The sequence below is a fragment of the Agrobacterium sp. CCNWLW155 genome (genome assembly GCF_036888815.1).
GTDB classification, from domain to species: Bacteria; Pseudomonadota; Alphaproteobacteria; order Rhizobiales; family Rhizobiaceae; genus Agrobacterium; species Agrobacterium radiobacter.
The window spans coordinates 1-56,160 of sequence record NZ_JBAKFW010000016.1 but is presented as its reverse complement, the minus strand read 5'-3'; the positions used below and the strand labels follow the sequence as shown (position 1 = coordinate 56,160).

The window sequence follows — 56,160 nt, the reverse complement described above, 5'->3', positions numbered from 1 at the left end:
TGGCAGCATGACTGCGCTGCTGCGGTCGTCACTTTTTGCTTGACTGGAACGGGCCCGTTACCGAAGTCCTGAACCTAGCGCCCGTCGAACTTGGCGAGCATCCTGCGCAATTGCGCGTTCTGCTCGATGAGCTTCTTTGCAAGCTGACGCCGCAAGGCGTCGACCTCAGCGTCGAGGTCGGCCATCTCATCCATGAATGATTTTGGCCCGGAAGGAGCGGCAGTAGCGACCTCGTCGGTTTGGGAGGCAGAAACCGCAGGCTCCACAATCGGCTTAATCTTCTTTTGGCGTGACGGTGCTGCCGTCACCAGTGTTTCGGCAACTTCAGTCAGCGTGGGAGCTGGCGCTTCTTCCTCAGACGGTTGCGAGGTAAAGAGGGCCGCGTTCTCCTCGATACTGGCCGCGACTGCGGTAGCTTTCGCTGCAACTGGTGTCGCCGTTTCGATGTCCGTTGAGCCAGTATCTTGGGCGGGCAGGTTTGCCTCGACTTGCGCCGCGGAGTCGGACTCAGCGGAGTGGTCGGGCGCCGCTGGTTCGATGCCCGGGTGTTCCTCTTCGGGGGCGGGTCTGTATTCGAGAGCAATTGTTTTCGCCGCGACTGCAGGGCTCTCTGGCTTCGGTTTACGCGACACCAGGTCAGCCACAAATCTCCATGGTGTTCTCATCACATTACCTTCAAAGCATGGCGGCAGGGGAAACAGCCGCGGTCATTCATTGTCACCAAAACCGCATTGATCTCGGGTCAATCATACGAAAGATCGGCGGCGCCATCGCATGAAAGTACGTGGCGCCGGTCAAACCAGAATTCAGGCCTTGCCAAGGCGCTTGCGCAGATCTGCATTCTCTGCGCGAAGCTTCTCAGAGAGTTCCTTGCGAAGCTGTTTGTTCTCTTCCTCAAGCTTGATGAGGTCGGCGATATCGTCGATGACGTCAACGGAGGTAGCGACCGGAGCGGAAGAAACTGCCGCAACGCGGGGCGTGCGACTGGAGGCCGCCTTCGGTGTGGCAACCGTCTTTTCCGCCTTGACCGGAACCACTTTGGAGCCGCGCTTGGCACGTGTCTTCTTGGCCGGCTTTTCTACCGGTGCAGAGGTAGCATCGACGGTGCTGGCTTCTGCGACAGCTTTCGGCGTCCGTGGCTTGCGCGTCTTCTTCTCAGCGGGGGTAGGGGCCGGCGTTTCTGTCGCGGCAGATGCTTCAATCGTGGTTTCGTCGGCCATCAGTGTTCTCCTCTGTTAGGCCCCCAAGCTTTTGATTCACCGTTACTTAAAGTCAATGCGGGAAACCGTGTTTTTCGCCCGTATTCGGCGTTTGTGCCGCCGCACCTCAAACGATGCCACGCATGTGTCATCCATGATAGATAGAAGCTATTCGTTCTGCCGGTTGGTCCAAGGTCATTTTATGCGTTTGATTGTTTTTACTATCGTCTCTTTCATTGCGACTGTTGAGTTTCAGCTAGATTTGCGCCACTCTTTCTTTTTGCGTTGTACCACCTAGTTGCATTTATGGTGTTGATCGAAAAAATCTTCTTGCAGTGTGGGCGGATCCGTCTGAAACGGAAAAGCGGGTCAAATTCGTGCGATAATCGACACTGGATATGCGAAAGAAGGTGCCAATGACCTCGTCGTCAGAGATCGCCGTGACGCTGATCCGACCTTGTTCGTGTAGCATCGCGACCTCGGGGCCGACGCCCGGGTAGACCAGCCCCGAGGCGACACCGAGGCCGGCACCCCGTCGTTCTGCTGGAGCTGCCAATATGTGTCACCGAACCGGCGCATATGGTAGACTAAAGCGTCCTGAAAGCTCGCCGGATCTTCTGTCGCTTCAAATAGTGCTTCTGGGAAAGGGCTTATCGCTTTTGGTGCAGGCCCGCGTTGTGGCGAGGCGGACCGGGTAAAGGCGCTGTCGGTCGCCGCGCGTTGTGGCTGTCGGGCGGAGCGGGCGGAAGCTGCCTTCTTGGCGGGCGCCATTTTGCCCGAGCTAACTGTCGGCTTTGGCGGTCGTCGTTCTTCGGCCGCTGGTGGTGCGCCGAGCCAGCGGATGATTGCATCCAGGCCTGGCCGGAGTTGCTTTTTCAGTTCTGCCGTCAGCTCGGCTTCGATCCCACAGGCCTGATTGATCATCGTCCAGTCGATATGGCCATTCAGGAGCGGGGGCGATTTCCGGTAGATGATCAAACTGGCCAGATAAGGCCGTATATTCTCCAACACTCGCCCGGGTGCGATCGGAGCGATGCGAAGCTCGCAGAATTCCGAAATTTTTCGCTGAAAATGACGTGATGAAAGGTCGTGTTTGGTCATGCTCATTCCGTTTCTCTCGGCACCAGTGCCGAGGGCGAGCGGAAATAGGGGGCGCCCGTTAACAAAATATGTTTAGGGCAAGAGGTTACCTGTCGATTGCTGCGTCTTGAATGGAAAGTCGCAGCTTGTGGCGCTGAGCGATAGATTGGCTTGCAATAGCTCATTTATGGCAATAATTATGAGTTATAGAGAGGGATGCTATAACTCATGAAATGGAACTGGCAAAACACTGATTGGCCAAACTTCAGATACGACACCGCAAGCATGGTACCGTTGGAGCAGAAATTCCTGCAGTCCGCCGGCGAGGTTATCGGTGCTGTTCGACATTTCAGCGAGGACGACAGCAACCAGCTTCGCATTGAGTTGCTGAGCGACGAAGCGGTCAAGACCTCAGAGATTGAGGGGGAATTTCTTGACCGCGTGAGTGTCCAGTCATCACTCCGCCGACAGTTCGGGCTGAACACTGATGATAGACAGATTCGCCCCCAAGAGCGGGGGATCGCAGAGATGATGGCGGACGTATATCGAAGCTGGCATAAGCCGCTGCATCATGAGGGCCTGTTCCACTGGCATTCAATGCTGATGGCCGGAAATCGATATATTGAAACAGTTGGTGCTTACCGCAAGCATGAAGACGCCATGCAGATCGTGTCGGGTCGATTGGATAAGCCGACAATCCACTTCGAGGCTCCCCCGTCACGCCAGGTTGCCACGGAGATGGAGACCTTCATCGCATGGTTCAATCAATCCGGGCCAAATGGTCAAACGTCGCTTCAAGCTTTAACGCGCGCAGCAGTAGGCCATCTTTATTTTGAAAGTATACACCCATTTGAGGATGGCAACGGCCGAGTTGGGCGCGCGCTCGCTGAGAAATCCCTGGCGCAAAACATAGGGCAGCCAAGCCTCATTTCACTCGCCTTCACAATCGAGAAGAGCCGGAAGGCCTACTACTCCGAGCTTGAGCGGCACCAGCGCACGCTTGATATCACCGACTGGATCATTTTCTTTTCAGAAACTATCCTGGATGCTCAACGGGCGACGCTTGAGCGCATAGATTTCTTCATTCAGAAAGCAAAATTCTATGATCGTTTTCGAGGCCAGTTGAACGAGCGGCAGGAAAAGGCAGTCGCGCGCATCTTCAAGGAAGGCACGGCTGGCTTCAAAGGGGGGCTAAGTGCCGAAAACTACATTTCGATCACAGACACATCCCGCGCTACAGCAACACGCGACCTTCAGCAGCTCGTGGAGATCGGTGCGCTGACGCGCACGGGCGAACGTCGGCATACCCGGTACTCGCTGTCATTGCAGAAATAAACTGTTGCTAGTTTAATGAACTCCACCAACGTTATTATCTACGTGGACGATTGTTCGATTCCTTTCACATCAGGTTTTTTGTCAACGGTTCATTTTGTTGTCATCGCAAAGCGTCCTTTTTTAGCGGATCCATGGTCTGAGCCCATCGCTTTACCGGCTCGCTATCGAGCCTGTACAACCTCACATACGGTCGCCGCTCCAGACGGCAGCACCAATTTCCCGCTTTCGCGGGCGCGGGCTCAGGAGAACGGGACCAATCTCAAGACCGGCTCTTAGCCAAACGGAATCCCGGTCCGATCACCTGGATCCGTCAGGGCTGATCACACCCTGAGGATTTGAATTCTCGTATCACAGGCACTTCCCGCCTCAGGGAGTTTTCATGATTGCACCTTCGATCACGACGCCGGAGCTCATGTATTTCCACAGTGCAACGAGCAGCTTGCGAGCCAGTGCCACAATCATCGGCTTTTTCAAACGGCCGCCGTTTTGTGCGATACGCTTCTTAAACCAGCAAGATAGCGTTGAGGTCGGTTGGTGCCGTAACCACAGCCATGCGAGCTCGACCATGGTTGCTCTTGGACGTGGATTTCCGGCTTTTGACACGCCCTGCTCGCGATTGACGTTACCGCTTTGCCAGGGGGAGGGGGCAAGGCCTGCATACGATGCGATTTGGCGCCGGTTGTCGAGGTGGCGGAACAGGCCTTCCGTGTACAGTATTGTAGCAATTTCAGGCCCAATTCCTCGGATGCCCAAGAGAGCGGCCGCTTCTTTCGGCGTTTCCGGCGTCTCCTGAACGATCAAGGCATCTCGCTCGGCTTCGACAGCTTTGATCTGTGTGAGTATCAGTTCGAGCCGGTCAAGCTCTCTACAGACTTCGGCCTTCAGGTGTTTTGATAGCGGACGTCCATCGCCTGTCCGAAGCTCGTCCAGACGCTGCCGTCGATCCCGATTGACGGGCTCATACTCCCGTATTCCTTGTGTGAACAGCAGACCCTTTATCCGATCGACGTGGAAGACACGCTTCGCAATCAGCGTTTTCCGCTCCCGTCCAATCCGTCGGTTGTCTTCTTCCTCGGGCGAGAGAAGCTTCACCATTGAGCAGGCCCGCGGCTCGCCACGTTTCCATGCAATCAACGCGCGGATTAGAGTTTCTCCATCAAGACGATCAGTCTTCGCTCGACGATGTCGACGCGGCACGGCGATGTGGCTTTCTATCGAGGTTTCCTTGTCGAGTACCCGGCCTAGCCAGAAGCCATCCAGTCCGGCTTCCTGAATTACGACCAACGGGTACAGTCTGTCCTTCCGCCGTTTTGCTTTCTGGCGAAGCGCAGCGAAGCATTCGACAGGCCAATTAAATCACCTCCCGCCACGGTGTGGCGAGACATCTTCTCGTTACAAGGCGACAGAGCTGTCACCAGCAAGGCCGACTTGCTTAATTCCAAGGAGATGAAAATTGCGCCAGGATCGACGAGAGTGGCGGTCGGCGCTTGAGATTGATCTGCTGTCATCGGCATGGTTGGCCTCCAGAGAGTTTTCTAGCGACCTCACTCTGCCACGGTGCAGGCCGCTACTCACCCCTGATGGGATCTCAAGAGCAAAAGCAGCGTTCAAACACATCTACAGGCAAGCTTTACGACTGCTTTGCGCCCTCATTCTGATCACTCGGTTTTCTACTGAATATTCCGGAACGCGCCGTCCGCATAATGAACTACAGTCAGTGAGTTGGGTTGGGAAACGGACTGGCGGGTTTCGGGCCGGCCGCGCGTGGAAGCGGTCCTGAACCGCCGTTAATCCCTGTATGAGAACGTCGGCAAAGTTCTGCTCCAGTCATTTCGACCCACCCTCCTCAAACGCAGTGATGAACAGGGCGACGTCGGACCCTATCGAGTAGGCGGGGCGGAGTTGCCTGAGAATGACTTATCGCGAAGACGCGCATCCTACACGAATTTGCGCTTTCAACCGGTTGATGCCGAAAGTTCTGCGTAACTTCCACGTAATTTTCGGTGTCCATACATCTCAGCCTTGGTGTGTCTCAACGGTCGACGGGCGACCGTAGCGGTAATGGCTCGAAAGGACAGACATGAAAAAGATCATTTCAGGCGTACTCGTTTGCTTGACGCTGACAGCATGCAGCCAGACGGAAAAGGGCGCCGGCATTGGTGCGGCGAGCGGCGCTATCATCGGTGGGTTGGCAAGCGGCACCTGGGAAGGTGCTGCAGTGGGAGCCGCCGCGGGTGGTGCGGGAGGGGCGGTCATTGGGAACATCAGTGAACGAAACGACAGGAACCGCCGCGATCGCTGGGAACATCGGGACCGGCGCGACTACGGTTGCAGATATCGGGATAACTACGGCCGCTGCCGATAAGGAGCTGGCCCTGGCGACGGGGGGGCTAAAAGCCAGCTGGATACCGGGCAGGTTTCGGTTCCCCGGTGCCGGGCAATCTGGACTGCCGATTCGCGGCCAGTCGGTCATGGCAGTCAAGTTTATCTGAAACATACATATTTGCTGCTAGAATTCTTGAGAACAGCTGTCCGGAACTTGCACGATCAGGCCACTATGAAACTTCTACTTATCGAAGACGATCCAGAAATGACGGATGCCTTGAGGGTGGCCCTTTCGCAGCATGGCATCGTTCTTGATGCGGTTGGCGATCTGGCAACGGCGCGGGAAGCAATCGCCATGGCGGACTACGATATCGTCCTTATCGACCGGCAACTGCCTGATGGTGATGGCAGTACCTTCCTTGCGGATTTGCGTGGCGCAGGTTCAAACACGCGATCGATCATCATCTCCGCTCTGAGGTCCACCGACGAGCGTATATCCGGGCTGAATGACGGCGCTGATGATTATTTGCCAAAGCCCTTCGAAATCCCCGAACTGGTCGCGAGAATGAGCGCTGTGCTGAGGAGGGCTCCGACAACGGGATCGTCCCTCCTGGCTGCCGGAAACGTTACCTACAATCGTGTGTCATGCGATGTACATGTCAATGGCGTCCGGCTTGCGCTCACCCGCAGGGAACTGCTGATCATCGAAACGCTTCTGAGAAACCGTGGTCGGACCGTGTTGCGCTCGTCCCTTGAGGGTCAGGTCTATTCCTTTGACGATGAGATCCAGTCGAACTCACTGGAATCCAACATGTCGCGTCTGCGCCGAAAGCTTGGCGAAGCGGAGGCCAACATCGTTATCAAAAACATTCGAGGCATAGGCTACTACCTTCATGAGCAGAAATAGGATGACCAGCACCTCCCTTCGCTGGCGTTTCACTTTCGGTTTTATTGTCCTGCAGCTCTGTGCGGTCATCGCCTCGCTCAGCCTGGTTTTCTATCTCCTTTCCGGCCTCAAGCCTGATGTGGCGATCACGTCCATCTGGCTGTCTCAGGAAATCGCAGATTCAGTCCGTCTCGAGCCGAATGGCCGAGCAAGTCTGATGCCAACGGCTGAACTTAAAGAGATTATGGAAGACTCGCCTAACCTTTGGTTCGTGGCAGACCTCGGCAAAGATATCGTTCTGGCACATGGCGTGCCTCCCGGGAAAATTGCCGACAACATGTCATTCTTGCGGACGTTCAGAAGTGTCGAACTTCATGGCGATCTAGATGATCCGTTGAGTGTGGGCCGCATGGAGCGTTTCGACACCCAGGCTGGTGAGGCGACGATTTTTGCTGGCGGTGTTTCGATGTCTCAATATGGTGTGACCGTGCTGTTGGGGAACCTTGCCATCGGTATTCCGGCGCTGATCCTCGTCGCCATTTCGCTCATTGGCGCTCCGTTTGTCACACGCTGGGCTTTGCGATCCTTCAGCGATCTGACCACGCGTCTCGACAGGATCGATCTCGACACACGTGGCGCCCTGGTGGAAGAGCGGGGTCTGCCCAATGAAGTGCTTCGACTTGTGCGCGACATCAACAGGGCGCTGCGTCGTCTCGATAGTGGCTTCGAGGCAACGGAGCGCTTCTTCGTCAACGCGGCGCATGAACTTCGAACGCCGATCGCTGTCCTGCAGGTGAGGATAGATACGCTTTCACCAGGTGAGGACAAGACACACCTGCAGACGGCCATCAAGCGACTTACGGCGATCGCGAACCAGCTTCTCGACACCGAGAAGTACCGACAGAAGCCTCAGCAGAATACACCTGTCAATCTCAATAGCGTTGTGTCGAAGGTGGTTGCCGATCTTGCTCCCCTGGCGATCTCTGAAGGCTACGAGATTTCCTTTGATAGCGACGCGGAGAACCTGTTCGTTCCTGGTGATGCCGAAGCACTGGAGCGTGCATTCGTCAATCTGGTTCGAAACGCAGTCCAATATGGAGGTGGAAGAGGACAGATATCAGTGAGCATTGAGGCTGACGGTAGCGTGATGGTCGCCGATCAGGGTTGCGGAATTGCCAGCGATAAGCAATCACGCATATTCGAACCGTTCTACCGGGTCAGCCCTCACGGCTCAGGTGCGGGCCTGGGGCTCAGCATGGTCAATGAGATCGTGACGCGTCACGGCGGCTATGTTGAGCTTTCGTCCGCTCCTGGCAAGGGCAGCACATTTGCCGTGCGCTGGCGCGAGAAGCGCATTTTCCAGCATCGGTAGGGGTCGATGCCTGCGCTAACGGGTCAAGGCATCTTGTTCGTCGATGTTGGCTAGGCACGGCCGCAATCGCTTGATGTGTGGCGGGCGATCGCTGGCACGCCATCCCCATTGCAAGCATTCTGTGCTGACCGGTTGGTTTTACAGCGCGTGCCAAACGGATACGCCCCACGACCGCTCCTCGTCATTTTCAGGTAACTCTCGTGACAGAGAAAGCCCGAAAATTTCAATAGCTTGGACCACGACTAAATGACACGAAACATCACCCGCAAGCGTCTCATCCTGTCGGCGGTAACCCTTGTCGGTGTGCTGGGCGTCTGGCTCCTCTTTCTGCGTCCGCCGGCGAAGCCTGAACTGGTGACGGCGCAGGCGCGAACGGGTGACATCGAAGAGGTGGTGCTGGCGACCGGGGTTCTCGAACCGCTCGAGCTGGTGCGTGTCGGCGCCCAGGCGTCGGGTCGCATTGAGCATCTGGCTGTCAAGATCGGTGACCTCGTCGAGGCGGGCCAATTGGTGGCCGAGATCGATTCCCAGACCCGGCGCAACACCTTGCGGGACCGCGAGGCCGCTTTGGCGAACATCCGCGCTGTTCACGCCGCGCGCCGCGCCGGTCTGGTGAAAGCCGAGAAGGATTTCGAGCGTGAGCGTGACCTGCTGGCAGGTGGTTCCACGCCGCGCGCCCAGTATGACGCTGCGGTTGCCATGCGAGACACCGCGCGGGCCGAGGTTCAGTCGCTGGACGCTCAGGTCTCCCAAGCGCAGGTCGCGCTGGAGTCTGCGGGTATAGAACTGGACTATACCCGCATTACTGCCCCAATCGCCGGCACTGTGGTCGCGATCGTCACTGACGAAGGACAAACCGTGAATGCCCTGCAGACCGCGCCGACCATCGTCATGATCGCGCGATTGGACACAATGACGGTGCGCGCGGATATCTCCGAGGCTGACATCGTGCGTGTCAGGCAGGGCCTGCCGGTCTGGTTCAGCATTCTTGGCGATCCGAAGCGCCGTTTCGATGGGGAGTTGCGACAGGTGGAACCGGCCCCGGCTTCCATCGCCAACGAGAGCAACGCCACTGCTAGCCGGATTAGCTCAACCAATGGCGCGGTCTATTACACCGGGCTGATCGATGTGGCGAATGCGGACGGGGTCCTGCGGCCCTCCATGACGGCCCAGGTGTCCATCGTTTTGAGCCGCGTCAGCGGTGCCGTGCTGGTTCCGCTCAGCGCAGTGGAAGGGGCGCCCCGGGCCGGTGATACGGCGCGTATGCGGATACTGGACGCGGTGGGCGAGGTCCAGATCCGGCAGGTCCAGGTCGGTATCGATAACGGCGCGGACATCCAGATCCTTAGCGGTCTTCAGGCAGGCGAGACCATCGTCCTGGGAGCATCCACGGACGAACGCACGGACGGCCAGGCTCAACTGGCCGCGGCGAAGCGGTAGGGCGCGCTATGACGGAACCACTGATCCGCGTACGTGGGGTATCCCGCGCTTTCCCCGCAGGCGACGAGATGGTGCGGGTGCTGAAAGACGTCGACCTCGACATCGAGGCCGGCGAGATGATGGCCATCATAGGTGCGTCTGGCTCCGGCAAGTCGACGCTGATGAACATCCTTGGCTGCCTCGATCGTCCGACGGACGGCAGCTACTGGATCGAAGGACGCGAGACCTCGAAGATGTCCGTGGACGAACTGGCCGCGCTACGCCGTGAGCGTTTTGGTTTCATCTTCCAGCGTTATCATCTGCTTGGCGATCTCAGCGCGGCCAGCAACGTCGAGGTACCAGCCATTTATGCCGGACGCAGCCGATCCGACCGGCACAAGCGAGCGATCTCCTTGTTGACCCGGCTGGGTCTGGCCGAGCGGACGGGCAATATCCCGGGCAAGCTTTCGGGCGGCCAGCAGCAGCGGGTGTCGATCGCCCGCGCCCTGATGAACGGCGGCGAGATAATTCTGGCCGACGAGCCGACCGGAGCGCTGGATACGCACAGTGGCGCCGAAGTCATGAAGATCCTGCGCGAGCTTCACGCCGAGGGGCACACCATCATTCTCGTCACTCACGACAAGAAGATCGCCGAACACGCGGATCGGGTTGTAGAGATCAGCGACGGCGTTATCATTTCCGACGAGCGCAATATATCCAAATCCGCCGCGACGGCCCGTCCCATCCGCGAGCACGCGCCGGGCGCTGGCTGGCGTGGTGCAATTGACCGGATGGCCGAAGCTTTTCGTATGGCGGGCGCGGCAATATGGGCGCACAAGATGCGCTCGCTTCTGACCATGCTCGGCATCATCATCGGTATCGCCTCAGTGGCGGCTATCTCGGCACTGGGAGCCGGTTCGCAGCAACAAATCCTGAGTAGTATCAGTTCGCTTGGCACCAACACGATCGAGTTGCGGGCCGGTAAAGGCTTCGGCGATCTGGAAGCGGACAAGATACGGACCCTGGTTCCCGCCGATGCAGAAGCGCTGGTGAACCAGCCCTATGTCGACAGCGTGACACCAGCCGTCACGACGAGCGTAACTGTCAAGCGCGCCGCCGTGGCCGTCAATGCGTCAGTCACCGGGGTTGGCGCCGACTTCTTTCGTGTACGGGGTCTTGAGCTGGCGCATGGACAACTGTTCGACGCCCAGGACGTTACTGCCTACAGCCAGAATGTAGTGATCGATGCAAACGCCGCGCGAGACCTGTTTCCAGACCGGGTAAACCCGGTGGGGCAGGTCATCCTTCTGGGCACAATGCCGGCGAGGGTCGTAGGTGTGACGAAACGGGAAAATTCCTTCGGCCCGGCGGTTGATACGTTGACCGTTTATGCGCCTTACACAACCGTCATGGGCCGCATGCTGGGTCGTCCGAACGTCGACGGCATAACGGTCCGTATCAGAGACGATGTCGACCCGGGCAATGTCGAGGCCGCAGTTTCACGCCTTATCGAGCGTCGGCATGGCGCGAAAGACTTCTTCCTCACCAACTCGGCGACCATTCGCGAGACTATCGAGACCACCACGCAAACCCTGACGCTGCTGATTTCGTCAGTCGCCGTGATCTCGCTGATTGTCGGCGGCATCGGCGTGATGAATATCATGCTGGTTTCCGTGACCGAGCGCACCAGGGAGATCGGCGTTCGTGTGGCCGTTGGCGCGCGCCGCAGCGACATCCTTTCCCAGTTCCTGATCGAGGCCGTCATGGTCTGCCTTGTCGGCGGCTTCATGGGAGTGATGCTCGCCCTCGGGATCAGCGCTCTTTTTAATTTGCTGAGCCCCGACTTCAAAATGATCTTCTCTTCTGGCTCCATCATTGTGGCCTTCGCCTGCTCCACCCTGATCGGAATTGTCTTCGGCTTCCTTCCCGCCCGCAACGCGGCAAAGCTGGACCCGATAGAAGCCTTGGCACGCGAATGATGGCTGGAAAGCATGTGTGATGGCGTAGTGAAGAATAGCAGTGGGTATTGCCGTTTTGGAATTCCAATTGGAAATCAGCCTCGCAAGCAGCTGGAGAACTGACTGCTTCTGAGTTCACGGCCTGATGATCGGCGGAGTTCACAGTATGATCGAACGACACTTCTGAATCAAACCGCTGCCTCCGATTCATTTCCTTCCCCGGTCAAGATCCGGGTCGGCACGGTCGCATCGCGCTGAGACTGTAGCGGGTGCCAAACCGCAGGCAACGCAGGGTCCTTTCGGTTTGCCATAAATCGTCCGCTTTGGGCTGTCATCGAGAAACCTGCAAAGCAGACGTCCGGCGCGACCTGACCTATTGACCAAGATCAGCCCGAAGTGGCCATTTCATCGATCCGGCGCACGTTCGCTAGGCTGAACCGTCAGATAGCTGGTTGGAGTGGCTGGTAACCACAGCCGGCCACTCCGGTTCTCCTGGATCGTAAAACAGACGACTGACCGAGTCATAGAGCAGGAAATGGTCCTCATCGACGTGGACGACGGCCACACCTTGAATATCACTCCAATCGCTGGTTCTTATCGGCGTGCCGATAGGCCAGCCGAGCGACCTCATCATAGGTCATGCCAGTGAGCATTTGCAGGACGCGAACCCCACAGCCGTCGTCCCTTGCCAATTGTGAGTGAAAGGGAAATCGAACTTGGCCGGGCTGGCGCAGTGACATGGTTGAACTCCTTCATTCACGAATCTCAGCATATTGCCTCTCGGTCCATGCCCCTTTTTCCTCCAGTCGGAGCAGGCCGAACGTGCAGATCCGCACCCGGCCGACTTTCTCCGTGGTGACGAGGCTCGCTTGCTCTGGACGCCGACGTGCTTTTTTCATGCCCGTGAGGGTAATGTGGAATTTCTCGGCAAGCTCCGTGATCGAAGCGTTGTGACGTCCAAGCTGCTCCAGGATGCCGCCGGGTGGCCTCCCAAAGCGCGGCGAAAGGGCGGCGATTCCGCCGCTGTGACTCGATTCCCAGCGAGACGGGCCGATCCGCTCTTGAAAGACATGCGACCTACACTCCGTTCGACCACGCTATGATGGTGCATAGTGGAATGAGAAAGGAGAGCTGGTAGGTGGTATTACCCGGTTAGCTCCCACTCTCCTATGTTTAAATCGTGGACCCGCGGGAGTGTGTTCAGGTCAGCGTGCCGCCATCAACGGTCAGGATGGTTCCGGTGATTTGTCGGGCCGCGCCAGATGCGAGGAAGGCTACCGCAGCCGCGACATCCTCCGGCTCACCGTACCGGCCGAGCGGTATTAGGGCACGCTGGAAATCTCCGAACTCACCCTCGGCCGGGTTCATTTCCGTGTTGGTTGATCCTGGCTGAATGAGATTGACAGTGATGTCACGGGGGCCAAGCTCTCGCGCCAGACCACGGGTAAACGATTGAAGTGCCGATTTGGTCATTGAATAAACAGTCGATGGTCCGACAATGCGTTCTGCGCCTGCGGAGCCGATTGTGACGATCCGGCCACCTTTGCCAAGATAAGGCATAGCGGCTTGCGATGCCAGGATCGGGGAGCGAGCGTTGACAGCGAAAAGAGCATCGATCTCGGCAACGGTGAAATCCGCCACATCCTTGTAGATCGCGATAGCCGCATTGTTCACCAAGATGTCGAGGCCGCCCAACGCTTGCGCCGCTTGATCAACCGACCGCTTGACCGCCTCTGGGTCCATGCTATCAGCCTGGATAGCCAACGCCTTGCGGCCTTTGCCTATGATCGTTGCGACAACTTGCGCTGCCCGATCAGCGGCGCGTTCGTACGTGATCGCAACGTCGGCGCCTCGTTCTGCCAGAGCTATCGCTATCGCGGCGCCAATGCCGCGGGACGCTCCGGTCACGAGCGCACGTTTACCTGCTAGTTCACTCATCGATCATTCCTTTCATTATCGATAGGGGAAATGTTCGCCCGGCCGAATTGCGGAGGGCATCGTGCGGCCTGCCGCTGTACGATTATTTTCGGTTCAAGCGATCAGGACCGGCAGACCGCTCAAGCGGCGCTTGTCCATGTCGTCATGCGCTCGGGCTATCTCATTAAACGGATAGCGGGTGGTTTCGAGATCATCGAAAATCCCTGAGCGCAGCGCATCCCATAGCTGGGAAGTTGCGGTTTCGACTGCCGGTCCCCTGACATATTGAGGGGTTCCACCACTACGGACATCTACCCCCCGTCGCACAAGATCGGGGGCCGGCGCTGGCTGACCCGTTGCGGCTCCAATCGCGGCAATCACGCCACCATCCCGGACACTCGACACGCCCAGGGCAAAGGTCGCCCGGCCGACCAAATCATAGACGACGTCGACACCGTCAGGTGCGATCGCACGGATCTTGGCGGCGATGTCTGGCTCGCCAGCGTGGAAGGCATGCGTGGCACCGGCCGCGACCTTGTCGAACTTGTCCGGCGATCCGGCAACGCCGATCACTGTTGCGCCCAGCGACTTTGCCCAGCGAGACAGGATAGCGCCTACGCTTCCCGATGCCCCAAGTACCAGCACCGTCTCGGCGGATTTGAGATCGTGGAGACCACGCATCCCCATCCAGGCCGTCCCGCCCTTCGCCAGGAAGGTCGCCGCCGTCTCGTTCGAGATATCGGCGGGCAGGCGGATGAGCGGCGCTGTCGGAATGATCCTCTCGGTAGCATAGGCGCCTTCCGAAAAGAAGTAAGCGACCCGATCGCCGGCCGACAGCCCTTCGACGCCGGATCCGACTTCGGTAATCGTCCCGGCCGCTTCAAAACCGGGAACCGCAGGCAACGCCATCGGATACTGGCCTTTCCGTATCATCGTATCGACGAAGTTGAGGCCGATCGCGTCTTGGATGAGCCTAACCTCGCCGGCACGTGGCGCGCGCAGGTCTTTCTCGATAACCTGCAAAACCGACGGTCCGCCCGCCGACTGCATTTGAATGAACCTTGTCACAATATTGTCTCCGGGTTTCAGATGGTGCGCGGCGCTCGATTGCAGACGGATGGAGCGCAGCGATGTTCAGTCGAACTTGACGAGATTGAGAGCGGGCAGGGGACCGCCTGGGAACTGAAGCAGCTGGCTGCCGACCGCAAGCCCCCCGAGATCGATCCCGAAGAAGCCGAGGCGATTAACGATGGCGGCGACCTCAGCCTTCGCCCTCATATCGTCGCCTGAGTAAAACAGGACGCGCCTGCCCCCTTCCGATTGGGGGTCGCCCGACAGTTGCTTTGGCATCAGATGGTTGAACGCCTTGACGACGCGCGCGCCTGGCACAAGGGCGGTGAAAATATCCGTAGAGGTGCGGCCGCCAAGGTCCGCCGGCCTGTAAAGCGGCGCTTCGATGGAGTTGTTGGCGTCGATTACGATCCTGTCGCCGAAGTTCAAACCGGCGAGCGCGCCAGGTATCTTTGACCACGGGACTGCCACGAGAACGATGGCTTGCGCCGCGGCCTCTTGGACGCTTCCAGCCCGGATTGTGCTTCCAAGTTTTGAAACAAGCGCTGTGAGGCTTTCCGGTCCTCGGCTGTTTGCGATTACGGCTTCGATTCCTGCCTTGCCGAGCGCAGTGGCAAATGCGCCCCCGATATTGCCGGCTCCGATAATTCCAACTGTCATCACCCACTCCTTTACGGTTCGTGAGAACTCTGTCTGCGACGATCGGTTTTCCCGCTACATCCTGGGCCTGATGCCGTTGGCGTTGCAGAAATCCGCTTTTGCTGTTGACTGGAATATGGCTGGCAAATACACGCAGCATAAGTCATAGATGAATTGTTTTAGTTTCAATCAATGCTTGAAGGTTACGTTTTATGGAGACACTGGCAAACCTCGAAGCGTTCGTTCGAAGCGCAGAAGCGAGCAGCTTTTCTGGGGCTGCACGGCGTCTCTCGATCACCCCGGCCGCAGTCAGCCGGAATGTTGCAATGCTGGAACGCAACCTCGGTATACGGCTGTTTCACCGCTCAACGCGGAAGTTGACCCTGACCGAGGCGGGGGAGTCGTTTCTGGCAAGCATAGGGGACAGCCTGAACCACCTTCAGGGGGCAATCGACGGGGCATCACAAACGAAGGGCGAGCCCGTCGGCGTTTTGAAGCTCAGCATGAGTTTGTCGTTCGCCATGGGATACGTTCTCCCTGCACTGCCCGACTTTCTGGCCCGTTATCCGGGCGTCAGACCTGACTGGCATTTCGACAGCCGCAAGGTCGATCTTATCGCCGAGGGTTTCGACGCCGCGATCGGCGGTGGTTTCGAACTCAATCCTGGCATCGTTTCCACGACGCTCGCACCCGTGCACGTTATCGCGGTCGCATCGCCCAGCTATTTTGCTGCACGTCGCCGGCCGGCTAGCCCTGCCGATCTGGCCGATCATGCCGGAATCTTGATGCGGTCCTCGAATTCGGGCCGGATCAGGCAGTGGATGATGCGGGACGCTCAAGGACGTGAAGAGCGCGCGCTCCTCAACGAGACGATTGTGATGAGCGACGCCGCGCCCATGGTGCAGGCGGCAATCGCGGGGTTGGGCATTGCATTGTTGGCCGTACCCGATGTGCTGCCGCATATGGAAAGTGGCGCGCTCGAACGTATCCTTCCGAAGTGGTATGCCGATGCCGGATCTATCTCGCTCTACTACTCTGGCCGAGTGCTCCAACCGCTAAAAACACGCGCTTTCATCGACTTCTATACTGAATATTTCCGTCGCGAGCGCCTCAGTGCCCGGTTTGCAGGCAGTCTCGGCTAATGTCCACACGTTGCGTTGGCTTCTTTGAAAACCGTGGTCGTTTGACTGCATCGAATATCCCATATTCAACACATGCTTGAAGATGATCCAACCGATATGATGCTAATATTCTAAGACAGGGATGGGCAAATATATCACTCCACAGACACGTAAAAGGAGTGAAAAAATGACTGAATTAACCTCGTCTCGATATCTTCCACTGAGCGGAAAGATCGCACTTGTCACCGGTGGATCGCGATCTATCGGCGCATCAATCGCCCAGCGTCTCGCAGCGGATGGCGCTCAGGTTGCCTTCACCTATCGTGGATCACCTGCGAAGGCTGAGGAAGTTGCTGTTGCCATAGAAAAAACGGGCGCGCGCGCGCTGGCTATTGCCGCGGATGCCGCTGATCCGGACGCGATACGCGCTGCCGTTGCCGCGACGGTCGATAAGTTCGGCGGCCTCGACATTTTGGTGAACAATGCCGGTATTGCCTTTGCCGGTCCGATCGACGAAATCGCCTTCAATGACTATCAGGCAATGCTCGCAATCAACGTAACTGGCGTTTTCGTTGCCACGCAGGAGGCCGTACGCCATATGAAGGATGGCGGCCGGATCATACATATTGGCAGTTCAATCACGAAATATGCCGGAGTGCCTGGGCTGTCAGCATACGGCCTCACCAAAGGGGCCGTCGCCGGTTTCAACCGGAGTTTGGCTCATGACCTCGGGCCACGCGGCATCACAGTCAACACGGTGCATCCAGGCCCAACCGACACTGACATGAACCCTGTTGATGGCGAGTTTGCCGCTATGCAAATCTCGCGTATCGCGGCGGGCCGCTATGGAAAGCCCCAGGAAATTGCGAGCGTGGTCGCATTCCTTGCAAGTCCGGAAGCCTCGTTTGTAACAGGTGCCGACATCCGGGCCGATGGTGGTTTCACATCCTGAAAATGCCGGGGCGAAATGCAAAATTCGCTTCGCCAGCCGCAGCGATTTCGACGCCTCACCAACAATCAACGGCTCAAGGCGGGCTTGACCGACACGGTTGCAAGACGCCGTCGCGGCTCGGCACGATCAAAAACAAGGGGTCGCCTTCGGTAGTTTCACCGTTGCGATCTCGATCTGGAATGCGTGCGCAGCGCCGCCGTTCAAGCCCAAAACCGCACCGTTTCACATGAACTTGTATTCGCGCGCGCATCGGAACCGGACAATAATCACGTATCATCGACGGTGATCGAGGATGTTTTCCAGCCCTTTATCCCAGTAGGGTTGATTGCCGAACCGATTGACAAGCCAGTCGATGAACACTCTCACTTTCGGTGCCAGTTCGCGAGAACTTGGATACAGCGCCCAAAGCGTCTGGGTTGAGATCAGCGGATACTTCGGAAGGACCGGCACCAGCGCGCCGGACTGTAGCTCTTCCGATGCGCACCACGTGGCCATCAGCGCAATGCCCAGCCCGGCGGAAGCGGCATCGCGCACTGCAGTGCCGTCATTGATGCGGAGACTCGGAATAACACGCCGTTCGATCACCACCGAACCTTCCCCTCGAAATGTCCAAAGATCCAGCGTGCCGACGACGAGGCAGGTATGTTCCGCCAGGTCGTCGGGCGTGCTGGGCCGGCCGTGTTTTTCGAGATATTCGGGCGACGCGACCAGCACCCGATTGTCGGGAGCAAGCCGCCGCGCGACAAAGGATGAATCGCTGAGCTCGGTATAACGAACCGCCACATCGAAGGCACCCTCGACCAGATCAACGATGCTGTCCGAAATGCGCAAATCAAGTGCCAAGTCGGGATATTGCCTGCAGAAGTCGGCCAGACCCGGCACAATATGCATTCGCGCGAACGAGGCGGGGGCCGCTATTCGTAATGTGCCGCGAGGGGCCGCCTGCTGTCGCCCAAGTGCCGCTCGGGCGGCCTCCGCAGCGACGACAATATGTTCCGCATGCGGCAGGAACGCTAGACCGTCTTCAGTCAAAGTTGCTTGCCGTGTGGTGCGATGGACGAGCCTTGCACTGAGTTTTCGCTCGAGAACCAGCAGTTTGGCGCTAGCGCCAGCAGGCGTCAGACCTAAGTCGCGAGCTGCGGCACTGATGCTGCGCAGTTGAGCAATCCGTACGAAGAGATTTAATTCGTCCACGTCCATTAGCCAACTTTCAAATTTTTTTTGAAGGTGATCCTTAATCTTGGCCACTACCGAAAGCAATCGCGATAAATCACATAGGAGCTATCGAAACGGCGGCGGACGCTTCGAGGCCGGGAATGCTCCGACGGCGGAGCATGTTGCTCGTCCCACGCCGACGCCAGCGACCAGAATCATTACCTTCGATAGAAGAGGAGCCTGAAATGAAAGCGATGTCACTCAAATCCTTTGGCGGTCCAGAAGCCTTTGATCTCGTCGAAGTTCCAAAGCCTCTTCCGAAGGCGGGGCAGGTTTTGGTACGGGTCCATGCCACATCGATCAATCCCCTCGACTACCAAGTTCGGCGAGGCGACTATCGCGACCTGGTACCGTTGCCGGCAATTACCGGTCATGACGTATCGGGCGTTGTCGAAGCTACCGGTCCGGGGGTAACAATGTTCGCTCCAGGGGACGAGGTCTGGTACACGCCACAGATCTTCGACGGGCCAGGCAGTTATGCCGAATACCACGTTGCCAACGAAAACATCATCGGGCGCAAACCCAGCTCGCTGACCCATCTTGAGGCTGCGAGCCTTAGCCTGGTTGGCGGAACCGCCTGGGAAGCGCTTGTTTCGCGTGCTGCCCTGAGGGTGGGAGAAAGCATATTGATCCATGGCGGCGCGGGAGGGGTAGGGCATGTGGCTATCCAAGTTGCGAAAGCCATCGGAGCAAAGGTCTACACGACCGTCCGCGAAGAAAACTTCGAGTTTGCGCGAAGTGTCGGAGCTGACGTCGTCATTGATTACAGGAAAGAGGATTATGTCGCCGCCATCATGCGGGAGACTGAAGGCCTCGGAGTAGACGTCGTGTTTGACACCCTCGGAGGTGAAACTTTGTCCCAAAGCCCGAAGGCGCTTGCACAACTCGGTCGCGTCGTCTCGATCGTGGACATCGCACAGCCGCAGAATCTCATTGAGGCATGGGGCAAGAATGCGAGCTACCACTTCGTCTTCACGAGGCAGAACCAAGGCAAGCTCAACGAGCTGAGCATTTTGGTGGAACGCGGTCAACTGAGGCCGCACGTGGGAGCCGTCTATTCGCTCGCCGACCTTCCGCTTGCCCATGCACTGCTCGAGAAACCAAACAACGGTTTGCGCGGTAAGATCGCGATTGCCATTGACCCGCAGTCCGACACAAAGGTGCAATCATGATTTATGAGATCGCTATGCTGCCTGTCCAAAAGGACAAGATCAGCGAGTTCAGGCAAGCGTTCGGAGACGTTGTTCCTCTGCTCACGCGTGCGCGGGGTTACCGCGGTCATGTCCTCGCCCAGGGGATCGAAACGCCGGAGGTATTCAATCTGATCGTGCGATGGCGGTCGCTTGACGATCATACTCCGGGTTTCGAAGCAAGCGAAGATCATGAGCCGTTCATGGGAGGCATACAGGAATACTTGTCCGGGGAACCGACGGTCTGTCACCTCGAGGGCGACAACACCGGCTGGCGTGACTATCGTCGTGGGAAAAGCGGCGCGGGTTAGAGCGCACAACGGCAAGGGTTCCGCTAATAGCAACGCCGGGTTTCTCTGACGCCGACTTCCGCGATGCCGCCATGTCCCTATTCTGACAACAACCACCAGGAGATCGTGACATGCCTGCAGTCCTAGTCCACGGCGTACCCGACACCCACCGGCTCTGGGACACCGTTCGCTCTCATCTTGAGCGCAGTGACATCATCACGATCGATCTTCCCGGCTTTGGTAATCCGTTGCCGACGGATTTCAGGTCAACAAAGGAAGAGTATCTCGACTGGCTGATCAACCGGATCGATGAGATCGGCGAACCCGTAGATCTGGTCGGTCATGACTGGGGCTGCCTGCTGACAGGCCGTCTGACGTCGATCCGGCCGGATCTGGTGCGGACCTGGACCGGCATCAGTGGGCCGATTGATCCGGAATATCCGTGGCACTATCTCGCCAAGATCTGGCAGACGCCAGGTGAGGGCGAGCAATGGATGAAGGATCTCGACCTCGAGGAATTTGCGGCGAAACTCGTTGAGGCGCAGATGCCGAAAGATGCGGCGGATGAATCGGTTCGGCATCTCGATGCCACTATGCGGGCAAGCATTCTCGCACTTTACCGTTCCGCAATCGAGGTCGGGGCGCAGTGGAAACCGGGTCTGAGCAGCATAACCGCGCCAGCGCTGGTGATCTGGGGCCTGGACGATCCGTTTCTGCCGCACCGCTTCGCCGACGAGCTCGGCAATGCCACACACGCACGCGCCGTCGTGAAGCTCCGCGCCTCGCATTGGCCGATGATAGAGCGTCCGGCCGATGTCGCGCGCGAACTCGAGGCCCATTGGACACACGCTTAACTCCCTGCGCTTGCGTTACTTGGGCTCAACCCACGCAGCCGCAACGTGAACGGCATGCTTGGTCACTCGCTATGCGCCCAAGCATTTGTCCGGAAACGAAACCATGTGCAGCAAGGCGAGCATTGCCGGGCTGCATCAGACAGGAGTACGCCTACATGACCAATTCACCAAACTCCCGGATCGGCGTCGGCATCGTCGGCGCCAGTGCCGATCGAGGCTGGGGCGGAATTGCGCACGTCCCGGCACTGCGGGCGCTCGATGCGTTCCAGATCCGCGCCGTCAGCACGACGCGTATGGAAAGTGCGAACGCGACCGCTAGCCGACTGGGCGCTGATCTCGCCTTTGACACACATCAGGCACTGGTCGTGCGGCCGGAGGTCGACTTGGTAGTGGTTGCGGTCAAGGTGCCGGATCACAAGCAGATCGTTTCCGACGCGCTCGCCGCGGGCAAGATGGTCTATTGCGAATGGCCGCTCGCGCGAATTCTATCGGAAGTCGAAGCGCTGGAGGGGCTTGCCCGCGAACGGCGGCTGCGCACGGTTATCGGTTTGCAGGGCGGCCTGCACCCGCCGATCCGCTACCTCCGCTACCTCGTCCGGCAGGGCGTGATCGGCATGCCGCTCAGCACGAGCATCCGCGCGCGTCTGAACGACGACATGTGGGTCGGCCGATACGGCCCGCCATTCGAATACATGGCTCGCGCAGAGAATGGCGCGACGCTTCAAAGCATCATGCTCGGCCACGCGCTCCAACCACTGGCGCACGTACTCGGCGCATTCGAGAGCCTGTCCGCCATCGTCGCCAATCAGCGCGGCGACGGCGTCCGCCTCTCGGATGGCTCGTCCCTCCCGAAGGATGCGCCGGACGAGATCATCGTCGCCGGCGTTCTCGAAGGCGGAATCGTCACTTCGCTGCATTACAGTGCCGGACAGTCCGCCGGCTTGGTGTGGGAGATCCAGGGTACGGAAGGCAGTCTGCGCGTGGAGACGGCGTCGGGCTACATCCACTTCGGTGATATGACCATCACGTTGCGCCGCGGCAGCGAGCCTGTCCAGCAGCTACAGGTCCCAACAGCATACGCGGCTCCCGACCTGCAACTCGAAGCGCCCGCGGCGGGTGTCGCCCGGCTCTACGCCCAACTCGCCGCCGACCTCCGCGACGGAACCGCAGATGCGCCAGACTTCGCGGTCGCGCTCGATCGTCACCGGGTGCTCGAGGCGATCACACAGGCCAATTTAACGGGTCATCGCCAGCATCTGTCCCTCCGCGATATAGGCAACCCCAATCCCTAAGAACCCAGGAAGGGCTCTAGCTCGCGCGCTGTCGCTCATCTCTGCGCGTGCAACCGAAAGGCCGAGCAACCGCGTAAGCACCCGGCCTGCTTTCGCAGTACGCTCCAGGTCGACGTGTTGGACGCCCCGGCAATGCAATCGAAGTCTGACTTCGGTACAGTTGTGTGGTCGGGTTCCAGCGTGTGTCCGGCGTTAGAAAGCGGCTTCAACACGTCGCGGGCCTTTATGGAATACGAAGATCAGATCCAATTGAGCCACCGTTTTCCGATATTGTGGCTTCGACCAGATCCGGTTTACATAATGGGGCGCATCATTGGTGAGAGGCTGGGCGCAAACGTCTCCGCTCGAGCCTCACACCGAATTCGGAACTAGTCTCGTCGTCTCTCTCTTCTCATACGCTCATGCTGCCGGCGTGCATCTTCTGCCATGATCTGGCTTAGCCTTGCTGACTCAAGGGTCCGTAGTTGCGCGTCGTCACGACGCTGCTGCTGCTGGAGCATGCATGCGGTATGAGACGATGATCCGTATCGTGCGCCCATTCCCGAGCAGGTGTCGAGATCGGCGTAGCGTTCCTGTTCCGGTGTCTGGCAACCGGTCAGGATAAGGAGGCCTGCGAACATTGTTCCGGCAAACAGGCGTCGGATGACGATGTGAACTTGGGAGGCTTTGCTCATTTGATGTACCTTCTTTTTAGACAAGTCATTCAATTGCGAGAGCGAAGCGCGATCCCGCCAAAGTGATATGGAATCTCACAGTTACGCAGAAATTACGTGATTCCGGACCAAGCTGGCTTTCACGGTTGACCCCGACGCGACGTCATAGTTCAGGCAGTGTGTCGATATTGTTTGAGTGTGGTGGCCCGCGATGGCGCCGTCGACGATGCGAGGTTCGACATGACTGCAACTGATCTCATCCCGATTGAAACGCTTTTTGGAATGCCAGAATTTTCGCGGGCGCATATTTCTCCCGATGGCCGGCTGGTGGCCTATCTGGCGCCCTGGCGTGGGCGGTTGAATATCTGGGTGCGGCCAGTCGGACAAGGCACGACGCGGCGACTGACGGCCGATGACACGCGCAATATCGACGGCTTTAGTTGGACGCGTGATGCTCGCTACATTCTCTTCGTACAAGACACCCAGGGCGACGAGAACTGGCACCTTCATCGTGTGGAGGTGGACGGGGCAGAGACGGTGGGCGGGAAGGCTAGGACAGTCGACTTGACGCCTTATTCCGGCGTGCGGGTAATGGGACTGGACTTGTCCGCCGCGTTTCCAGGTAAGGCTTTCGTGCAGATGAACCTTAGAAGTCCGGGTCTGATTGACCTGTACGAGGTCGATATCGAAAGCGCTGAAACCAGGGTCGCTGCCTTGAATCCTGGTCGGTTCGTACGCTGGATCGTTACGCCGAACGGACCGATGCATGCCTTCATCATCAACGACGCGGGCGACCACGAACTGGCTCGTTACGAGAATGGTGTTTTCACCACGTTGGCGAACCTGAGCGGACGCGACCAGCCAATCGGGCCGATGCCGCTGATGGTTGCGGCGGATGGAAAGAGCGTCTTGGTTGGCTGCAACGCGGGCAGCGACCACACCTATCTTGCTGCCGTTGACCTTGCGACGGGCAAGCACAGGGTAGTCGACAGCCAGCCCGATTACAGCCTCGATACGCCGCGGCCAGAGGCCGATCCGCGCTTTCCCTCCAGCCTGATCAGCAATCCTGTGACAGGCGAGCTGCTGGGACTACGTTATCTTGGCAAAAGACAGCAGATACGGCCTCTGAACCCGCATTTTGCCGCCGTGCTAGACAGCTTACAGTGGCTGTCAGACGGGGAAATAGGGTACATTTCCTGCGATGCCGATGGGCGACAATGGGTGGCAGAATTTTGGGATGACCGGCATCCCGGCACGACATGGTTTTACGAACATGAGAGCGGCGAGGCGTACGTGCTTGGCGAGCGATTTTCTGAGCTCTCAGCCGAGCGGCTGGCGAGCGTGCGACCCATCGATGTGATGTCGCGCGACGGATTGACCTTGCCGTGCCATGTGACGCTGCCCGTCGGGTTCGATGCCAAGGATGAGCCGCGTGCGCTGCCGACCGTGCTTCTGGTACATGGCGGGCCGTGGTATCGCGACGCCTGCTTTTATGATCCGGAAGTGCAGTTCCTCGCCAACCGCGGCTATGCCGTGCTGCAGGTGAATTTTCGCGGCTCGACCGGCTATGGCAAGGCGTTCATGCAAGCCGCGATAGGGGAGTTCTCCGGGCGTATGCATGACGACCTGATCGATGGGCTCGACTGGCTAATCGGTCAGGGTATTGCCGACCCGGCGCGGGTAGCGATCTACGGTTGCTCCTATGGCGGTTACGCCGCGTTGGTGGGCGCCAGCTTCACGCCGGAGCGCTTCGCCGCCACCATCTCCTACTCCGGCATGTCCGATCTCCGGCTGCTGGTGGATGGAGTCGTCTCGTTCATACGGCCTGCACTAGTCAACACCTACCTTTCTTACATGGGCGATCCAGACATCGAGACGCAGAGCCGGGACATGCTTGCGCGCTCGCCGGCAAGCCGGCTTGATTGCATTTCCAAACCGCTTTTGGTGGTTCACGGCGCGAACGATGTGCGTGTTGCAAAGGCACAGGCGGATCTGGTGGTGGAAAGGGTGCGTGCGAATGGTGTGGAGGTCGACTATCTTCTCAACGACCGCGAAGGACACTGGTTCATCAACGAGGATAGCAATATTGAGCTTTATCGGAAGATCGAGCGCTTTCTTGCACGGCATTTGAGGGGCGAGTAATGAGGGCGGCGCATGCGCAGTAAGGAGATTGCAGGACTGGCGGGCATGAGCATCCGCACGCTGCGGCACTACCACCAGATCGGACTTTTGCCGGAGCCGCCAAGACAGAACAATGGGTATCGCATTTACAGCGTGCCGCATTTGATCCGACTGCTGCGTATCGGTCAATTGACAGCGCTCGGTTTCTCGCTCTCGCAAATCCCAGCGTTTCTCGACGGTCGTGCCGAGATGAGCGAGGACAGTTTGGACGCTCTTCTTGAGGGGCTCACGCGGCAGATCAAACTTCTGGAGCGTCAACGCCGGACTGTTACAGCCCTGCGTGACGGCAAAGGACCGCCCGACATGTCGCCGGAATTTGCTGCGTCTCTGATGGCGCTGGAGTCGGGGCGAGAGCCTAAAGCGGTGCGAGCCGGTCGGGAGCAATCTGTACTCCTATCACACCTTTTGGATGAAGAGCAGCGCGCAGAACTGGCCCGGCTCTATGACCAACTCGCGGATCTCGAATATGGTGCTACCGTGCGAGAGCTGGGGGATCGTTTCGATGCGTTGGGGCCAGATAGTGACGACGTCGAGATTTCAGCGCTTGCCGAAGATTACATCGCTCATCTTGGATCATGGATGAGAGACTTCGACAACGCGTTGAGCGGCGGTAGGAAGCACCAGGCAGCAACGCTGCTCTGGCTTCATGCCCTGGAGAATACGAACAACCAGCAGAAGCGCCTGCTGATGGAGATCAACAGCGGGCTGGCGTCCGAGCGGTGATCATTGGTTTGCGTCGGGCCGCTCGAAAAATGATTGATCGATTGCGGGGGTTGAGCCCAGTCGGGTCGGCGAGGTTAAAATTTGCGCTATCCTTTACCCAGACATCATCAAGCCATATTCTAAACCATTGGTTATGACTCGATTCAATTATAATCAAGAGTAATATGATGGATATCAACGTTGCTTTAAAAGCCTTCATCCGCACCGTCGAGAAGGGGTCGATTACTGCTGCGGCACGGGACCTTGGGGTAACGCAGCCGGCGGTTACGAAGCATATTTCGAACCTCGAACGGCACGTTCAAGCCAGGCTTCTGGAGCGCTCGTCGAAAATCGTTCGCCCGACGGCGCATGGACTCGAATTATACGAAGCCAGCCGCATTGCGATCGCATCGATCGACGCGGCGCTGGAGGGCGTCCGCATCAACACAGGTGAAATCGAAGGCAATCTAAGAATTCACGCCCCATCTTGCATTGGTGTCGGTCATCTCGAACGTATAGTCGGGGAATTTCAAGATGACTATTGCGGGATTTCCGTCGAACTGGCTCTCGATGAGCGCACAGTCGACTTGGTCTATGATAATTTCGATTTGTCACTTCACTACGGGAAAATCGAGGATCAGGATGTCATCGCACGCCGCATCGGGTGGGTGGAGCGATTTCTCGTCGCGTCCCCTCGTTACCTGAAACAGGTGGGGGAGATTGAAGACACACAACGGTTTTCGAAGCTTGAAGTCATTGGTACTCCAAAGATGCTCGCTCAGCGCAATACTATTTCCCTGTTGGGACCTGGCGCGCGCGCCGAAGACGTCACCGTCAGGCCAATACTCATAACGAACCAATGCGCATGTCATGATTGCAGCACTTTTACGGGGACGGGGTGTGGGACTGGTGCAGAAGAACCTCGTATTGGACTTGTTGGCCAGCGGCGAGCTTGTAAGGGTGCTTCCCGAATATTGGCTGCGATCTACCGAAGCTTTTCTTGCTTATCCGTCCACAAAGTTCATGCGACCGGTCGTCCGGGCATTTACGGACTTCGTTATGCCGCGGCTCAGGGACATTGACGGGATCTCCCCGGAGCAGCGGTAGCCCCAATGGCATAGCCAACGGTTATGACGGCTATCACTCATACAGATATGGAATATTCCGTCTGTTGGAGGATACCGTGCGATTCAAGCACGTGTGCCAGCCACAACCCGAAGGTCGCCTTCCATGATGCAGAACCGAAATAGTTTCATATCCCGTCGTACGTTCATAGTCGGCTCTTTAGCCGCGCCGGCCATACTCGGCGGATGCACAACAGTCCCAGAAAGATCGGCACCAGGCTCATCCCAGCCCATTGTTACTCCGCAACCTTCACCGGTCGACCCAGATCTTGCTTCCCGTTACGCTGCATTTGAAGACGGTGGACATTTCGTTCCTGCAGTTCCTTTTGAGCGAATGAACCCGGAATATCTCAGGCAGCGCGTTGGTGACCCGACCGGGGAGGCGCCGGGAACTGTTGTCGTCGATACGCCAAGGCGATTTCTCTATCTGGTGGAAAACGGCGGAACTGCGTTACGATATGGCGTTGGCATCGGGCGCGACGGATTTTCATGGGAAGGGAACGGATATATCCACTGGCGTCAGCATTGGCCAAGATGGAAGCCGCCAAGCGAGATGATTGCAAGGCAACCCGAACTGGAAAAATACTCTGTCGCAAACGGAGGGATGGATCCTGGTCTCCATAATCCGCTCGGCGCTCGGGCCCTTTATATTTTCCAGAACGGAGAAGATACGCTGTATCGTCTCCACGGCAATCCCGAATGGCAATCCATCGGCAAGGCTGTTTCATCCGGCTGCGTCCGCCTAATGAACCAGGACATCGTTGACCTTTACGACCGCGTTCCGTTCCATGCGCCAATCGTCGTGCATCAGACGCCGATGGCCGTGTGATGGTAAATTGAGCGTTACGCGTTCTAAGCTGCTTGCCGCGATACAATGGCCGCCTAGTAATACTGTGGGGCAAGATCGCTGCAGATATTTTCTGAAGAGAGCCACACGTGGGGAAACGCGGCGAGCAGGCCGTTTCTCAGCCATTGCTGGGCCGGGTGCCCGTCATTGCGACGATGCCAGGACAGCACGAATGGTACCGGGTTTAGAGGGAGCGGGAAATCGAAGACTGCAAGACGCTCTGCAAAGCCTGAATGAGCAACCACGCTTTCGATGACGGTCGCGACCATATCCGACGATGCAACCAATGCCGGTGCGGCGTGCATATGGGGAATGGTCACGGCCGCCCGCCTCTTGAAATTCTTCGAAGCCAGTGCGGCATCGGCAACATCCAGACCCTCATTATCGGGCGCGACCAGGATATGCGTCAGAGACAGAAACGTCTCGCGATCGAAAGGGCGGCCAAGGATTGGATGATCCTTCTTAAGGATACAAACGAACCGCTCCTGGAAAAGCCGGGCACTCAGGATGCGGCTCGTGGGCGTGGGGGGAATGCCGACTGTCAGATCGACGCCGCCGCTGTCGAGCAGGGAAATCGCGTCATCACGGCTGCTATAATCCCTCACCCTGATATCGATGCCGGGGGCTTTTTCCTCCAGCAGTGACAGGAGGCGCGGCAATATAACTGAACCTGCATGTGCTGAAACGGCAATGGAAAAAGACATGGTCGATTTGCCGGGATCAAAACCCTGCGTGAATTGCAATGTCCGCTGGATTTCCCGCAAAGCAAGCGAGATAGGTTCGGCAAGTTCTACCGCTCGCGGTGTGGGTTGAAGACCGGTCGGCCCGCGAACAAACAATTCGTCACGCAGCAGAAACCGCAATCTCGACAAAGCCGCGCTCATGGCCGGCTGGGTCCGGCCAATACGGCTTCCCGCACGTGTCACATTGCGCTCGGAATTGAGAGCGTCAAAGGCAACGAGAAGATTGAGATCGATCCCGTGTAAATTCATGGAATGGATCATTAAGCCCATTCTTCATCAATCTCAAGCATCTTTTCCGTGTCACCGCGAGTGTCCATTTCCGTCATTCAGCAACCAGCCCGGATATTCGACGGGCAGACGACTGACCGCGTCGAGCTTCGCCATATCGTCATCGTTCAGGTCAATCGATACGGACCGAATGTTTTCCTGCAATTGCTCGACGCGCTTCGCGCCGATGATGACGGTCGAGACGACCCTTTGCTTCAGCAGCCAGGCTATCGCGATTTGCGCCGGGCTGGAGCCGTGTTTCTCCGCGACAGCTTTCAGGACCGCGATCAGGGGCTCTCCCCGGATGCGATCGATGGGTGGAAAATCCAATTCCATCTGTCGACCGCCTGCGGCATTGCCGCCAGCAGAATACTTTCCGGTGAGATAGCCGCCGGCAAGCGGACTCCAAACCATGAGGCCAACACGTTCCGATGAGAGCAGCGGGCCGATCTCCCGCTCCAGATCGCGTCCGACAAGCGTGTAGTATGCCTGCAGCGATGTGACAGGTGCGAGGGCTCTGGCGCGTGTTATCCCAATCGCCTTCATGACCTGCCACGCGGCCCAGTTCGAAAGACCAATGTAGCGAACATCGCCGACCCGGACGAGTGTATCGAGCGCCTCCAGCGTTTCCTCGATAGGTGTCGCGGAATCGAATGCGTGGATCTGGTATAGATCGATGTGGTCCAGACCCAGCCGTCCGAGGCTTGCCCGGCATTCGGAGATTATATGTCCCCGAGAAGCGCCGCGATGGTTTGGTCCGTCACCCATGGCGGAGGCGACTTTGGTGGCGACCACGACATCGCTGCGCGACACTCCAAGGTTCTTCAGCGAACGTCCCAGTATTTCTTCGCTGCGTCCGTGCGCATAGACGTTTGCCGTATCGAACAGGTTTATGCCGGCGTCGAGAGCGGCCTTGACCAGTGCATCGGCATCCCCCTGTCCAAGTCTTCCCACCTTTCCCCATAGTCCGTCAGTTCCGCCGAATGTCATGGCGCCGAAACACAATTCCGACACGAACAACCCGCTTTCACCCAGCTTGCGCATTTGCATGATGTCGTCCTTCTTTTTGAAATTCTAGAGTTTGGCGGGCGGCGGTAGCTTTTGTTGAGCGTATTTCCGCACTGATTGCGTTCACGGCCGGCTCGACATTCGTTGCGAACGCCGAGCCTTTCTGCGGCGCCTTACACGATGTGCTGCCGTTCGCCAGTTCTTGCCGCAAGCTCGACGGCCGCGATCAAACGGCTGTTATGGCGGGCATGGTCGAAACCGGGAGTGGTGTATGTACCGTTCGTCAGATCGCGCCCCAGGGACGCATAGACCTCCCCGACATTGATAGCGGCGCCTGACCAGAATTCGGCCGCAGTCGGACCGACACCGTTGGCGACCGGCCTATCGGGCGCAGCGAATTCCACGCTCGATGAAAGTAAAATGTCTCCGACCTGTACGCCCGCCAGATGATTGCCGGTCAGCTTCAGCCAGCCCTGCGAACCACGGATCTCGAATACAAAACTCGCCTCATCTGCAGGCACGCCCGCCAGAATCTGTACGGATACAGGCGCACCGCTTGCCGTCTTGGCGATCAGATCGAGATGATCCGGAATTTCTCGCTGTGAAGTCTCGCCTGTATCGACGATCTCGATCTCCGGCCAGAGCAACTCCGTGCGCGCATCGACCTCCACAATGTTGCCGAGCACAGCCTCGATGACGTCCAGCACGTGGCCTGCCGTGATCGTCATGAAGCTGGCGCCAGAAGCGGCCTTGTTGAAATAGTCGTACATGCTCGGAGATTGCGGACCGTAGCCGAATGTGGTTGCGCCGACACGGGCGGACATCAGGCGACCGAGCTTTCCTGACGCGACCAGTTCCGCCGCACGTCGGACGGCAGGATTATGCCGGCCTTGCAGGCCGATCGCGGTATGCAAAGACCCGACTGCTGCGGCCATCTCGTTTGTTTCCGCCAACGTTGCGCCCAGAGGCGCTTCGCAATAGACGGCTTTACCCGCCTGCAAGGCGGCCATCACGAGATCCTTGTGAGCCGGCACCTTCACGGCGACCGTGATGACGTCAATGGTTTCGTCGCTGATCATCGCGTAGGGATCGGCAAACCAGCGTTCTGCGCCGAATGCTTCGGCCGCCGCCTTGGCGCTTTCCTCGCGTCGGGTCGCGACTGCCGCCAGCGTCAGGTGAGTTTGTGACGCCAGGGCTGGCACATGCGATGCGCCTGCCCAACTTGCGTGAGTGTCTGCTCCAATAATACCCACACGAAATTTCTTATCCGACATCTGCAATGCTCCAAATCACGTTACGGAACGCTACCTGCGTCCTGAGCAAGATCTAATCGACCCCGGCACTGCGACGAAATCGATAGGTGGTATGAGCGAACATCCACGCCATGGATATCGGCTAGCGCCCCTGCGGGGACACTGCGACCAAAAGAAGTATTGCCCCGGCTGTAGCTATAGCGCTCAAGACAGCGCGTGCCTGAAACGAAAGGCTCGGAGGGTGCCAAGGCATTCCTGACTGCGGCTTGGTCGCACCGACCGGATCGAAAGGGGCTGCACCGCTAGTGGACACCTCTTTCTCCCGGCGGATTTCCATAAGCTTATGGCGGATACGAATTGCGAGGAGCACAGCCAGATAGGCCGCCGTTAAGAAAGCCAAGACCGCTGCCAAGCGCAAGGCGTTCTGATGGGCAAGGATCCAATCTCGCGAAACAGTCGCGATGCCGTCGATATAGGATCCGAACAAAGCCTGGCCGGTAAGGGCGCCAATCGAATTGATCGCCCCAAACAGCACGATAAAACTCAAGAGTTCTCGGCCGCCTTTCTGCAGCGCGCTCGTGATGCCTAACACCAGTGCCGGCCCGAGAAAGAACATGGCCGCGAATGAGATCACCGCTTGGGACAAGTAAAACCAGGGCAGATGCTCAAGGCTCGTGGCGGAGCTGTCGGCAAGTGTCGCGGCAGCTATTGCAGTGACCGCCAGCATCATGGGCATCACCAGTTTTTCGACATTTACCGTGATAGCGCTCACGATCACGCCGGCAACAGCGCTGACAAAGGTGACGATCGAAAGTGCTCTGAGATGTTCGTCGCTGCCTCCTAGCGCGTTCAGGAACTTGTTTGCAACATTCTGTTCGGCAAGGACGACCCTGGCCATGAGAATTGCAAAAGCAAAGCGGACGATATCAGCGCTCCCGAGCCAGCGCAGGTTGAGGAGAGGTGCGGTCCGTACGTTCTCGAGTATCAGCGCGGTGGTGATCATTGGAAGCGCGAGCGACAGAAACCAGATTATCCAAGGCGCCTCGAACCATCCTTCCAGTCGTCCGAGCCCCAACACTGCTGCAATAAGAGCGAGGCTACCCCCCAAAAGCAGGAGGGTGAGGAAATCCAAAGGTTCGAATACTCGCTCTCGCTCGGCGGGTGGCAGCCGGAATGTCCCGACGGCGGCGAAAGAGAAAAATGCGAGACTGGCTTCGAACAGAAATATCGACTGCCAATGCGAGCTGATAGACAGCCATGGCGAGATGACGGTCGCAAGAGGGAACGCGCATTGCGAGATGCCAAGGCCAAGTATCAGCCCCCTGACGCGCCAACGGCCCGGAAGGGCCTGCATCACGTAGAACAAAGACAACGGCGTTAACGCCGCCGCAACAAAGCCGCTTGCAGCTCTAACGGCGAGTGTGAGCCAGTGATCTGCGGTCAACAAATAGGTAATGGAGAGGAGAGCATACAGGCCGAGGGCAACCAGCGTGAATACACGCAGACCATACTGCTGGCGGAACTTTATCAGCAGCAGATTGGCAGAAATATTGGTCATGGCATAGGCCGTTGGCAGCCAGGCCGCCTGAACTGAGCTCAACGCCAAGCTCGTTTTTAGCTCCGTAACGTTGACCATGACGAGGGCGTTGCCCAGTCCCCCTGTCAGGCCGACCAGAATTGCGACGAGGGCATAGGCGATCCGCAGCGTCAGGACATGCTCTGGCGTCGCCGGCGACCCCGCGACCACGGGTCTTTCATGTTCGGGAAAGTCCCATGCTTCCTCACGGAAAAAGCTGCGAACACGTTGCGTCAGTCTCATCATCGTACTCTCGTCATTGGTTTGTCGGGATCAATCCGCAGCACCGTAACGCAATCTTGGTGGCCTGAGGCGTTGCTGGTTTTGCAACATAGGGTTCGGGGGATCGTGACTTGTTGCGAGCGGTGCCTCGTTCAAAATCACTGCACATCCGTTGACAGAGCGGACAGGTTCCACCTCTCAACTTCACGAGGGCAGCAAAGATGTTTCAAAGGTCCATCGACAGCATTACAATCACACCGCCTCTCGGCCCCGGCTTTGCGGGCGAGAGACACAAAGCAGCCCTCGTCGTTGCACCGGGAAATTTTTCCGCGACCGACCCGTTCTTCTTGATGGCGGACGATCACGTGACCGGCGAGGGGCAATTCGGTGAGGCCCACCCTCATGCCGGCCTGGAGACCGTCACGTTCATGCTTCACGGCACCATGGAGGATGCCGGCGGACGCCTGGTCGAAGGTGATGTGGAATGGATGACTGCCGGAAGCGGCATCGTGCATTCGGAAGATGCCCAGGTTTCGACAGGGATGCGTCTGTTTCAGCTATGGCTGATTCTCCCTGAGCGGGACCGCAACATGGCGCCAAGGGTACAGATCCTGAGACGGGATGAAATGCCGGTACACCGCGGCGACGGTTTCGAGGCGACCGTCTACAGCGGTCGTTCGGCAGGGATCATCGCGCCAGCGAAGAACGCCGTGCCGGTGACCTTAGTCGATATCCGCCTTGAGACGGAAGCTGAGTTCGAGCAGGTGTTGCCGTCGTCCTACAATGGTTTCGTCGTGGTCATCGCCGGCGAGATTGAGGCGGGCGCAGGAAGGACAGTTCTCGCCGAGGACAAAGTCGGCTGGACCAGTCCGTTGGCGGTTCACGGCGACAGCTTTATGAGGCTGAAGGCGGGGAAGGACGGTGCTCGGGTGCTTTTGTATGCAGGCCAACCGCAAAACATCCATGTCGTGGCACAAGGCCCATTTATCGCAGGCTCCAAAGAGGAGCTTGCCGGCTACTATGCCACATACCGCCAAGGCAAATTCCCGAATGCCGGCGAGATGCGACCTGTCTGATCTGACTATCTAGCTGCCATGAAGCCACAAAGGGTTTCGTAATCAGCAACCCGACGTTCCGCCATTGCTGTCTTTAGCCGTTCGACAGCATGGATATGTTCGCAAAGAGCAGGCCCGCGAACGGGCTGAGAAAACAAGCCGCTTCACACCGCTCGTCCAAAACTCAAGCGGATCGGATCAAGCCTTTCCGAACATGGATCGCGTGGTCCGTGAGCGGGATCACTCGTCCCGGTATCCGAAATCAGCCCATGGAGGAAAAGATGACCCAATCCGCCACCGCAGCCGTACTGGAAGAAAAAAATGGGCCCTTCATTCTTCGTGAAGTGAAGCTTGAGGCGCCGCGCTCCGACGAAGTGCTCATTCGCATGGTTGCTACGGGTATTTGCGCGACCGATGCGCATGTCAGGCAACAGCTCATGCCAACTCCGCTGCCGGCGATCTTGGGCCATGAAGGCGCCGGCATCGTTGAACGTGTCGGATCGACCGTATCGCATCTCAAGCCCGGCGATCATGTCGTTCTTTCCTACCACTCCTGCGGCCACTGCAAGCCATGCATGTCTTCCCATGCGGCATACTGCGACCACGTCTGGGAAACGAATTTCGCCGGCGCCAGGCTCGATGGAACGATCGGCGTTGCAGCGCCTGATGGGAACAGGCTCCATGCGCACTTCTTTGGTCAGTCCTCATTCTCCACTCATGCGCTCGCTCATCAGCGCAACGCCGTCAAGGTCCCGGACGATGTTCCGCTCGAACTGCTCGGGCCGCTCGGTTGCGGGTTCCAGACCGGAGCCGGCTCGGTCTTGAAAGCGTTGAAGGTGCCGGTCGGCGCTTCGATCGCGATCTTCGGAGTAGGGGCGGTGGGACTGGCTGCGATCATGGCTGCCAAGGTCGCCGATGCTGCAATCATCATCGCCATCGATGTCAATGCCGAACGGCTGAAGCTCGCTTACGAACTCGGCGCGACGCATTGCGTCAACCCGCGTGAGCAAACCGATGTAGCCGCGGCGATCAGGGATATCACCTCTCGCGGCGTCGAATACGTCCTCGACACGAGCGGCCGGAAGGAGAACCTCGACGCCGGCATAGGTGCCCTTGCTCCGATGGGGCAGTTCGGTTTCGTCGCCTTCAACGACCATTCGGGCGCGGTTGTCGATGCATCCCGGCTCACGGTAGGGCAAAGCCTCATCGGGATTATCCAGGGCGATGCCATTTCCGGCCTGATGATTCCGGAACTGGTCGGTCTCTATCGAAACGGTCGTTTCCCGTTCGACAGGCTGCTCACCTTCTACGACTTCGCCGACATCAATGAGGCATTTGACGATGTCGCGGCAGGACGCGTGATCAAGGCCGTCCTGCGCTTTCCCCCGCAAGCCGCTTAGCCACCCACCCACTTTTCTTTCGATATCGCAAACATCATGGAGAATTTATCACATGTGCGACCGACACCAGAAGCTGATCAGAGCGACCGACGAGCCTAACTTTTTCGGGATCGACCATTACGGCTTTCCGGAGGCCGGGGAACACCCCGCTGATCCGCCGGGATACTATCCTGAGTATTTCTCTTCCGAACGCTTCCAGCGGCTCGGCTACCATGTCGAGGAGCTTCGCAGCGGTTTCTACTGGGTCACCAGCGGCGGCTATGACGCGGCCTTCGTCGTGACCAGCGACGGTGTCGTCGCCATCGATGCACCGCCGACGATCGGTGAAAACATGCTGGCCGCGATCGAAGACGTCACGGACAAACCGGTAACGCATTTGATCTACAGCCATTGGCACACCGATCACATCGGCGCCGCCTCTGTTTTCGGACCGAATGTCGAGATCGTCGCACACGAAATCACCAGGGAACTGCTCGAGCGGTTTCCCGATCCGAACCGACCAGTGCCTACCGTGACATTCGACAAGGATCATCTGCTTGTCGTCGGCGGGGTGACGCTCGAACTGTCCTACAAAGGCGAGAACCACTGCCCCGGCAACATCTTTATCTATGCGCCAGCCCAAAAGGTGCTGACCGTCATCGACATCGTCAGTCCCGGCAGCGCCACCTTCATGCATTGCGACGCATCGCAGAATATTACCGGCTGGTACGAAGCCCAGAAGCAACTGATGGAATATGACTTCGATTTCCTCGTGGCCGGCCATCACATGAAATACGGGACGCCGGAAACGGTCGCAGCTTCAATCGAGTATTTCCAGGACGTCCTCGACGGAGCACAGGCAGCCGTGGATCGATTCAGCCGGTCGGATGCGCTCGTCAGCATCCTGGAGGGCGCCGGCTGGGACCAGGTGTTTTCCGGGACCGAGAACTGGATCAATTCGATGGCCAATTTTGCCACGAAATATGTCCTGGAAAAGAAGAGCAGCAATGGCCAGCTCTGGTCCGAGCGGCTTGCGGGCGTGACGACCCAGACGAAATATCACGCCTATACCGTGCTGGAGTCGATCCGCCTGGAAAGGCCGCGGCCGAACTACCGCCTGCGCGGCGAAAATCCGCCGCCGTTCCTGACCTGAACCGGGATCGTCCTCCGGCACACCTCGAAATCGAGTGGGCACGGCATTACCCCGTTGTGTCCGGAGGCCGCCCATGAGCGCGGGACGGATCTCGCGCGCCCTTGCAACATCAGAAAGGCAAGTCAATGACGACGTTTTCCGCAAACAACTGGATAGACGGCATCTTTGTCTCGTCTTCCAAACGCGGCCGCTCCATCGATCCGGCGACATATGAGACGATCGGAGATTATCCGGACGATGGCGGAGCGGCCGCGCACTCTGCCATCGAAGCCGCGAAACGCGCGTTCCGCGAAACCGCTTGGCGCGACGATGCCGAGCTTCGTGCAAGGGTGCTCGATCAGATGGCATCGGCAATCGAGCGAAATCGCGAACGCCTGATCGAAATCCTCTCGCTTGAGAACGGCAAACTGCTCGGCGAGGCGGCACTGGAGATCGACGGAAGTCCGAGCAAGCTTCGATACTGGGCTGCGATGGCGCGTACGGAGGCAGGGCGGGCGACATTGCCCAAGCCCGGCAGCCTCTCCGTGATTCTACGCCAGCCGATGGGAGTGGCGGGGATTATCGTTCCCTGGAATTCTCCTGTCATTCTTGCGGTCCGTTCCTTCGCTCCGGCACTTGCCGCCGGCTGCGCGGTCGTCGTCAAGATGCCCGGCCAGACGGCGCAAATCGCCAGCGTCCTGGCCGAGGTTCTCGCGGAAGCGAAAGACCTGCCGGGTGGTATCCTGAACATGTTCATCGAGAGGAGTACGGAGGGCGCAGCGCTTCTGGTGGAAAGCCCCGATGTGCCGACGATCAGCTTCACGGGAAGTACGCAAACCGGCCGCACCATCGGTGCCGTCGGTGCGAAGAGAATGAAGCGGTTCGGGCTGGAACTCGGCGGCAAGGCTCCGATGATCGTATTCGATGACGCTGATATCGAAGCCATGCTACCTGTTCTTGAAAAGGCTCTCACCATCTTTGCTGGTCAGTTCTGCATGACCGGCTCGCGGCTGCTCGTACAGAGTTCAATCTATGAACGGGTCCGCCACGGCCTCGCCGAAAGGCTGCGTGCTGTCAAAGTCGGACCGGCATCCGACCCGGCGAGCGATATGGGGCCACTCATCGACAAGGAGAACGTGGCCCGTGTCGACAACGTGGTGAAAAATGCGCTGTCGAAGGGGGCAACTGTGGTCGTTCGAGGAGGTCCAGTGACAGAAGGCCCGTTGGCGAAAGGTGCTTTTTTCCGTCCTTCGATGCTGGAGGTATCCGACAACAGCCTGCCAGTCGTGCAGCAGGAAACATTCGGTCCTGTGATAACCATCCAGCGGTTCTCAGATGAGCGGGAAGCCGTCGTGCTGGCAAACGATAACGACTATGGCCTGTCCGCCTCGATCTGGACGCGGGACCTGGATCGCTCGTTGCGGGTCGCACAGGCGCTTGAAGCGGGAAGCGTGTTCGTCAACGACTGGGCCAAGGTGTATGACGGGACGGAGGAGGGTGGCTTCAAGCAATCCGGTCTCGGGAGGCTAAACGGCGTTGCCGCCATCGAGGACTTTATCGAATACAAGCACATCGCCCTTAAACCTGGCTTGCTTCGATAAGCTGCGCCAGTTGCTCAGGAAGTGTGCCTCCTCGACTCGGCCTTTGAGTGCTGGAACTTCAATGGAAATTCGTACTCGGTTGTGTTGCGTAATTTCCACTCAATGTTGCCGATGCAATTTTGCAGATCGATGGAGACGTCTCACCAACCTGGTCGACATCTCCTCAAATTGCGTACGGGACTTTCGAAAGGATAAAAATTTGCAGGACAAAGTTGACACCTTGAAGCAGGCGGAAAGAGTAATGATGGATACGATACATGCAGCTATCAGCCGAGCGGCGGTGGAAACGGAAGCTGCATTCCAGTCAGTTGGACCGCAGACCACCGCCCAAAATTATTTCTCGGACGTCGCCATGCGTCGGCTGTTTTTGCACCTGTGCGGTGCGGACGAGGATACCGCCAAGGGTGGTGATCCAGAGCACGCGTGGGACATACTCTATGTGGGGCGCGGTACAGCCCGGTATTGGGAAAAAGAACACGGAATTAGGTCTAGGCGCCGCAAGGCAGAGAGCCATGCGGAACTCGAAAGGGAAAGACGCGAGAAATCTGCTCTTACGCAAAGTGCTCAGAAGCTCGCAACTGACGTCGCCATCCGCGCGCTGATCGACCATGCGAGCATTTCCGACCCAGACCTGCGTGATCGCCTGTTGGCGACGGTTGAAGCCCGTGCCAGCGTCACCGATCCACTTTCGCAAGTCGAGCAGGATTTCGCCGATTCGGCGAAAGTCTCGATCGCCCGCCTTATTGGCACGGTCACTTGAAAGCCATCGGCAATACGGAGCCGTCGCCCGTTATCCGGTCAAGAGCACCTGGTACTGCGGTTCTCATCGCAGGTCGTGACCTTCAAAGGACGTTAGGATTACGGCGACTTGGTTTCTGAGACTTGGAGTGGTTGGTCCTAAAGGTGCCGTGTCTTGAAATCCCGGGGCGGTTCGAACTCGACGAGCGGCAGTCATTACACCTCACGTTCGAATTTCTCATACAGGAAGTTCACCAGCGCGCGCACTCGAGCGATGCCTGCGCGCGCTGGTGGCATCAATATGTGCAAATCTGCCCCCGCGTGACTATAGCCTGGGACTACGACTTCGAGCTCACCTTTGGCAAGCGACTCTTGAACCATGAAGAGGGGCAGTACCACGATACCAAGTCCGCCGCGCGCGGCGGCAAGCATCATTTGACCATTGTCTGTGCGAAATTGTGAGTTCACGCGGACTTGTTCCCATCCATCCGGACCTTGAAAACGCCAGCTGACCGTATCGAAGGAGTAGAGTATGGCGTTGTGCGCAGCCAGTTCAGCGGGCTTTGAGGGGCGCCCTCTGGCTTCCAGATAGGATGGACTGGCTGCGACAGCCCAACGTACCTTTGCAAGTTTTCTCGTAATCAGCACGGAATCCGGGATGCTTCCGATCCTTACCGCCAAGTCATACGCCTCGGCGACAAGATCCGGCTGACGGTCTTCAAAGCGGACGTCGAAATGGATCCTTGGGTGGAGGAGGGCGAACTCTGCCAGCAGCGGAGCGAGACAGAACTCTCCGAAAGCTACGGGAACCGAAACTCTAACCTGACCAGACGCTTCGGTCGTCGACCTTACAACCATCTCCTGCGCTGATTCCAGTTCGGCCAACCCAGATGCTGCTCGTACATGATACTCACGGCCGACGTCTGTAAGGGTTGTTCCCTTTTGGGAACGTGTGAGGAGCGTTGCGCCTAGAAAATTCTCCAAGCGACTGACGCGGCGACTGACGATCGATTTAGCGATCCCCAAACGACTAGCCGCACCAGCGATACTACCAGTTTCGGCCACCCGAATGAAGGAGATCAAGTCCAAGATCTCGACAGACTCAGGTTCCGCCATTAGCAACTCCGCACTCCAGTGAATGCGGTTACTGCAACACTGGGTGTGCGGATTGTCAAGTCTCCCAATTCGTTCGGCGCTCACACTGACGTCCTGCAGCGACCCCTACAGGTCGAGCTGAATAAACGAACCAAGCAAGTTCCAATGCTTGGTAAAAATCGCTGTCCGCCGTCGCCCCGCATCGACCTCACCTCGCCGGATCGCATAACGCTGCATAGGGTGCTGGCATCGTTCTCTTTTCCGCAACAATGGGTTTCGCCTTGGCAGCCTATTACTCCAACGATCCAGGTCGCATGATTGAATCGATAGAAAAGCCAGGAGATTAAATTGGACTTTCCAACCGAAAATCCGGATAGCCGCGGTGTGACGGTGCAACTTCTTGCAAAACGTCGGACACAGTATTTTCTCGGCAAAAACATCGCGTTCTCTGACGAAGAGATTGATGCACTTATTCGCGAGGCGGTTCGCCTGTCACCCTCAGCCTTTAATTCGCAAAGTTCGCGCGTTTTGATCCTGCACCGCGATGAAAATCAGAAACTCTGGAACATCGTGAAATCGGAGTTGAGTCATATCGTTGAAGGAGAGGCGAAGATGCACTCCTTCAGAAAAATCGATAGCTTCGCTGCTGGAGCAGGTGCTGTTCTTTTCTTCGAGGATCGAAATGTGGTCAGGCTCTTACAAGATCAGTGGCCTTTGTACGCTGATCATTTTCCAGATTGGTCCGAGCAAGCGTCTGGGATGGCGCAACTTTCGGTCTGGATTGCGCTTGCCGGCGTGGGAATTGGTGCCAGTCTCCAGCATTATAACCCGCTGGTTGACGCAAAGATCAAAAGGCATTGGGACATACCGGAGACATGGAGGTTACGCGCGCAAATGCCGTTCGGCTCCAACGAGGCACCTTTTCCCGCAAAGACGACTATCTCCGATGGTGACCGCTTTCGAAGCTTCTCTCGCTAGGCCTGCGGCGGTGCAGATCGTGCGGCCTTCATGGCCACACTGATTATGACGGCAAAGCTCAACGGCATCGATCCGCAGGTGTGGCTGGCCGACGTTCTTGCCCGCATCGCTGACACGCCGATTACCAGGCTGTAGCAGTTGCTTCCGTGGAATTGGACGCCGCCGACCGTCAACGCTCAAGCGCCCCGACCTGCGGCCTTCACCGGAGGCTTACTGAGCTTGACTGGGCGGCCGCGCTGAGCCTGCGGCTTCCCTCAAGCAAATGATGCTGCAAAACTGCACTCGCAGCGTCGACGTTCCGATCTCTGCAAGCCTCAAGCAAAGCACGATGCTCCTCCTGCGATTGCTGCTCATAGTCCAGGTTTGAAAGCAACAACCTCACATAGCGGTCGGCCGCATCATGGTGGGTAGCAATGAGGCCGATAAGCCGCTCATTTTGGCAGGCACCGTAAAGTGTCATGTGGAACTGCTTATTCAGCGTCCCCCAACGCCCCACATCCGTCTCAGCGTCGATCTGTGCGAGAAGTGTTGCAGCCCTGTCCAGATCGGCCGTCGTTAACCCAGCATATGACAGGCGCAGGGCCTCCGTCTCCAATAGTGAGCGAATGGAATAAATCTCCGCAATCTCCTTGGCATCCATTCTTGCCACGAAAGCGCCCTTCGTCGGGTGGATGGTTACGAGGCCCTCGCTTTCCAGAAGTCTCAACGCATCACGCACAGGCATGCGGCTGAAACCAAATCGTGAGGCCAGCTCGTCTTGCCGTAGCGCGACGCCACCGCGAAGCTCACCACCGGAAATCGCTTCCCGCAGGATCCTCGCGATGCGATCCGCCACAGTCTCTGGCCGGATGGCTTCAACATTTACTGCGGCGAAATCGTCCATGCCCGACCTTTATGATCCGCAGGTCCTCCCATATCTGAACCCGACAACACAGGGCTATACCCTGCAGGTGAACCCGATGAATATGTTTCGGACGGGACGCATGCTTTGAAAATCGTGTTCGCGGGCATCGGTGAAATTGACTTTATTTGCGCTCCAAGACTTACCAACGCTCCGACATCCCGTATCGCAGTACGTGGAACCGAAGTTGACCTTGAGACCCCGGGGCGAAATCATCGCGAAGAAGGTTCACTATCGAGGATCCTCTCTTCAGCCACGTGACATGTTCGATATCGCGTGCATCGCCAAGGCACTCGGCGATGGATACGTTCTCGAAGCTCTCTTGCCATTCAAGACCAGAGCCGCCGCTGCATTGGCAATGGCCGAGAGAATGGATGCAGGCCTCGCTAGCACAGTCATGGGGAAGCTTCAGTGTAGAGAAGGATATGCGGATGTTTCGAAAACTGCTCAAGCGACGACAATCTCGCTTTTGAAAGCAGTGTGCGACCATAAGCCAGCGTAATCCGCAGCACCTTCCTGTCCGTCTCCGCGCTGATTTCTCGGCAACTTGGTGGCCTTGGCTATGCCGCCGTTCGGCCGATTATTCTTTCGATGGGCGTCATTCTTATTAGCCAGCAAAACCAAATTGCGGCGGCGTCTGCGGCTGTGAATGAATTGTGTTGCAAATGTTTAGCCAATCCCAAGCGCGGGGTCGGCGGTTCACATCCCTTCAAGAGCATTTATCTCGGGTAAATCCGACTTCGCGGAAAGGGAGCCTTTGCAACAGTTATGTCCTTTGGAACTTTCAATAGTGTCCGGACGCTACCACCATTCGGATATATCCGGGACCTCTTGATCGATGACCTTTTTTAGCTCGATGCCGTTCGTTGAACAGGCTATATCCACATCACGTAACATCGCGAAGAAGTCCCTTTTTCGTCCGCATTCGCAGCTTGAGAAACCGGAAACCTCGCGCGATTGTTGAGCACCTCGAAGGGACTGCCGATTATCGGTTCCCGTGCCACCCCGACCTGCAAATAATAGATGAAAGTCGGAAGGAAAAAAACTAATCATTGACTTCACCTCGCTGGTGCTTTATTTACTTGTCATCGATCTTTTGCTTGCCAAGCTTGTCTATCGTGCGATTGGCACCGCGCTCTAAGCGAACTTCTCTTTCAAAAATAGTCGGTTTTTTCCGCGTCGCATTCGTTGCGCGGTATGTCACTCTATGCTTGGAAAGGGTTCATCGTGACCACTGGCACAGTAAAATGGTTTAATTCCACAAAGGGCTTTGGCTTCATTCAGCCTGACAATGGCGGCGCAGATGCGTTTGTTCATATCTCCGCTGTCGAGCGTGCAGGAATGCGCGAACTCGTAGAAGGCCAGAAGATTGGTTTCGAACTTGAGCGCGACAACAAGTCGGGCAAAATGTCTGCGACCAATCTGCAATCCGCATAAGTGAGATCCGCTTCCCTTTGACCACGGATGTACTGGCACTGCCGGGAGCAATTTCATCGAGGCCAGGCGTTTCGCCTGGCCTTTTTTTTCGGCCGTGGGCCGACAACTAGGTACTTCATGACACAACAACACACCAGATCCCGCCAACAGGCAGAGATCGCGTTCAGCAAGCTTCAGGCTCCTGTCATCGCAAAGGATCTTGCAGAGCACGAGCGGAAAGCTGCGGTTGAGGCGCGAGATGAAAAAACAGCACGGCTTAGAGTTGCACGCCTCGCAAAAGAACTTGCGGACCGAACATCTGCGACAGCAGCACTCATCGCAAAGCGATCCGCGACGTTTTCGACCACTCGCTCGACCGATTGAGTGGACCCGGATCGCACTGGCGCCAGTTTCCAATCCAGCCGTAAGAGCTCTAGGTCAACGATGACGTGGGCATTTGAACACCGAAGGAAGACAAATGTCATCGACAACAAATGAGTTGAACACGATTAACACCGCTTGGCAGATTGCCATCCAGGAAATCCTGAGGATGGTTATTCGCGATCTTTACCGAGGTGAAGGCGAAGCGCAGTTCAAGGAGCATATTGAACGCATTGAGGCCGCAGCTGTTGACAGTATCCAGACGGACCTGAGGTTTCGGGGAACAGACGAGTGGACGGAGCTACTCGTCAAGGAAAAGGCCAGCAATTTCGTCACGACCTTGCTGACGTCATTTACCTTCGACCGAGCATGATTACGCTGCACTAGTACGGTTGCGATCAATAGACTGCGGTCGCGCGCATGCGGCTTTCAGAGTAACACGAGAGGGCATCGTCATGGCGGACTTCAAACAATTTGCTGCGAGTTCGAACGGTGACAATTGGTATCTTGGGACGCGAGACGATGCGACATCGGTCGTCCGTCACAAGGGCAATCCAGCGTCGGGCGGACACGAGACAGAGATGCGTATCGAGGAGTTTCTGCTTCTAAGGCCGTTCAGTCCCGAGCAGGCGGCGCTGATTGAATTCCTTGATGCAGGCGTTGATCAACAGGACCAATCAAGTCTCGACAGCTCTTCGTTATAAATCTCCGCAGGCTGGGATTCCCTTCTAGGCCTTCCGGCGGCGCAGGCTGACGTGCCTTTATTGACAATAACTCCATTTTTCACAACTGCATATAATGTCGAACGAGTTGATGTTTTGAGAAAGACAAATATTGATGCAAGTGTGATCTGACTGCAGTGACATTTCCTCCGATTTCAGCGCGCGTGGCCAGCGGAAGGTGAATATGCCAAAACCGAAAATGCCCTCTGTCGTCAGCACCGGTATCGCGGGGCTTGACGAAATTCTTCGCGGTGGTCTTCCAGCATCCAATCTCTACATTTTGCAGGGCGCTCCAGGATCGGGCAAAACCACCGCCGCCCTTCAGTTCCTGCGAGCCGGTGTTGCCGCCGGCGAAAGCTGCATTTACGTGACGCTCTCGCAGACGGCTGCCGAGCTGAAGGCGATTGCTGTCTCGCACGGCTGGACACTCGACGGTATTCGTATTGAGGAGCTGGCAACATCCGGCTCTGTAAACGAGGCCGATGATCAAAGCATATTCATGACATCCGACCTGCGGCTTGACGAGACACGCAAGGCGATCGAGGCCGCGATAGAGAAACATAAACCGCGCCGCCTCGTCTATGATTCGCTTCTTGAAATCCGATTGATAACTGGAGATTCTCCCCGGTTCCGCCGGGAGTTGATCGCGTTCAAGGCTTTCCTGGCTAAACAGGACGTCGTGGCGCTACTGCTTGACACTCAGTCGTCAGACTTTGATCGGAGCGGCGAGGAGGTGGAGGGACTGGCCCACGGGGTAATTCGCTTCGACAAGTCGCTGGAGGAGTACGGCGGCGTTCGCCGCCGAGTCGAGATATCCAAAATGCGCAGCGTGCCGATCGCTGACGGCTATCATGACATGGCGATTAGGGAAGGCGAAGGCGTGGTGATATTCCCCCGAATTATGCCAAGCGCCGCATCGGACACCGGAAAGCCACAACTGATCAAATCCGGTGTAGCCGAACTCGACGAGATGTTCGGCGGAGGTCAGGAAGCCGGAACCACAACCCTCGTCATCGGTCAGGCCGGGACCGGAAAATCGACGATGTCATCACTCTATGCAACGGCGGCGCTTGAACGTGGAGAAAACGTAGCACTCTTTCTGTTCGAGGAGCGACTGGAAACCTTCTTTCGCCGATCTGAAGGTCTCGGCATGCAACTCAGGCAGTTTCATAAGGACGGCAGACTGATACTTCGCGACTTCAATCCCAACGAGATCTCACCGGGTGAATTCGGCCAGATCGTTCAGGATGCCGTGACGCAGAACAAGTCGAAAGTCGTCGTCATCGACAGTCTGACCGGTTACCTCAACTCTTTACCACACCGGGACAAAGCGGTGCGCGACATCCAGTCCCTGTTAAAGTACCTGGCGCGCTCCGGGGTGTTGACCATGCTTATTGTGGCTCAGCATGGGCTCCTCGGGCAGAATGTCGGGATCGACGTGGATGTGAGCTTCCTCGGCGATACAGTCCTACTGTTGCGGATCATGGAGCATGAAGGGCGCCTCCGTCGGAATATTACTGTAGTAAAGAAGCGCCACGGCCCGCATGATCTGGACGTGCGGGAACTGATTATCGAAAGCGGTAACGTCAGCGTGGTGGCCTACAACCCCCTTCCCGATCCAAAATGAACGGGCTGTCAAGGGAAAATGAGCTGGACTGGGTGCTGGTCCTTGCTCCGTTTCGAAAAGATGCTGATTACATTGCCGCTCTTTTGCAAGACCAAAAGGTGAGGGTGGTCTCGGCCAAGGTCGATGATGATCTTGAAGGTCCTTCTTTGTTCGTCACCGGACATCATCATCGTTACGCACGAAGCGCTCACTCCCTCTGTCTTGACGAAGCTCTCCGATCACTTGAAAGCTCAACCGGATTGGTCAGAGATACCGATCATCGTCCTTCTTGAGAAGGCCGCACCCGTGCAAGGCATTCGCGACCGATTACAGGCGGCATGGCCAAAATCCCGACTTCTGTTCCATTTGCGTCCGATCGCGCCGTTGGAGTTGGTCAACGCCGTTCAGTTGAATCTTCTGGTGAGATTGCGGCAGCGACAAGTCCGGGATTCAATCGAACGGGAGAGAGAACTGCGTTTGGAACTCAACCATCGCGTCAAGAACATCCTTGCCACCGTCGCCTCCATTTTCCAGATGACGCGAAGAGGCGCTGCATCCATGGACGAACTGGCGGGTGATTTTGGCGCGCGGCTTCAGGCCCTTTCCGGCGTTCATTCCGCCGTCTTCGAGGCGGGCGGGGAAGAGGTTGGCCTCTCTTTGATCGTGGCGACGACCGTAGCTCCCTACAACGGTGATGGCTGTAGTCGAATTGCCGTTTCCGGTCCGGACATTGTTGTGAGTCGGGATGCCGGGACGACCATCGCTCTTTGTGTTCATGAGCTGACGACGAATGCTATCAAATATGGCGCGCTTTCTGTTCCTGAGGGTTACGTAGAGGTGGTTTGGGAGATATCCGATGGTAACGATCCCCTGTTCAGCATGAATTGGGTTGAACGAGGCGGCCCGCCTGCGGTCGCGCCCAGCCGCCAAGGGTACGGTACACGCTATATTCGTTCGGCTTTGGGGTCGTTATTTGGCACAGCGCCTGAACTGCAGTTTGACACCCAGGGATTTCGCTGTCGCATTGCCGGACCAGTTTCGCAGTTGCGGCCCGAAAAGGAGCCCGGCTAGTGATTGTTTTTACCGATGTCCGAACCACGACGTCCAAATGGTAACCGTAAGGAGTGAGCTATCCGCGTCGCGGTCGCTCAGGAAAGCAGTTAGCGCCTCGGTGCTGAGACGATCCCAGCTTTTGCCCCGGTCTGGACCGGCCGGCACCCGTGGTAGTAGGCCGGGCTGCGAACTCCAGAGCAGAAGCTCATCCAGCGAGCGGCATTCAGCTCATAGCGCAGATGGCGGGCGGTGACATAGGCATCAGGCATAGCCCGATGGGCGGGAAGGCCGATCTCGTGTATCAAACCTTCCGGCCTTCGCCGATAACGCAGCAGCTGGTTCGAAAACCTTGACAGCTCCGGCCAGACACGCAATGCACATTTCCAGGTGCAGATCCATGGAGCACCAGCGGCCAGTCTCGGCGTGCAATAGCGTTGCTCGAACGCGGCGCGGTGGGCGGCAAGGGCGATGATCGGGTGCGGTGGCCGCAAGATGCCTGGCGCTACTTCTTTCCAGAGCGGCGCGCCAGTGACCTCCCAATCCTGGATATGATGTATTGCCATCGTGTCGGGCGAAATCGGCTTCCAAGTTGACCAGAACCGCGCGGCGCTCCCCAGCAACTTCCCACCTGCCATCCTCGCCTTGAACGACATCCTGCCACCCGATCTCGCAGACATCGCTCGGCCCGTTGCCAGCGGTTTCCAGGTCGATAACTCGAATACAGTGTGGGAACATTGCGGCTTTGCCCCTTGATCTGCTCCAGCTTCCTCTGATCAGAAACCCAACCCGAGCTGCGGTTGTTCCTCGTTTTTGGCCGCCTCCTTGTCATTGGTGAGTGACGACAGTGTTACACCAAGAAGCCGGACCGGGAGCTTGAACGGATAGACACCCGCCAGCAGGGCATTGGCCGCACCGAGAATATCGCCGACACCTGCATAAGGGAGGGCAGTTGTCCTGCTCCGCGTCGCTTGGGTGAAATCGGAGTACTTTATCTTCACAGTCACCGTCTTGCCGCTGAAGCCCTTTGCCTGACAATAGGACCAGACTTTTTCCGCAAGTGGCCGGAGTTCGTTTGTCGCAAGGTCGAGGTCGCTGATATCGACGGCAAATGTGTCCTCGGCGCCGACTGACTTCCGCACACGGTCCGGCTGGACCTGCCGCTCATCGATGCCTCGGGCAATGCCATAGAAATACGGCCCAGACTTCCCGAAATGCTCGATGAGAAACTGTAGGGACTTTGCCCTTAGATCCGCACCGGTCTCGATACCCAGGCGGAGCATTTTGTCCGCCGTGGCCGGGCCGACGCCATGGAACTTCTTTACGGCAAGTTGCTCGACGAAAGCTGGCCCGTTCTTCGGCGTGATGACTGCTTGGCCGTTGGGCTTGTTGAGGTCGGACGCCATCTTGGCGAGGAACTTGTTGTAGGAGATACCGGCGGAAGCATTCAGTCCGGTGACCGCCATTATTCTGGCACGGATTTCCAGCGCGATGTCGGTGGCGACCGACATGCCCTTGAGGTTTTCGGTGACGTCGAGATAGGCTTCGTCGAGCGACAGGGGTTCGATGATGGGCGTGTACTCCGCAAAAATCTCGCGGATCTGCTGGGAGACAGCACGGTAGACTTCGAACCTTGGCTTCACAAAGATTAGTGCGGGGCACTTCCGTGCCGCCGTGACTGACGGCATTGCCGAGCGAACGCCAAATTCCCGCGCCTCATAACTTGCTGCTGCAACAACGCCCCGTGCAGCCGCTCCGCCAACAGCCAAGGGTTTGCCACGCAGTTCCGGATTGTCGCGCTGCTCGACCGACGCGTAGAAGGCATCCATGTCGACATGGATGATTTTTCTGACGGTTGAGACGGTGGTTCGATCCATGGCAGGTGTCACTGGCGGAAACAAAGCAGGAACATAGCAGCTGCCGGCGACGCATCCAAGTCCTAACCCGCATGCTGCATCTGCCGAGGGAAACTCCTCGCTTGTTCAAGCGTTTGATTAATAACCCTGGCGAAGTGGTGATTGACCCATGGCCGACGACAGCACCTTGACCATAAGCAGTTTTCGAAACGCGTGAGACTGCCGACCTTGCGGAGGGCGCGCAGCGATGCTCCGCTCGAAGGAGACGAAGTTTCCGCGGATATCAATTCCAGCATGATCCCCACGGTTCAGCGGACGTCTGGTGACGTTGGCGCGATCCGGGTCTCCCGACGCTGATCTCCAGCGTTTTGAGTCGTCGCCATGCCCTGGCAATTTTCGCCCACAGGTTCATCGCCGCCGAACGCAGTTCGCGATGATGGCTTAAGATGTCGTGGCGCGGGGTTGTGAAACAGGTTGGCAATCGGGTCATGGATAGAGACGAAACGTTGTAGATGTCGCGGTGACTTGAATTGTTCATGATCCGCTCTCGCCGCCGGATTGGCTGGTGGGAATTCTCTGCCCGATTGTTCAACCCATTGTGGGAACGATGCTCGACACCGGGCGTGATCCCACGCTTCGCCGCGGCGTAGGATCGAAGCTTATCGGTGATCATCACCCGCGGCGCTCGCCCCCTCCTCGGCGACAAGGATATCCTGTTTATTAAAAACCACGGCGTCATGGTCCGTGCACCCAACATCGCCGAAGCCTGGGACGATCTCTACTACCTCGAGCGGGCCGCCGAAGTTCAGTTGAAGACGATGGGCTCGGGCCGCAAACTCCTGCCGGTCCTGCCTGCTGTTGCGGCTGATGCGGCGCGGCAGATGCGGGAGGGGGACCCGAAAAGTGCCAGGATGCATCTGGAAAGTATCCGCCGGGTGCTCGACCGGCGGGCGCCCGACTATCGAGACTGATCGGATAGGAAAGGTGAGGCGTTTCCAAACTCCACTTTCCCAATAATCCTCAGGTCAGGTCGTCCCATTCAGCAACGGCTGATCACCCAATGTGACAACCATATGTTCGATGAAGGCGCGGACACGATGGGGCAGGGGACCACCGCCAACATAGATGGCATGAACCAGTTCGAGGTCGCCTGGGTTGTAGTCGTCGAGGAGGACTATCAACCGCCCTGTTGCAATCTCGTCCGCCACATGAAAGAGGCCCACCCGGGCAATGCCGGCGCCCGCCAGCACCATCTGCTTCATCGTCTCGCCGTTGTTGACGACGATGCTGCCTTTGACTGGTTGCGCGATGTCACGGTCATGGTCACGAAACGGCCATGACGGCCGTGCGCGCCGGAAATTGAACGTCAGGCAGTCGTGTTCTCCGAGATCCGCTGGAGATTGCGGCGAACCCCTGCGCTTGAGGTAGTCGGGTGAAGCGCAGACTACGCGCCGGCTCTGCCCGAGCTTTCGGGCAATCAGCCCGCTGTCCGGCAGGTTGCCCATCCGGATGGCGACGTCGGTCTTTTCCGCCACCAGATCGACAATGCCGTCGGTGAAGGAGAGATCGACGATCAGATCGGGGTTGCGCGCAATGAAGTCGGGGATTGCCGGTGCGACGAACATCGTGCCGAACGGTATCGTCGTGTTGATCCGCAGCCGCCCACGGACGGCGCCTCCTGCGGCTTCTTCGTCCGCCTCATTCAGTTCCTGCAGAATCCTGAGCGCTGCATGATGATAGGCTTCGCCTTCTTCTGTCAGCGTCAGGGCGCGGGTCGTTCGTACCAGAAGGCGTGTGCCAAGCCTTGTTTCCAGACGCGCGATCAACTTGCTGACCGCTGATGGCGTGATGTCGAGATTACGGGCGGCGGCAGAGAAACCCCCATCCTGAACGACGCGGGCAAACACCTCCATTTCGCCGGAACGTTCCATCAGGATGCGTGGCATTGATGATCCTCATTCACAGGTGCATGTCTCCTGCAGGCAATAGTATCTCTGAGGCTTAGATCATAAATTGTTTCCGGCAACAATCTGGAGACACGTCATGGATCTTCAACTGAACGGAAAGACCGCCCTTGTAACCGGCGCCACCGCCGGCATCGGCCTCGAAATCGCCCGATCTCTCGCACTAGAAGGGGCGCGCGTCGTGATCACCGGACGCGACCGCGCCAAGCTCGACAGCGCGATTGCTGTTATCAAGTCATCCGGCGGATTGGACATCACTGGCGTTCTGGCAGACGCCGCCAGCGCCGAGGGTGCCGCGATTATCGCGAAGGCCGAACCGTCTGTCGATATCCTCGTCAACAATCTCGGCATCTACGAGAGCAAGGCCTTCGGCGACATCACCGACGCCGATTGGAGCCATCTGTTCGACGTCAATGTCATGAGCGGCGTGCGTCTGTCGCGCACCTATCTTCCCGGCATGCTGGAGCGCAACTGGGGCCGGATCATCTTCATTTCCAGCGAGTCAGGTGTGGCCATCCCTGAAGACATGATCCACTACGCAACGACCAAGACGGCACAACTGTCGATCTCACGCGGATTGGCGCAACTGACCCGCGGCACCAATGTCACGGTCAATTCCGTGCTTCCGGGACCGACCCGCTCGGAAGGCATCGAATCCTTCCTGCGCAGCCAGGCAAGCGATCCGTCCGCACCGATCAAAGAGATCGAGGCCGAATTCTTCGCCACCGCCCGCGCGGCTTCGATCCTGCAGCGCATGGTGGAGGCGGAAGAGGTGGCAAACCTCGTTGCCTATCTCGCCAGCCCCCGTTCATCGGCCACGAACGGTGCAGCCCTTCGTGCCGAAGGCGGTCTCGTCAACACCATCGCCTGAGAAAGGCACTACCCATGTCAAACACGCCTCTGACCATCATCGCCATCACCACCGCCAAGCCCGGCAAGGAGGCGGCGCTTGGCGCTGCCCAGGAAAAGCTGGTCGCCGAGACTTTGGCCGAAGACGGCTGCCTCCGGTACGAGTTGCACCAGTCGCTCGATGATGGACGCGTGCGCATCTTTGTCGAAACCTGGCAAAGTGAAGCCCAATGGCGCGCCCATATGCAGGGCGCCGCCCTGCAGCGCTTTCAGGCGAGCGGCGTTGGCGACTATTTCGCCGACTTTGCGCTGCACCGGCTCACCAAGGTCGCTGGCTGAGAAGCAACCGCCTTTCCCTTCCCCACCATATTTCTAACTTTTGGAGCTAGACCCATGAAACTTCTGCGCAGCCTCGCCGTCGCTCTTGCACTCGGCACCAGCACTCTGAGCGCCCATGCCGGAAACGTCCTGATCGTGCTTTCCGATTCCGAACGCCTCGACCTCAAGGACGGCAAGGTGTTCAAGACCGGTTTCTACCTCAATGAGCTTATGCAGCCGGTGCAGGCGCTGCTCGATGCCGGCCATGAGATCACTTTCGCCACGCCGAAAGGTATGGCGCCGTCCGTCGACACCACATCCATCGATAAGATGTATTTCGGTGGTGATGAAGCGGCGATGAAAGCCAGCGAGGCGCAGTTGTCGGAACTGGGCCTGATATCGAGCGACAGGTCGCCGGTCGTCAGCCTCGCACGGGTCGAGCAGATCGGCTACGACCATTTCGATGCGGTCTATGTGCCGGGCGGTCACGCACCCATGCAGGATCTTCTGGTCAGTTCAGAACTCGGTAAGCTGCTCACCTGGTTCCATGAGAATGGCAAGACGACCGCATTAGCATGCCATGGCCCGATCGCGCTGCTTTCCACGCTGCCGGACGCAGAAGGTTTCGTGACCCAGTTCGAAACGGCGGGAACGGCAAAGGCACAGGCGGGTTGGGTCTATGCAGGCTACAGGTTCACCGTCTTCAGCAACCAGGAAGAGGAAATGGCCAAGGGACTGCTGGGTGGCGGCGAGATGAAATTCTATCCGCAGGATGCGCTCACCCAAGCAGGCGGCCAGTTCAGCCAAGGCGAAGCCGCTTTCTCGGCACATGTGGTGACCGATCGGGAACTGATTACTGGCCAGAACCCCGCCTCCGCCCCGGCCGTCGCCAGAGAGCTACTGGCCCGATTGAAATAGCGTCTGCCGATGTCGCGCACGGGGCGATATCGGCCGCAGCTAAGCGGCGAATGTGGATCGGGGCCATGTTTGCCGCGCGCTGCCATGCATCATGTTTTCGTGTGTGTGAAATCAAAGAGAGAGTACGCCGTAACATCTTTTCCACCTGGCGCTCAGCTTCAAATCCTATCCAGACTTTTGGCTTCGAAATAATGTGGTCGTCGGTTTCGCTCCCATCAAGAGCAGAGGCATTGAAAACCCACGCCGGCAGTCATGGACCGCCAAGTCCGCAAGATCCGCTGCGCTTGCATCTGGCGTTATAGACGCCCGATCCGGTTCACAAACTCACCTAGCTTCGTCCACCTGCCGCTAGGAAGACGACAGTTTGTATGCACGAACGTGATCAATGAGTGCGCGCAGCTTGGGCGCCATATTGCGGCGGTTGGGGAAATAAAGGAAGAACCCTGGAAATGGGGGCAAATATTCGTCCAACGTTGTGACCAACTCGCCCCGATCGATATGTAAACGAAACGTCTCCTCCAGCGCAAATGTGATACCGCCTCCAGCGAGCGCGGTCCGTACCATCAAATGCAGATCGTTTGTGGTGACTTGCGGCTCAACGGCTACGTCGATAGGAACTCCATTCTCCTCGAACTCCCACTGGTACGACGCAGCACTGGGAGACGGACGCCAACCGATACAGCGATGCCTTACCAGGTCCCGAGGGTGACGAGGCGTTCCGTGCAATTCGAAATATCGCGGCGTCGCGACGACCACTTCTCTCTCTTCTTTGGTCAGTGGAACAGCGACCATATCCTGCTCGATCACCTCACCCAGCCGAACCCCCGCATCGAAGCCGGCAGCCACGATGTCAAAGACATCGTCTGTCACAGTGACGTCGATAGTGATGCCGGGATGGGTCTCCGCGAAGGACGCGATCAGTGGGCCAGACAAGAACTGTTCTGCAATCGATGTAACCGCAATCCGCAGCAAACCGCTCGGTCTGGCGTCACCCGCTACATTCTCGAACGCAGATCTGATCTCGGCCATTGGTTGCGACAGCGTCTCGCGGAAGCGGTTGCCGGCTTCGGTGAGTCGCACGCTACGGGTCGTGCGGCTCACGAGCGCGATGCCGCAGATATCCTCGAGCCGGCGGATGCCCTGGCTTACGGCCGAGCGAGTAACCCCTAGTCGGTCAGCCGCGGCCCTGAAGTTGCCCTCTTCGGCGACAGCCAGAAACACTGGCACAAGATTAAGGTCGATTGTCATTGTCGCGTCCGGCTAACCAATGTCGTTAGTGGAAAGGGAATACAAGCGACAATCGAATTTGTCTACCTTCTGTCCGTGGCCGACAGTCGCATCGCGCACAGCACGGCAGGCAATAACAACGATTTCGAAGGAGATATTCCAATGACGTACATAAAGATCAGACTCGCAGCAGCATTCGCTCTAGGGGTCTGCGCAGGTCCTGTCGCTGCACAGGCTGGCGCGTGCCCGCGGGACGGCGCCGAGGCTCCCCTCGCACTCCACGCCGACTGGATCATGAAAGGTTGGGAACGTCATGAAGGCGATGGCAAGTTCGTGTTCGCAGAAAAGCTGAACAAGTATTACGACCTCGAAAATACCAAGGGTGTTTTCTACGACAATTTTGCGCCTGGTAGCACACAGCTCTTTGATAACTCTGCTCGCTACGGCGCCAACTGGGAGGCGTTGCAGAACGCTGCTCGATCAGTGCGCCACGGACTGACTGGAGGCCACGACGCGATCGTCGGGGACACAGTTGCCTCGACGACACTTGGCTTCGTTGGCCGTATCAATCGCCTTGACGGCAAAGTGATCGCTTTCGATGGCCGCTCGCAGCTGGGCTGGGAATGTACTGCGGGCAAATGGAAAATCCGCCATGAACTGAACTACGCCTGGGTTGTCGAGCCCGAGACCATTCAATCTTTCCTGGGCAACCCGGAGGCGGCACAATGACGACCCAAACGCCCTCACATCCTTATGTCGGCATGTGGGAGACCGCAGACGGCCGCATCCGGCACCAGTTGCTCCCGAATGGCCGCTACGACGAGGCGCGTGGCCGACACGAAAGTGCGTATCAGGGACGATACGAGGTGTCGGGAAGCCACATCGAGTACTGGGACGATACCGGCTTTACCGCCGACGGCGATTTTGTCGATGACGTGCTGTACCACGCGGGAATGGTTCTTTATCGCAAGCAGTAGCCAGAACCACGCCGGTGTATCTATTGCCGGCGTGGTTCAATTCTTTCGCTAGATGCGATGCTTCGTGACCATGAAAACCAGATCGAAAAGAAAGCTATGACAATTAGCAATATCGAAGAGAAGCACGAGAATCTGGCTTTGCCGGAAGACAGACAAAAACACCTCTGTGGTCTTCGCAAACAAACCAACGATGGAGTGGATCATGTTCAGCGGTGCAGGGGTCACGTTCGTTCGAGCACTGCCGGGAAAGAACGCTATTTTGCATTCGCTCCTTGAAAACGACGCTTCCGTAAGCCCGTCGTATAGTAAGACCAGCCTGGAAGTCCTTACGGGTGCGGTGGACCCGGATTTCATCTGCCTCAGAGAGGCAGATGAAACTGGCTTTTTCCTATCGGACGAAACCAGATGCTGCATTGCATCATTGGTAGTGGTTATGGGCGGAGATGTGAACCGAGACATGTTTTATTGACGCCTGAGGCAATCCACGCAGCTTTGCTCGTTTATAGAGAGGGTCCGCATTGGCAAACATCGAACCAGTCCAAGAAAACACTCTGCCCCCGATCCCGGCCGTTACCGGACAACCCATCTACCCATCGGCCCTCGTGCCTGAACTGGATGAGATGACTGAAATGCCCGAGCGGACGTCCCCGCTCGGTCTTGAACGGTACATAGCTGGTCGCACGCTTATCAGTGGTGATAGCCCGGCCTGGAATGACATGTTCGTTAAGGTCTATTCCCGTCTCAACAAGCAGGAGCCCTTTCTCGTTCCTGCTGTCGCCGAACCACTGATCGTCTGGGTGATGTCAGGCGAGGCGGTGGTTGAGGAGCGTGACCTCGACGGAGAATGGGTAGCAAACAACGTCACCGTCGGTGATTTCTTTCTGACCCGCTCCCCCACCCCTTACGAAATGCGCTGGCGCGCAATCGGAGGAGCGCCCTTCCAGGTCATGCATCTTTATCTCTCGGTTCCCCTTTTCGAGCGCGTCGCCTACGACGTGCTGGGCTGCGCCGCTCCTCCTGCGCTGCGCGACATTTCCGGGGGTAAGGACACGCAACTGTCGCACCTCCTTTCACTGATTCACCAGGAGCTAAGGTCTGAAGGGAAGGGGAGTCAGCTGTTTATTCAGGGCCTTGCCCAGACACTAGAGCAGATCCTGTGATCGATGAATCGATTGTGAAGTGACGGGGCGAGCGGAAGCTGATTCAACATCCACAGCGAAAGAGGTGGCTGATGGGACGAGCACTGAGCGATGATCTTCGACTACGCGTGTTAAAAGCGTCTGCGGCGGGCATGTCTGCGCGCCAG

The 56,160-nt window shown here is 57.7% G+C and carries 47 protein-coding genes and 11 pseudogenes; 36 read left to right on the top strand and 22 right to left on the bottom strand.

Annotated elements, in window-relative coordinates; all coding sequences use genetic code 11:
- Positions 1-74: 74 nt before the first annotated feature.
- The 3 genes and pseudogenes from V6S97_RS26155 to V6S97_RS26145 all read right to left on the bottom strand — a co-directional run.
- Entirely contained in the window at positions 75-644 is a 570-nt protein-coding gene (locus V6S97_RS26155) for a hypothetical protein (RefSeq protein ID WP_060726509.1), read from the bottom strand.
- Positions 645-806: 162 nt separating this feature from the next.
- The gene (locus V6S97_RS26150; RefSeq protein ID WP_060726510.1) at positions 807-1,220 is read right to left on the bottom strand and encodes a hypothetical protein; all 414 of its coding nucleotides are present in this window, start codon (positions 1,218-1,220) and stop codon (positions 807-809) included.
- A 525-nt stretch (positions 1,221-1,745) separates the two neighbouring features.
- Positions 1,746-2,306: pseudogene (locus tag V6S97_RS26145) on the bottom strand (hypothetical protein); the annotation flags it as partial.
- Between the two features lie 201 nt (positions 2,307-2,507).
- Between V6S97_RS26145 and V6S97_RS26140 the strand changes: the two are divergent.
- Positions 2,508-3,614, top strand: a complete 1,107-nt coding sequence (locus V6S97_RS26140; RefSeq protein WP_334428035.1) for a Fic family protein — start codon at positions 2,508-2,510, stop codon at positions 3,612-3,614.
- A gap of 366 nt (positions 3,615-3,980) precedes the next feature.
- Here the strand turns inward: V6S97_RS26140 and V6S97_RS26135 are convergent.
- Positions 3,981-5,128, bottom strand: a pseudogene (locus V6S97_RS26135) (IS110 family transposase).
- 566 nt (positions 5,129-5,694) lie between these two features.
- Between V6S97_RS26135 and V6S97_RS26130 the strand changes: the two are divergent.
- From V6S97_RS26130 to V6S97_RS26110, 5 genes are all read left to right on the top strand, one after another.
- Entirely contained in the window at positions 5,695-5,979 is a 285-nt protein-coding gene (locus V6S97_RS26130; protein WP_077998830.1) for a YMGG-like glycine zipper-containing protein, read from the top strand.
- 192 nt (positions 5,980-6,171) lie between these two features.
- Positions 6,172-6,846, top strand: coding sequence for a response regulator (locus V6S97_RS26125; RefSeq protein ID WP_060726513.1), 675 nt, complete (start codon positions 6,172-6,174; stop codon positions 6,844-6,846).
- A gap of 1 nt (position 6,847) precedes the next feature.
- Positions 6,848-8,197, top strand: a complete 1,350-nt coding sequence (locus V6S97_RS26120; RefSeq protein ID WP_060726514.1) for a sensor histidine kinase — start codon at positions 6,848-6,850, stop codon at positions 8,195-8,197.
- 246 nt (positions 8,198-8,443) lie between these two features.
- Complete coding sequence (locus tag V6S97_RS26115; RefSeq protein WP_334428034.1) at positions 8,444-9,637, top strand: efflux RND transporter periplasmic adaptor subunit; 1,194 nt, start codon at positions 8,444-8,446, stop codon at positions 9,635-9,637.
- An 8-nt stretch (positions 9,638-9,645) separates the two neighbouring features.
- Positions 9,646-11,595, top strand: a complete 1,950-nt coding sequence (locus V6S97_RS26110; RefSeq protein ID WP_080865246.1) for a MacB family efflux pump subunit — start codon at positions 9,646-9,648, stop codon at positions 11,593-11,595.
- Positions 11,596-12,149: 554 nt separating this feature from the next.
- Here the strand turns inward: V6S97_RS26110 and V6S97_RS26105 are convergent.
- The 5 genes and pseudogenes from V6S97_RS26105 to V6S97_RS26085 all read right to left on the bottom strand — a co-directional run.
- A complete protein-coding gene (locus V6S97_RS26105) occupies positions 12,150-12,314 on the bottom strand; it encodes a hypothetical protein (RefSeq protein ID WP_162690975.1) in 165 nt (54 codons plus the stop codon).
- Between the two features lie 39 nt (positions 12,315-12,353).
- Positions 12,354-12,615 (bottom strand): annotated as a pseudogene (locus V6S97_RS26100) (ArsR family transcriptional regulator); the annotation flags it as partial.
- 159 nt (positions 12,616-12,774) lie between these two features.
- Positions 12,775-13,512, bottom strand: coding sequence for an SDR family NAD(P)-dependent oxidoreductase (locus tag V6S97_RS26095; protein ID WP_111797024.1), 738 nt, complete (start codon positions 13,510-13,512; stop codon positions 12,775-12,777).
- Between the two features lie 93 nt (positions 13,513-13,605).
- Positions 13,606-14,559, bottom strand: a complete 954-nt coding sequence (locus tag V6S97_RS26090; protein ID WP_223569082.1) for a zinc-binding dehydrogenase — start codon at positions 14,557-14,559, stop codon at positions 13,606-13,608.
- A 66-nt stretch (positions 14,560-14,625) separates the two neighbouring features.
- A pseudogene (locus V6S97_RS26085) lies at positions 14,626-15,234 on the bottom strand (NADPH-dependent F420 reductase); the annotation flags it as partial.
- Between the two features lie 179 nt (positions 15,235-15,413).
- Between V6S97_RS26085 and V6S97_RS26080 the strand changes: the two are divergent.
- Both V6S97_RS26080 and V6S97_RS26075 read left to right on the top strand, forming a co-directional pair.
- On the top strand, positions 15,414-16,343 hold the full coding sequence (locus V6S97_RS26080) for a LysR family transcriptional regulator (RefSeq protein ID WP_060726520.1): 930 nt from the start codon (positions 15,414-15,416) through the stop codon (positions 16,341-16,343).
- Between the two features lie 166 nt (positions 16,344-16,509).
- Positions 16,510-17,274 carry a 3-oxoacyl-ACP reductase family protein gene (locus V6S97_RS26075; RefSeq protein WP_111797022.1) on the top strand — a complete coding sequence of 255 codons (765 nt, stop codon included), beginning with the start codon at positions 16,510-16,512 and terminating at the stop codon, positions 17,272-17,274.
- 273 nt (positions 17,275-17,547) lie between these two features.
- On the opposite strand, the gene V6S97_RS26070 is transcribed toward V6S97_RS26075, so the two are convergent.
- Positions 17,548-18,522 (bottom strand): LysR family transcriptional regulator, encoded by a 975-nt coding sequence (locus V6S97_RS26070; RefSeq protein ID WP_223569084.1) that lies wholly within the window; start codon positions 18,520-18,522, stop codon positions 17,548-17,550.
- 152 nt (positions 18,523-18,674) lie between these two features.
- On the opposite strand from V6S97_RS26070, the gene V6S97_RS26065 reads away from it, so the two are divergent.
- From V6S97_RS26065 to V6S97_RS26025, 8 genes and pseudogenes are all read left to right on the top strand, one after another.
- On the top strand, positions 18,675-19,661 hold the full coding sequence (locus V6S97_RS26065) for a zinc-dependent alcohol dehydrogenase family protein (protein WP_131861623.1): 987 nt from the start codon (positions 18,675-18,677) through the stop codon (positions 19,659-19,661).
- Positions 19,658-19,990, top strand: coding sequence for an antibiotic biosynthesis monooxygenase family protein (locus V6S97_RS26060; protein WP_131861621.1), 333 nt, complete (start codon positions 19,658-19,660; stop codon positions 19,988-19,990). Before V6S97_RS26065 ends, V6S97_RS26060 begins: the two co-directional genes overlap by 4 nt.
- 110 nt (positions 19,991-20,100) lie before the next feature.
- Positions 20,101-20,823 carry an alpha/beta fold hydrolase gene (locus V6S97_RS26055; RefSeq protein ID WP_223569085.1) on the top strand — a complete coding sequence of 241 codons (723 nt, stop codon included), beginning with the start codon at positions 20,101-20,103 and terminating at the stop codon, positions 20,821-20,823.
- 155 nt (positions 20,824-20,978) lie between these two features.
- Positions 20,979-22,115 (top strand): Gfo/Idh/MocA family protein, encoded by a 1,137-nt coding sequence (locus V6S97_RS26050; RefSeq protein WP_060726525.1) that lies wholly within the window; start codon positions 20,979-20,981, stop codon positions 22,113-22,115.
- Between the two features lie 893 nt (positions 22,116-23,008).
- Entirely contained in the window at positions 23,009-24,910 is a 1,902-nt protein-coding gene (locus V6S97_RS26045) for a S9 family peptidase (protein WP_334428033.1), read from the top strand.
- 12 nt (positions 24,911-24,922) lie between these two features.
- A complete protein-coding gene (locus V6S97_RS26040) occupies positions 24,923-25,672 on the top strand; it encodes a MerR family DNA-binding transcriptional regulator (protein WP_173993562.1) in 750 nt (249 codons plus the stop codon).
- Between the two features lie 167 nt (positions 25,673-25,839).
- Positions 25,840-26,758: pseudogene (locus tag V6S97_RS29265) on the top strand (LysR substrate-binding domain-containing protein).
- 126 nt (positions 26,759-26,884) lie between these two features.
- On the top strand, positions 26,885-27,604 hold the full coding sequence (locus V6S97_RS26025; RefSeq protein WP_060726658.1) for a L,D-transpeptidase: 720 nt from the start codon (positions 26,885-26,887) through the stop codon (positions 27,602-27,604).
- Between the two features lie 53 nt (positions 27,605-27,657).
- On the opposite strand, the gene V6S97_RS26020 is transcribed toward V6S97_RS26025, so the two are convergent.
- The 5 genes and pseudogenes from V6S97_RS26020 to V6S97_RS26005 form a co-directional block, all read right to left on the bottom strand.
- Complete coding sequence (locus V6S97_RS26020; RefSeq protein ID WP_442886114.1) at positions 27,658-28,326, bottom strand: LysR substrate-binding domain-containing protein; 669 nt, start codon at positions 28,324-28,326, stop codon at positions 27,658-27,660.
- Between the two features lie 102 nt (positions 28,327-28,428).
- Positions 28,429-28,614 (bottom strand): annotated as a pseudogene (locus tag V6S97_RS29260) (LysR family transcriptional regulator); the annotation flags it as partial.
- A gap of 51 nt (positions 28,615-28,665) precedes the next feature.
- Positions 28,666-29,682 carry an aldo/keto reductase gene (locus tag V6S97_RS26015; RefSeq protein WP_334428031.1) on the bottom strand — a complete coding sequence of 339 codons (1,017 nt, stop codon included), beginning with the start codon at positions 29,680-29,682 and terminating at the stop codon, positions 28,666-28,668.
- 131 nt (positions 29,683-29,813) lie between these two features.
- A complete protein-coding gene (locus V6S97_RS26010; RefSeq protein ID WP_334428030.1) occupies positions 29,814-30,914 on the bottom strand; it encodes a Gfo/Idh/MocA family protein in 1,101 nt (366 codons plus the stop codon).
- Between the two features lie 121 nt (positions 30,915-31,035).
- Positions 31,036-32,715 carry an MFS transporter gene (locus V6S97_RS26005; RefSeq protein WP_334428029.1) on the bottom strand — a complete coding sequence of 560 codons (1,680 nt, stop codon included), beginning with the start codon at positions 32,713-32,715 and terminating at the stop codon, positions 31,036-31,038.
- 197 nt (positions 32,716-32,912) lie between these two features.
- Here V6S97_RS26005 and V6S97_RS26000 point away from each other — a divergent pair, with 197 nt between their 5' ends.
- From V6S97_RS26000 to V6S97_RS25980, 5 genes are all read left to right on the top strand, one after another.
- A complete protein-coding gene (locus tag V6S97_RS26000) occupies positions 32,913-33,767 on the top strand; it encodes a pirin family protein (protein ID WP_334428028.1) in 855 nt (284 codons plus the stop codon).
- A 248-nt stretch (positions 33,768-34,015) separates the two neighbouring features.
- Positions 34,016-35,146: an NAD(P)-dependent alcohol dehydrogenase gene (locus tag V6S97_RS25995; protein WP_334428027.1), complete on the top strand. Its 1,131-nt coding sequence runs from the start codon at positions 34,016-34,018 to the stop codon at positions 35,144-35,146.
- 52 nt (positions 35,147-35,198) lie between these two features.
- Positions 35,199-36,278 carry an MBL fold metallo-hydrolase gene (locus V6S97_RS25990; RefSeq protein ID WP_334428026.1) on the top strand — a complete coding sequence of 360 codons (1,080 nt, stop codon included), beginning with the start codon at positions 35,199-35,201 and terminating at the stop codon, positions 36,276-36,278.
- A gap of 125 nt (positions 36,279-36,403) precedes the next feature.
- Positions 36,404-37,858: an aldehyde dehydrogenase family protein gene (locus V6S97_RS25985; RefSeq protein WP_334428025.1), complete on the top strand. Its 1,455-nt coding sequence runs from the start codon at positions 36,404-36,406 to the stop codon at positions 37,856-37,858.
- A 199-nt stretch (positions 37,859-38,057) separates the two neighbouring features.
- Entirely contained in the window at positions 38,058-38,618 is a 561-nt protein-coding gene (locus tag V6S97_RS25980; RefSeq protein ID WP_236760347.1) for a hypothetical protein, read from the top strand.
- A 194-nt stretch (positions 38,619-38,812) separates the two neighbouring features.
- On the opposite strand, the gene V6S97_RS25975 is transcribed toward V6S97_RS25980, so the two are convergent.
- Entirely contained in the window at positions 38,813-39,712 is a 900-nt protein-coding gene (locus tag V6S97_RS25975) for a LysR family transcriptional regulator (protein WP_112207846.1), read from the bottom strand.
- 363 nt (positions 39,713-40,075) lie between these two features.
- On the opposite strand from V6S97_RS25975, the gene V6S97_RS25970 reads away from it, so the two are divergent.
- Complete coding sequence (locus V6S97_RS25970) at positions 40,076-40,669, top strand: nitroreductase family protein (RefSeq protein ID WP_334428036.1); 594 nt, start codon at positions 40,076-40,078, stop codon at positions 40,667-40,669.
- 9 nt (positions 40,670-40,678) lie between these two features.
- Positions 40,679-40,804 (top strand): annotated as a pseudogene (locus tag V6S97_RS25965) (transposase domain-containing protein); the annotation flags it as partial.
- Between the two features lie 64 nt (positions 40,805-40,868).
- On the opposite strand, the gene V6S97_RS25960 reads toward V6S97_RS25965, so the two are convergent.
- Positions 40,869-41,552, bottom strand: a complete 684-nt coding sequence (locus V6S97_RS25960; protein WP_334428024.1) for a GntR family transcriptional regulator — start codon at positions 41,550-41,552, stop codon at positions 40,869-40,871.
- A gap of 1,245 nt (positions 41,553-42,797) precedes the next feature.
- Between V6S97_RS25960 and V6S97_RS25955 the strand changes: the two genes are divergently transcribed.
- From V6S97_RS25955 to V6S97_RS25930, 5 genes and pseudogenes are all read left to right on the top strand, one after another.
- Positions 42,798-43,007: a cold-shock protein gene (locus V6S97_RS25955; RefSeq protein ID WP_034806062.1), complete on the top strand. Its 210-nt coding sequence runs from the start codon at positions 42,798-42,800 to the stop codon at positions 43,005-43,007.
- A 457-nt stretch (positions 43,008-43,464) separates the two neighbouring features.
- Complete coding sequence (locus tag V6S97_RS25945; protein WP_060726545.1) at positions 43,465-43,740, top strand: hypothetical protein; 276 nt, start codon at positions 43,465-43,467, stop codon at positions 43,738-43,740.
- Between the two features lie 82 nt (positions 43,741-43,822).
- The gene (locus V6S97_RS25940) at positions 43,823-44,071 is read left to right on the top strand and encodes a hypothetical protein (RefSeq protein ID WP_060726546.1); all 249 of its coding nucleotides are present in this window, start codon (positions 43,823-43,825) and stop codon (positions 44,069-44,071) included.
- A 202-nt stretch (positions 44,072-44,273) separates the two neighbouring features.
- Positions 44,274-45,716, top strand: a complete 1,443-nt coding sequence (locus V6S97_RS25935; protein ID WP_080865233.1) for an ATPase domain-containing protein — start codon at positions 44,274-44,276, stop codon at positions 45,714-45,716.
- A pseudogene (locus V6S97_RS25930) lies at positions 45,713-46,766 on the top strand (sensor histidine kinase). The gene V6S97_RS25935 and the pseudogene V6S97_RS25930 overlap by 4 nt, the downstream one beginning before the upstream one ends.
- A gap of 89 nt (positions 46,767-46,855) precedes the next feature.
- Here V6S97_RS25930 and V6S97_RS25925 read toward each other — a convergent pair.
- The 3 genes and pseudogenes from V6S97_RS25925 to V6S97_RS25910 form a co-directional block, all read right to left on the bottom strand.
- Positions 46,856-47,401 (bottom strand): hypothetical protein, encoded by a 546-nt coding sequence (locus tag V6S97_RS25925; protein WP_334428023.1) that lies wholly within the window; start codon positions 47,399-47,401, stop codon positions 46,856-46,858.
- Positions 47,402-47,521: 120 nt separating this feature from the next.
- Positions 47,522-48,622: a DNA polymerase IV gene (gene dinB / locus V6S97_RS25920; RefSeq protein ID WP_060726549.1), complete on the bottom strand. Its 1,101-nt coding sequence runs from the start codon at positions 48,620-48,622 to the stop codon at positions 47,522-47,524.
- 431 nt (positions 48,623-49,053) lie between these two features.
- A pseudogene (locus tag V6S97_RS25910) lies at positions 49,054-49,292 on the bottom strand (DDE-type integrase/transposase/recombinase); the annotation flags it as partial.
- Between the two features lies 1 nt (position 49,293).
- Here V6S97_RS25910 and V6S97_RS25905 point away from each other — a divergent pair.
- A pseudogene (locus V6S97_RS25905) lies at positions 49,294-49,572 on the top strand (class II aldolase/adducin family protein); the annotation flags it as partial.
- Positions 49,573-49,626: 54 nt separating this feature from the next.
- Here the strand turns inward: V6S97_RS25905 and V6S97_RS25900 are convergent.
- Entirely contained in the window at positions 49,627-50,547 is a 921-nt protein-coding gene (locus V6S97_RS25900; RefSeq protein ID WP_060726550.1) for a LysR substrate-binding domain-containing protein, read from the bottom strand.
- Between the two features lie 97 nt (positions 50,548-50,644).
- On the opposite strand from V6S97_RS25900, the gene V6S97_RS25895 reads away from it, so the two are divergent.
- The 3 genes from V6S97_RS25895 to V6S97_RS25885 are packed head-to-tail and all read left to right on the top strand — an operon-like array spanning position 50,645 to position 52,650.
- Positions 50,645-51,436 carry an SDR family NAD(P)-dependent oxidoreductase gene (locus V6S97_RS25895; protein WP_087744440.1) on the top strand — a complete coding sequence of 264 codons (792 nt, stop codon included), beginning with the start codon at positions 50,645-50,647 and terminating at the stop codon, positions 51,434-51,436.
- A 14-nt stretch (positions 51,437-51,450) separates the two neighbouring features.
- The gene (locus V6S97_RS25890) at positions 51,451-51,753 is read left to right on the top strand and encodes a putative quinol monooxygenase (protein ID WP_060726552.1); all 303 of its coding nucleotides are present in this window, start codon (positions 51,451-51,453) and stop codon (positions 51,751-51,753) included.
- 54 nt (positions 51,754-51,807) lie between these two features.
- Entirely contained in the window at positions 51,808-52,650 is an 843-nt protein-coding gene (locus tag V6S97_RS25885) for a type 1 glutamine amidotransferase domain-containing protein (RefSeq protein WP_334428022.1), read from the top strand.
- A 348-nt stretch (positions 52,651-52,998) separates the two neighbouring features.
- Here the strand turns inward: V6S97_RS25885 and V6S97_RS25880 are convergent, their stop codons facing one another.
- Positions 52,999-53,898, bottom strand: coding sequence for a LysR family transcriptional regulator (locus V6S97_RS25880; RefSeq protein WP_334428021.1), 900 nt, complete (start codon positions 53,896-53,898; stop codon positions 52,999-53,001).
- A 141-nt stretch (positions 53,899-54,039) separates the two neighbouring features.
- Here V6S97_RS25880 and V6S97_RS25875 point away from each other — a divergent pair, with 141 nt between their 5' ends.
- The 4 genes and pseudogenes from V6S97_RS25875 to V6S97_RS25860 all read left to right on the top strand — a co-directional run.
- Positions 54,040-54,606 carry a hypothetical protein gene (locus V6S97_RS25875; protein ID WP_334428020.1) on the top strand — a complete coding sequence of 189 codons (567 nt, stop codon included), beginning with the start codon at positions 54,040-54,042 and terminating at the stop codon, positions 54,604-54,606.
- The gene (locus V6S97_RS25870) at positions 54,603-54,854 is read left to right on the top strand and encodes an Atu4866 domain-containing protein (RefSeq protein ID WP_060726556.1); all 252 of its coding nucleotides are present in this window, start codon (positions 54,603-54,605) and stop codon (positions 54,852-54,854) included. The genes V6S97_RS25875 and V6S97_RS25870 overlap by 4 nt, the downstream gene beginning before the upstream one ends.
- Positions 54,855-55,056: 202 nt before the next feature.
- Positions 55,057-55,323, top strand: coding sequence for a hypothetical protein (locus V6S97_RS25865; protein WP_334428019.1), 267 nt, complete (start codon positions 55,057-55,059; stop codon positions 55,321-55,323).
- 49 nt (positions 55,324-55,372) lie between these two features.
- A pseudogene (locus V6S97_RS25860) lies at positions 55,373-55,999 on the top strand (AraC family transcriptional regulator); the annotation flags it as partial.
- Positions 56,000-56,160 lie beyond the last annotated feature (161 nt).

Coding starts and splice junctions, on each gene's coding strand:
- V6S97_RS26000 (WP_334428028.1), top strand. CDS start 32,913: ATGTTTCAAAGGTCCATCGACAGCATTACAATCACACCGCCTCTCGGC.
- V6S97_RS26130 (WP_077998830.1), top strand. CDS start 5,695: ATGAAAAAGATCATTTCAGGCGTACTCGTTTGCTTGACGCTGACAGCA.
- V6S97_RS25995 (WP_334428027.1), top strand. CDS start 34,016: ATGGAGGAAAAGATGACCCAATCCGCCACCGCAGCCGTACTGGAAGAA.
- V6S97_RS26105 (WP_162690975.1), bottom strand. CDS start 12,314: ATGTCACTGCGCCAGCCCGGCCAAGTTCGATTTCCCTTTCACTCACAA.
- V6S97_RS25925 (WP_334428023.1), bottom strand. CDS start 47,401: ATGTCGTTCAAGGCGAGGATGGCAGGTGGGAAGTTGCTGGGGAGCGCC.
- V6S97_RS26050 (WP_060726525.1), top strand. CDS start 20,979: ATGACCAATTCACCAAACTCCCGGATCGGCGTCGGCATCGTCGGCGCC.
- V6S97_RS26150 (WP_060726510.1), bottom strand. CDS start 1,220: ATGGCCGACGAAACCACGATTGAAGCATCTGCCGCGACAGAAACGCCG.
- V6S97_RS26125 (WP_060726513.1), top strand. CDS start 6,172: ATGAAACTTCTACTTATCGAAGACGATCCAGAAATGACGGATGCCTTG.
- V6S97_RS26120 (WP_060726514.1), top strand. CDS start 6,848: ATGACCAGCACCTCCCTTCGCTGGCGTTTCACTTTCGGTTTTATTGTC.
- V6S97_RS25940 (WP_060726546.1), top strand. CDS start 43,823: ATGGCGGACTTCAAACAATTTGCTGCGAGTTCGAACGGTGACAATTGG.
- V6S97_RS25935 (WP_080865233.1), top strand. CDS start 44,274: ATGCCAAAACCGAAAATGCCCTCTGTCGTCAGCACCGGTATCGCGGGG.
- V6S97_RS25985 (WP_334428025.1), top strand. CDS start 36,404: ATGACGACGTTTTCCGCAAACAACTGGATAGACGGCATCTTTGTCTCG.
- V6S97_RS25945 (WP_060726545.1), top strand. CDS start 43,465: ATGTCATCGACAACAAATGAGTTGAACACGATTAACACCGCTTGGCAG.
- V6S97_RS26015 (WP_334428031.1), bottom strand. CDS start 29,682: ATGCAAATGCGCAAGCTGGGTGAAAGCGGGTTGTTCGTGTCGGAATTG.
- V6S97_RS26140 (WP_334428035.1), top strand. CDS start 2,508: ATGAAATGGAACTGGCAAAACACTGATTGGCCAAACTTCAGATACGAC.
- V6S97_RS26060 (WP_131861621.1), top strand. CDS start 19,658: ATGATTTATGAGATCGCTATGCTGCCTGTCCAAAAGGACAAGATCAGC.
- V6S97_RS25990 (WP_334428026.1), top strand. CDS start 35,199: ATGTGCGACCGACACCAGAAGCTGATCAGAGCGACCGACGAGCCTAAC.
- dinB (WP_060726549.1), bottom strand. CDS start 48,622: ATGGATCGAACCACCGTCTCAACCGTCAGAAAAATCATCCATGTCGAC.
- V6S97_RS26045 (WP_334428033.1), top strand. CDS start 23,009: ATGACTGCAACTGATCTCATCCCGATTGAAACGCTTTTTGGAATGCCA.
- V6S97_RS25885 (WP_334428022.1), top strand. CDS start 51,808: ATGAAACTTCTGCGCAGCCTCGCCGTCGCTCTTGCACTCGGCACCAGC.
- V6S97_RS26055 (WP_223569085.1), top strand. CDS start 20,101: ATGCCTGCAGTCCTAGTCCACGGCGTACCCGACACCCACCGGCTCTGG.
- V6S97_RS26010 (WP_334428030.1), bottom strand. CDS start 30,914: ATGTCGGATAAGAAATTTCGTGTGGGTATTATTGGAGCAGACACTCAC.
- V6S97_RS26095 (WP_111797024.1), bottom strand. CDS start 13,512: ATGAGTGAACTAGCAGGTAAACGTGCGCTCGTGACCGGAGCGTCCCGC.
- V6S97_RS26080 (WP_060726520.1), top strand. CDS start 15,414: ATGGAGACACTGGCAAACCTCGAAGCGTTCGTTCGAAGCGCAGAAGCG.
- V6S97_RS26005 (WP_334428029.1), bottom strand. CDS start 32,715: ATGATGAGACTGACGCAACGTGTTCGCAGCTTTTTCCGTGAGGAAGCA.
- V6S97_RS25880 (WP_334428021.1), bottom strand. CDS start 53,898: ATGACAATCGACCTTAATCTTGTGCCAGTGTTTCTGGCTGTCGCCGAA.
- V6S97_RS25975 (WP_112207846.1), bottom strand. CDS start 39,712: ATGGCGGAACCTGAGTCTGTCGAGATCTTGGACTTGATCTCCTTCATT.
- V6S97_RS26075 (WP_111797022.1), top strand. CDS start 16,510: ATGACTGAATTAACCTCGTCTCGATATCTTCCACTGAGCGGAAAGATC.
- V6S97_RS25895 (WP_087744440.1), top strand. CDS start 50,645: ATGGATCTTCAACTGAACGGAAAGACCGCCCTTGTAACCGGCGCCACC.
- V6S97_RS26025 (WP_060726658.1), top strand. CDS start 26,885: ATGCAGAACCGAAATAGTTTCATATCCCGTCGTACGTTCATAGTCGGC.
- V6S97_RS25870 (WP_060726556.1), top strand. CDS start 54,603: ATGACGACCCAAACGCCCTCACATCCTTATGTCGGCATGTGGGAGACC.
- V6S97_RS25960 (WP_334428024.1), bottom strand. CDS start 41,552: ATGGACGATTTCGCCGCAGTAAATGTTGAAGCCATCCGGCCAGAGACT.
- V6S97_RS25865 (WP_334428019.1), top strand. CDS start 55,057: ATGTTCAGCGGTGCAGGGGTCACGTTCGTTCGAGCACTGCCGGGAAAG.
- V6S97_RS25890 (WP_060726552.1), top strand. CDS start 51,451: ATGTCAAACACGCCTCTGACCATCATCGCCATCACCACCGCCAAGCCC.
- V6S97_RS25875 (WP_334428020.1), top strand. CDS start 54,040: ATGACGTACATAAAGATCAGACTCGCAGCAGCATTCGCTCTAGGGGTC.
- V6S97_RS26110 (WP_080865246.1), top strand. CDS start 9,646: ATGACGGAACCACTGATCCGCGTACGTGGGGTATCCCGCGCTTTCCCC.
- V6S97_RS26115 (WP_334428034.1), top strand. CDS start 8,444: ATGACACGAAACATCACCCGCAAGCGTCTCATCCTGTCGGCGGTAACC.
- V6S97_RS25900 (WP_060726550.1), bottom strand. CDS start 50,547: ATGCCACGCATCCTGATGGAACGTTCCGGCGAAATGGAGGTGTTTGCC.
- V6S97_RS26040 (WP_173993562.1), top strand. CDS start 24,923: ATGCGCAGTAAGGAGATTGCAGGACTGGCGGGCATGAGCATCCGCACG.
- V6S97_RS26020 (WP_442886114.1), bottom strand. CDS start 28,326: ATGTCTTTTTCCATTGCCGTTTCAGCACATGCAGGTTCAGTTATATTG.
- V6S97_RS26065 (WP_131861623.1), top strand. CDS start 18,675: ATGAAAGCGATGTCACTCAAATCCTTTGGCGGTCCAGAAGCCTTTGAT.